Here is a 56,037-nt window from a genome sequence, read left to right on the forward strand (position 1 = left end):
GGGTGGAGCCGTCGGCGGGGCTGCTCACGCCGCTCACGCCGCTCATGTCGCCCGCCCGTACGGTCTGGATCTCGCCGTCCTGGTCGGTGCCCTCCCGGTGGAGCGGAGTGTTCAGCTGCACGCGGTAGGCCAGGCGCTTGCGCTGCGGCGAGAACCGGTCGATCCAGACGACGGCGAGCGTGACCAGGACACCGATGAGGGCCGTACCCACGGCGATGACGTTCTCGGCGGTTATCCATTCCATGGCCGGGACGGTACGGACGCTTGTACGAAGGCGGGGGCGGTGTAGCGGGCCGCCACCCGGACTTCGCCATTCGTTCAGGTGGACAGGCCCACCGGGCCGAACCGGAGGTCGGCGGCAGGAAGCCGTTCGCGGACTCCCGAACTTGGCGGTGATGCTGCGCGGCCTCCGCTCCCCGGACGCTGCCGGCCCGGCTCGCATCACGGCCTCCGGCGGGATGCCGGTGGGCCGCCGTGCCGGACGCAAGGCTGTCTGGCCCTGTGCCGCGGCCTGCCCGGGCCACGCCTGAGCACTCGGATCTTCTCCAGGACCGGCTTGCACGCCGTTCAGTCCGCTCGCTGACCTGGCGTAACGATCGACAACGGGCGGCAGGGCGTCCGCGCTCAGGTGAAGCTTGCTGGTGAACCCGCCATGCGAGCGACCCAGGCCCTCACCTCCAGCACCACGTCCACCAGGCGGGCGGCAAGACCTGCCACGGTTCCTCGTTCTGGTGTTCTGCCTGCTCGGCTCCCTTTGAAACGGCTGCCGGCGGCGGGTCGGTCCGGGCGCCGGCTGCGTGCTGATGCGCACGGACGATGGTGGAGTCGACCGAGATGTCTTCGTCGATCTCACCAGCCGCGTCCGCCACGGCTTGGATCTGCTGGAGCAGACGCTCCCACGTTCCGCCGCGGACCACAGCCGATGGCGCTTCGTAGACCGTCGTCCAGGGCCCGGACCGTTCGGGCAGGTCACGCCACTGCACCCCGGTCCGCACCCGGTGCAGAATCCCGTCGATCACCTGCCGGTGGCTCCGCCACCTGCCGCAACGCCCATTGCTGACCGGCAGGAACGGGCGCAACCGTTCCCACTCGACATCGCAGCGCCCCCACCAGCCGGTGAGGAGTTGGCCCCGGCCCCGGGGCCGAGCTGTGTGCCTCGTTCCCGGGCCCGGCTCTGCGAGAGACCGACGCTCACCTCGCGCAGTACCGGAACGATCTCACGCCCGGTACCCGCATCGCGACGGCGAACGTCGGCACAAGTGAGCGTTCTCGGCAGTCCGTCCATCGAGTCGCGCTGGTCGGATGGGCGTCACCGCGGCAACGGAGGGACCGACAACATCGTGCTGGCACCTCCGGGGCGGTATCACCCTTTGCCGGGGGCACGCGAGACCTCATCCACGGACAACATGCGCGTCCGACGAGCACTCAGTTCGGCCCAGACACCCCAGCCCAGACACCTCCACCGGCCCACGGCCGCGCCAGGCACTCCCGCCGCGGCCGGACCACCGGCCGCCTGCGCCGCCGGATCCTCGCCTACAGGGCGATCGAGTTCCTCTCCACGCACATTCCGGACCGTGCCGGACCGGGCGAGGAACGCCTGCTCCTCGTCCACGTCCGCCCGGTCGTCGGCCAGGTCCACTACCGGATCTGCACCGACTGCGCCCAAGGCGTCATCACCGTCATCACCATCAACGAACGCTTCCACAGCACCGGGCCAGGAACCCGGGCACTTTCGCATGTGCGCTCCCGCCACCCCGGCCTCGCCTGGCGCACCACGCTGCGCCTGCGCACCACTCGTGACCTCCTGCGCCGCATGCGCATTCCCACGATCACAGCTGACACGCCCTGCCCTCTCCGGCTGCCAGTGGAGGCACGTCTGGACGCCCTGCTGGTGCCGTCCGAACACGTCGGCGGATTCGCCGCCGACATCCGCGTCGCGGGGGACGGACGAACCGGTACTGCTCGCCCACCTCGATGGTCAGGGCGACGGCGAGCCCGCCCGGCGGGTCGCCGAGGCCGGGCACAAGCTCGGCTGGGAGGTACTCGGCCACGACTGTGGCCTGCTCCACACCTGGCTCTGCAACGACCTGTACGAGGAGGGCAGACTCGACCTCGGAGTGGATACCGATGAACGCGGTCTGCTGCCCGACCGGCAGGCCGCCCTACGAGTCGCCGCCTGGTCGAACACCCGTGGAGACACCGAGCCAGTCACCTGGTTCCCTGGCGCTCTGATCGAGTGGGACATCCCGGTCCAGAGCGGCCTCGGCCCCGTCACCACCGAGACTCCGGCGCCCCCTGCACGGCAGTCCTGGTAGCGCCGGATCCTCCAGCGCGCCTGAGCGTGGTCCGCGGCCGTTCGGTGGACCACCCCTCCCTCCAGCTCGCCGACCCGGTGGCAGGCGCCGTCCGGGCAGTCGCGCGATGGCACGACGGCACCGCATGGTGGCGCCACTCGTGTATCCCGGCGGTCTGCACCTCCCGTGCGAAACACCGCTGAGGCCGTGCGCCGCTATAGAGCCACCTTCGGTTCGAACGCCGGATCGGACCTCGTCTGCTGCTCGCCCTGCCACAGTCGTCCGCGGTACTGCCCGCGGTGCACAGGCGGTAGGACAGGGCTACGCGCGAGTGTCTGGCCGACTCAGGACCGGGTTCCAGGCGAACCACTCAAGGACGTCGGCGCCCAGTTCCCAGGGCGACTCCAACAGAAGCCGACCCGCCGCATCGATGTCGGCGGTGACGCGTGCGGGCGCCGGACCGATGCGTTCCATCAACTCTCCCCACTTGCCATGGAACTCCTCATCTTCGCCGCGCAGCCGGCGCATGGCCGCTTCCACGCAGGAGGGCCACTGCGGCATGCCGTAGTGATCGATGTGAGTGCCGATCTGAGGGGCCCCGGCGAAGACGAGGAAGTCGTCCGGCCCCAGCATCTGGTCGACGTGGGCGAACTGGTCGATCCGCTTCTTCACGTGCTTCTGGATCTCTCCGAGGAATCCCCAGCCGAAGTCCGTGAGCCTACCTGCGCACCCCGGCCACTCGGTGTCGCGGTCCAGGATCAGCCGCTCCAGGCCGTACAGGCGGTACTTCCGTGTCGATCCCAGAACATCGAACGCCTGCCGGGTGAGCCAGGTATTGCGGGCGAACATCACCCCGTCGGGCATCCCCTTGCGCCGGTTGGTCGGCCGAGCGGCGTGCGCGTCCTCGATGGGACCGTTGCGCCACACAGACAGAACCAGTCCATGAGCCGCAGCCCATCGCAGACCATCAGCGGTAGCGAACACCCCCATCTCCTCCAGGCTTTGCCGCCCCCATGCCACCGCTTCCTCAAGATCTGTCTCCACCGATACTCCTCCCCGCGCTCCCCGACCTTGCCGCCCCGCTTCCTCCACGCGGGCGCAGGGTTCCGGCGCCTCGCGTGAGGTTCGGCAGATCCTACGTTCCCCCACTGACAACCCGGCCGGCATCACGACGAGGCGCCACATCAACCCGTCTTGCACGACTCATTTGCTCAGAACAGGGAGTCCCAGAAGGCGGCTTCGGGATCAGGTTCTTCTGGGTGGAGCATGCAGCGTCTGCAGCGCAGGAGGCCCGATTCTTGGCATGGGGAATCCGAACGAGGCGTGGAATCCGCTACACCATCCCGGGCAAGGCCGACCAGGCTTGCAAGCGCCGAAAGCTCGGCTCTCGCGGCGGCCGGCCGCCGCGTTTCGACCGGGTCGACCACCGCGAGTGTCATGCGGTCGGGTGAGAATCAACCGCCTCAAGAGGAACCGTGCGGTCGCCTCGCGCTTCGACGAGCTCGCCGTCCGTTACGAGGCGACAGTCCTGGTCGAGGCGATCAACGAGTGGCTGTAATCCTTCACCGACAAGGCATGGGGGTCCACGGCAATGCCTCCCGCCATTCCTGGCGATCGTGAGCCCAGTCCATCATCACCTTGGCGGTCGACGCTTCCGGACCGAACGCTTCATGGAGCCTTGGAACGTGGGCCTCGTAGTGCTTGTCGGCGCTGCCTTCGCGGTACTCGACCTGGTAGCTGAGGTCGTCGTTCAGGTACACCTGAATGTAGTGCTGATCCACAGGCTTCAGATCGAGCCTTTCCAGGATCACAAACGGGTGCGACAGGTTCATCTCGGACAGTAGGTCACCCAGGGCCTCCTCTGTCGGATTGTCCACGGTACGACCGCTCGCTTCGACTGCACGCAGCACTGGCTTCAGCATGCACGTGACTGTACCGACCCACAGGGTTCAGGTGCCCAGCAGTGCACTTCCGGAACGCGCCTCAGAAGAGGCCGGTGTGTATGTGATGGGTGAGGTTTTCCAGGATCTCGCGCAGCCATGGGCTGCGGACGGCCGGCAATCGGACCAGCGTGTGCTGGAAGGTTCCCGGGTCGGCCCGGAACGGGTGGTGGGGGCGGGGCGGGGGTGGGTCGTCGCGGAGAACGCCATCGGGCATGGTTCCTGACACGGGTAGGCGGAGGTGCGGCTGGGGGAAGGCCATCGACATCCACACCCCGAACGGCAGCGGCACCGGGTATGCCGAAGTTGCCGGGCCGGACGGGCTCCAGAGTTCCCCCGTCTGTGGGTGGGTGGGCACGATGACGATGTCGGCGTCCGTATCGGGGGCGGGCAGCCCGGGTCCGTCCAGGACGGCGCGCCGCGTCGGCTGTTCCGCGGGCAGCAGGGTGTCGAGGGCGCGCTGGAACACTTCCGCGGCCAGGCCCCGCGGGACGGCCACCTGCCGCCCCTCCGAGGCGGCCAGCAGGTGGGCCAGCGCCCGGCCGGCTGCCGCCTCCCATTGCGGGTTCCACGACCACCAGTGGTCCGTCCCGCACAGCGCACCCCATCTGGTGATCGGCACGCCCGGAGGCGTGGCCGCCCCCTGCTCCCGTAGTTCCGCCCAGGTGAGGACTACGGCGTCGGTGTCGGCGTTGCCGTCGGGCAGGCGGTGCACGGCGTCCGGCATGAGCCAGACCGCCTGCCACAGTGAGCAGTCGTCGACGCGGTTCGCCACCGGTAGGCCGCACGCCTCGCACGCCATGTTGAGGCCGTCACTCCAGTCGAGGCCGCAGCAGTAGCCGCCCGCATGCTCCGGAACGAGCACGGTGCCGCGAACATCCCCGGGTGCGATGACGACGGAGCCGGGAGGTCCGCCGGACACGGCGTAGACGGGAGCATAGATGCCGCGGGCCGCCGCCTCGTCCGGATCGATCTCCTCCCACCTCCGCCACGGGAGCCCCCAGGGCTGCAGTTCCACGGCAAACGTGCCCGACTCCATGAGAACCGGGAGCTGAATCCCGTTCCCGTACTTCTGATGGGCGTGAGCCGGCAGCTCTACCTGAGTCAGCGGGTTGGTCAGCCGGGCGCCACACCCGGCACACACGAAGACGAACAAATATCCTCCGCTAGAGAAACGGGGGCATCATCGCAGCTCCGCGGTAGACCAGCCAGCGTGTTTTTCGTCCGCACGACCGGAATCGGCGCCCGGTGCGGGTGGGCTGCCCGAGCGCGGGGCGACCTGATATGAGTTGATCATGAATGCAGAAACTCTTGACCCGATGGAGCGCCTGCTCGCAGAGCGGGCTTGTGAGCGGCTGATCGTGGACTTCGTCCACCGGCTCGACCTCGGCGACCCGGGCTCGGTGGCGGAGCTCTTCACGCAGGACGGCACCTGGGAATGGCCCGCCGGCGACCGCCGCATCGCGGGTCACGACGCCCTGCGCACCTACTTCGGCAACCGGCCGGCAGACCGACTGTCACGCCGTATATGCACCAACATCCTGGTCACGGTGACCTCCGCGGACACGGCCACCGCCACCACCTACTTCACCACATACCGTGTCGACGGCTACAGCGAGGGTCTCGTGCCACCGCGGCCCCCGGTTCAGGTGGGGCACTACGAGGACACCTTCCGCAAGGTGGACGACACCTGGCTGCTCACCACGCGGACTCTCTTCCTCTCCTTCGCCGGGCCCACGGAACGCCTCGACGGGCCCGCCCAGCCATGAGAACGGCTTCAGCCGACCGGCCGTCAAGGATCCTGCACGACGGGGAGTGCTCCCTCACACACAGAACATGGTCATCCGTGGGTGGTGCGCTGATCACCTGAGGGGGCGCTCAATCAGGCGTCGGGGTTCTTGCCCACGGCAGCGGTGTTGATCCGCTGGACAGGCCACATCCTGGGCCGCCGGTCGCCACCCCTCCCGGACCAACAGCGACCTCGCCGACGCCTTCCAGCAGGTCAGAGGCTAGCTGCGGAGTGACTGCAGGAAGATCCTTGCGCTGCCGGCGGGTGATTTCCAGGGCGTGCGAGTGCAGATGATTGGATCACCATGACCGTCGTCGCTGTACACGCCCTGACCGAAAGGCACCCACAGGATGCCGCCCTCTGCAAGTGACCGAGACTGCCTGAAGAGGCTTCTGATGGAGCGGCGGGCCGCGCTCGACCCCGTGAGTGTGGGGTTGCCTGCCCGTCGGCCCGGACACGGCAGAAGGGCGGCCGGGGTGAGTCAGGAGCAGATGGAAGAGCTCCTCGCCGGGACCCAGGGCACGTGCAACCGGTTCGAGAACGGCCGCCTCGCCAGTACGAGCACCGAGTTCCTGACCGTGGTGGCAACCGTTCTCCAACTCAAGCAACCTGAACGGGTTTTCTCGTGGCGACTGACACGGAACGAACTCCCGCCCGCCCCGCTGCACCCGGACTCCGGAGTGTCCGTATCCGGTGCGTGGCAGCATGCCCTTCGCCGGATCACCGGCGCAGCCGCGTAAGCCTTCTGGAGTGCTGCGCTGAGGGCATGACACATCTGACACACGGTCCGGTTTCATCGGGACATGTGCGGCCGGCTCCGTACGCTCGGCTGATTCCGCTACCCCTGGTTCCCTGATGCACTAGCTCAGGTGGCGGGCCGTCATGCCAGAGCTGACGGTGGACCATGTCGCTGCGTATGAAAGCAGACAACGGTCAGCTGACGCAGCGGATGGAAGGAAGCCATTGATGCGCTCTGCCCGCATTCTCTTCGCCGCCACCGCCACCGCCGCCGCGCTGGCCCTCACCACGCCCGGGGCCTACGCGCTCACGGCCGGTGACTGGGACAAGGACGACTCCGCCCACAGCCAGAAGCGTGACCACGACAAGCCGCACGGCGGCATGCACACCGGCTCCGGCGCCCTGTCGCTGATCAGCGGCGACGACTGGTCCAAGGACAAGAGCGACAAGAAGGAGCACGAGAAGGGCGGCAAGCACGAGAAGGAGCACGGCAAGCCGCACGGCGGGATGCACACCGGTGGCGGTGCGCTCACCGCGGTGAGTGGTGACGAGTGGTCGAAGGAGCACGAGAAGGGCGGTAAGCACGAGAAGGAGCACGGCAAGCCGCACGGCGGGATGCACACCGGTGGCGGTGCGCTCACCGCGGTGAGTGGTGACGAGTGGTCGAAGGAGCACGAGAAGGGCGGTAAGCACGAGAAGGAGCACAGCAAGCCGTACGGCGGGATGCACACGGGTTCGGGCGCTCTGTCCGCGGTCAACGCTGACGACTGGGGCAAGCCCGAGCAGCAGAAGCAGGAGAGCGACAAGTACCAGAAGCAGGACAGCGACAAGCACCAGAAGCCCAAGGGCGGCATGCACACCGGTGGCGGCGGCCTCGCAGGGCCCGGGTTGAACCTGACCGGCGCGCTGGTGCTGGCGGGCGGGGCGGCTGCGTTCGTCCTCTACCGCCGCAAGAAGACCGCCGGCGCGTCCGCGTGATAGCCCACCCGGCTCGGGGGCTGCCGCCCTGAGGCAGCCCCCGAGCCGCGGCCGTAGTCTCTGCTCGCCACGCGACCCCGGACCCGCCATGCCCGTTGAGAAGACGTCTGTGATGGAACCCCCACCCGACCCCGCGAACGACCGAGAAGTATCCCGTCCGGCACGATGGGTCGCGCCCGCTGTGTTCTGGACGACGGCGCTCGCCGCGCTCCTGATCCTTGCCGGACCGGGAATGTTCACGCAGGACGAGACCGACACCCCCCGCCCCGCATCCTCCACGGCCGTGTCGAAACCGGCGGCCGGCCCCTCGGCATCTCCCCTCGCACCCCACCGGGCCTCGCCGAAGACCGACCCCAGCCCCGGCCTCGCGATGCCCAGGGCGATCCCCACCCGTCTGAGGATCGCCAAGATCGGTGTCGACGCCCCGTTCACCGGCCTGAAGATCGGACCTTCCGGAGCTCTGGACCCGCCCCCGGCCGACGACACCAATCTCGTCGGATGGCACGCCGCCGGTATCGCTCCCGGCCAGCGGGGAACCGCGCTCATCGCCGGACATCTGGACACGGCCACCGCACCGGCCGTCTTCGCCCGGCTCGGCGAACTCGAGGCCGGGGACTCTTTCGAGGTCGCGCGTGCCGACGGCACCACCGCCGTCTTCCGCATCGACTCCGTGGAAAGCTTCCGCAAGGACGACTTCCCGAACCAGCGCGTCTACGACGACACCCCCGACGCCCTTGTCCGGCTCATCACCTGCGCAGGCCCCTATGACCGCGCGGCCAAGGACTACACCGGGAACCTCGTCGTCTTCGCCCACCTGGAACCCAAGTGACACCCCCTGCGCATTCATCGACTCCGCATGCCCACGCCACCACTCCCGCGCTGACGCCTGCACGCGTAGAGGCCGATCGATCCGCAAGAGGGTGCCGGGATTCAGCCCGGTCGGGGCTCCACCGGATCACTCGCACATGAAGAGGGACACACGGGCTCCGTGCACCCACCGCTCCACTCGGAATCGAAGAAGGGCCCGCCACCGTGAGCCGGGGTGGCGGGCCTCTCCGCGCAGGTTCACCGGCTGCCTTTCCACAGCACGTCGAACCCTTCAGGAGCTGCCCGTCATGTACTGAGCGCGGCGCGCAGGTAGGGCCGGGGGAGGGCGCCGCCCTCGTACGGGGTCGGATGAACCCGCGCGAGGGTTCGGCGGCCGGAAGGGCGTCTGTGACCAGTTCGGTCCGCAGGTGGTCGGCGATCGGCGATCGCCCAACCGGCCGGCGTGAGGCAGGGTCGATCACCGTCGCGAGACGGAGGGCTTCGCGCCGCTGACCGGCATGAACGTGATGTCGTCGCCGACGTCGTTCGAATGCACACGGCCGCGGTGAAGCCACGTCCGATCAGGTCCGGCGCCTTCGCCATGGCCGGGTCCGCGAACGTACTGCTGCGCCGCGGTCGGCTCTGCCTGAAGCTCGTCACCACCGCCTCGTCGAGGACGTTGCCGGCAGCGACGCCTCACGCCATGGCCGCCGTCGGCGCTGCAGCGCTTGCTTCTCCGCCCGGCGCTACAAGGCGGCGTCCGCTCGCGTCTCCTGTCCGCCCGGGATCGCGGCCGCATCCGGCCGCCGGCCGGTGCCGGCCTTGGGTACGCGTACCGTCGCGACGGTGATCAGTGAGGCCGCCGCCCCCAGGGCCGCCGCCACGATCAGCACCGTGTTCAGGCCCGACGCGAACGCCTCGCGCACCAGGTGCGTCACCTCCGCTCGTTCGTCCTCCGGCCAGCCGGCGACGAACGACCGGGCGTGTCCGCCGCTCAGAACGGCGGCCGCCTCGCGCGGGTCGGGGATGGCGCCGTCGGTCGTCAGCACACGCTCGATCCGCGACTGGAAGATCACGCCGAACGCGGCGATCCCCAGGGCGAAGCCCAACTGGCGGAAGGTGTTGACAGCACCGCCCACCATGCCTCCGCGCTCCGGCGGAACCGTGGCCAGGGCAGCCGCCGGCAGACTGGGTGTCACGAGGCCGACGCCCAGGCCGGCGACGACGAGGCCCGCCACGAGGCTGCTTCCCGAGGATCCCGCGTCGAGGGTGGCCTGCATCGCGGAGCCCACGGCGATGAGCGCCAGCCCGCCGCCGATGGCCGCCCGTGGCGGCCAGGGGCCGAAGCGGCCCGCGAGTACGGACGCGAGGAACGCGGCGGCGCACATGGGCAGGATGTACAGACCTGCTTCGACGGGCTCGTACCCCAGGACGGACTGCATCCACAGCGACTCGTACAACAGGTACGCGAACGCGGCTCCTTGCAGGAACAGGGCGCTGATCATGATGCCGGTGAACGACGGACTGCGGAACAGCGACAGGTCGAGCACCGGGTGCTCGTGCCTCGTCTCGGCCACGACGAACAGGGCGAGGGCGACGGCCGCAGTGGTGAACATGCCGAGGGTGAGAGGTGTCGCCCAGCCGTCGGAATGGGCGCGGATCAGCCCGAACGTGAGGGTGCCGCTCGCCACCGTGAAGGCGACCGTGCCGAGGACGTCCGCACGCTGCCGGCCCTGGACCCTGGCCTCCCGCACGGAGCGCAGGGTCATCACGACCGCGGCCAGACAGACCGGCAGGTTGACGAAGAAGATCCATCGCCAGTCCAGGTACTGGGTGAGGAGTCCGCCGACCACCGGGCCGGCCGCCGCGGCGACCGAGTTCGTGGCACCCCACACGGCGAAGGCCACCCCCCGGTCCCGGCCGCTGTAGTGCATGCCGAGCAGGGCGATCGTCGTGCCGAACATCCCGGCGGCGCCGATCCCCTGCACCGTGCGGGCACCGATCAGCACACCCGCGCTCGGGGCGACCGCGCACGCCACCGATGCCGCGGTGAAGACGATCAGCCCGACCAGGTAGACCTTCCGGCGGCCGATGCGGTCGGCGCGGGAACCGACACCGAGCAGCAGCGACGCCAGCGCCAACGCGTACGTGTCGACCACCCACTCCAGCTCGGAGAGCGTGGTGCCGAGGTCCGTCGCCATGGCGGGCAGCGCCACCGTCACGATCGTGACGTCCAGCAGGAGCATGAACGTGCCCAGACAGATCGAGGCCAAGGGCCACCACTTGCGCATCCGAACCCCTTCGCCGCCCGCCGCACCGGAGACGTGCCCCCGGCGGCCCCCATGGTCCACGGAGGAGCGGCGATTCCCGTGAGGACCCGCCCGCCACGCCCGGGCGTGGACCCCAGGGAGGTATGCCTAGGTCCGCCTGGGGGATCACCGGTGGCAGGCCGGAACACGCGCTCTTAGCTTCGGCACATGACCAAACGACAGATCGCCCTGCTGGCCTGCACCGTGGCCCTCACGGCCTCGGGGTTGGGCGCGGCCGCACCCGGTGCCGTGAGCCGGACGGTGCACCTGGTGAAGCCCGGCGAATCGATCCAGAAGGCCGTGGACGCCGCGAAGCCGGGGGACACCATCGTCCTGACACCCGGCACCTACCGCGAGAGCGTCCGCATCACCACCTCGGGCCTGACCCTACGAGGCTCGGGCTTCGCTTCCACCGTCCTCGTGCCCGGTGACGCCACCGCTGCCGACGCGTGCGCCAAGGCCGGTCACGGCATCTGCGTGACCGGGACGGACAGCGACCCCGTCGAGGGCGTCACCGTGCGCTCGCTCGCGCTCAGGGGCTTCACCGCCAACGGCCTGTGGGCCACCCGCACCGACCGGCTGACGGTCCGCAAGGTGCTCGCCGAGAAGAACGGGAAGTGGGGGATCGCCCAGGAGAGGTCCACGCGTGGCGTCTTCAGCCACAACACGGCCCGGAACAACGCCGACGCCGGTCTGTTCCTGGCCAACACCATCGACACGGAGGCAGGCGCCACGGACGCCGAGGGGACGCGGGTCACCCACAACAGCCTGACCGGCAACCGGATCGGCCTCACCGTACGGCGCCTGCGGAACGTGACCGTCGACCACAACGAGGCGACCGCGAACTGCGCCGCGGTGTTCGTGGTGGGCGACGAGTCCCAACCGCGTGCCGGAGCCATGACCCTGCGCCGGAACGACATCCATGCCAACAACAAGTACTGCCCGAAGACGCCCCGTCTGCCCTTCCTGCAAGGCTCCGGCATCGTCCTCACCGGCGCCGAAGAGACGGTGGTGGAGAAGAACCGGGTCGTCGGCAATGTGGGAGCCTCGCCGCTCTCGGGCGGCATCGTGCTGTTCAAGAGCTTCGTGGGTGCTCCGAACGAGCAGAACGCGATCCGCGACAACGTGGTGATGCGCAACAGCCCCGCCGATCTGGCCGACCGGGACACCGGTCAGGGAAACACCTTCACCCGCAACACCTGCACCCTCTCGGAACCCGCCGGAATGTGCTGACCCACCGGGTTCCGCACATCTCCGACGGCACGCAGCAAGGACAAGGCGAACACATGACAACGGTTGATCCGGCTCCCGCCCCGCCGATGCGGTTGAGGGAGCTCGTCTTCGGGGCGGCGTGCGCCGCCGCCGTACGCGCGGCCGCCCGCCTGGGCGTGGCCGACGCCCTGGGCGACACGCCCATGACCGTGGAAGACCTCGCGGCCGCGGTGAAGACCCAGCCGCGGACACTGCGCAGACTGCTGCGCGCGCTGTCCTGCCAAGGGGTCTTCACCGAGCAGCCCGACGGCACCTTCGCCCACACGGAGATGTCCCGGCTGCTGCGCGAGGACGATCCGCACAGCCTGCGGTACATCGCACTGTGGTGCACCGAACCGTGGACGTGGGACGTCTGGCCGAAGCTCGACGAGGCGGTGCGCTCCGGACGGAACGTCTTCGAGGACGTGTACGAGCGGGAGTTCTTCACCTACCTCAACGAAGACGCACCCGAGTCCGCGCACGTCTTCAACCGGGCCATGACCACGTCGAGCAAGCAGTCGGCACAGGACGTCGCGGACCTCCTCGACCTCGGCGACGTGTCCTCCGTCGCGGACATCGGCGGCGGACAGGGGCACGTCCTGGCGAGTCTCCTGGAGAAGCACCCCTCCCTGAACGGCGCGCTGCTCGACCTGCCGGGAGTGGTGGAGAACGCCGACCCGCGCCTGCGGGACGGCGGCGCGCTCGGTCCGCGGGTCCGTGTGGTGGCCGGCGACTGCCGCGAGGACATCCCGATCCGGGCGGACGTGTACATCATCAAGAACATCCTGGAGTGGGACGACGACAGCACCCGTCGGGCGCTCGCCAACGTGCGCAGGGCGGCGCCCCCCGGCGCCCGGGTCGTCGTGATCGAGAACCTCGTCGACGACACGCCCTCGATGAGGTTCACGACCGCCATGGACCTGCTGCTGCTCCTCAACGTCGGCGGAGCGAAGCACACGCGGCAGAGCATGGTCGACCGGCTGACCGACGCGGGGCTCGTCATCGGCGAGATCCGCCCGGTCAACGCGTACCTCCACGCGTTCGAGTGCACCGTGCCCGCCTGACGGGGCAGGAAGGAGGAGATCCCGAGGCCGCCCGCTCCGCGTCGTTCGCGGGGCGGGCGGCCTCGGGATCTCCTGCCGTACCGACCTCGGGGGATCAGGAGCCGGCGTCGCGCTCCCAGCGGTAGAAGCACTGCGCCATGGCGTCCTTGGGGCTCCGCCACGTCTGCGGGTCGTACGCGCTGACGTACGCCGACAGCTTCTCGCTGGCGTCACGGAACTCGGGGTGTCCGGTCAGCTTCGCGATGGCCGGCCCCGGGTCCTGGTCCGACTCGATGAGGTGGAGGTACACGTCGCCGAACTGGAACAGGCGACGCCGGGTGACGCCGACCAGGTGGGGGAGTTCCCCACGGTCGGAGGCGGCGAACACGTCGGCGATCGCCGGGGCCGAGCCGGGCGCCATGCGGGCGACGATCAGGGCGTGGTGCATCGAGCGTCCTTCCAGGAGTGCGGGTGTGCGGGTGTCCGCGGCAGGGTTCGGTCAGCCGGGCAGGACCGGGGCGCTCCGGCGGTCGCGGGCGACCTGCTCGATGCGGTCCCGGATCAGGGCCATCTGCGTGCGGGAGTTGCGGTTGATGTTGTCGGTCATCCAGGCGTCGTCGACCGGAGCGTCGGGCTTCATCGCGAAGTCCTGGACCCAGCGCATGTGGACGCCGGCCGGGGTCTCCTCGTACTCCCACCGGATGTTCATGTGGTCGAACGGGCCGGTCTCGACGCGGCGGGCGCGAACGGTCCGCCCGGGTCGGTCGACGGTGCGCTCCGACACCCAGCTCCAGACCTTCCCGGACTCGTCCGGGTGCATGGTCAGGCGGAAGGTGGTGGAGTCGCCCTCGCGGGAGAGGACCTCCAGGGAGGCGTACTCGCTGAAGAGGTCGGGCCACTTCTCGATGTCGTTGGTGATGTCCCAGACGAGGTCGAGCGGGGCGTCGACCGTGATGCTGTTGTCGGTGTGACCGGCCACGTCAGACTCCCGTCCTGAGGGCGTTGTTCACCAGGCCGACGAACTCGCCCGGCGTCTTGCAGCGCTCGGCGTCGGTCGGCAGCGCCACGCTGTACCGGTTCTCCAGCTCCCCGACGATGCCGAGCAGGCCGAGAGAGTCGAGGCCGAGGGTGGTGAACGGGGCGTCCGGCGCCTTCTCCAGCTCCCGGGCGTCGACGGTGACGCCGGCCGCCTGCTTCATCAGCGTGGAGAGTTCGTCGAAGGTCAGTGCGGTGGTGATCATGTGTGCTCTCCTTCCCGCCCGGTCCTACCGGGCGGAGTCGTCGCCGCGGCGCACGACCAGCGCCGCGTTGGATCCCATGAGTCCCCGGCTGAGGACGAGGGCCGTGCGCAGCTCGGCGGGCCGAGCGCGGGACATCACCAGATCGAGGTCGTGGCAGATGTCGAACACGTGGGGAGTGGGCGGCACCACGCCGTGCTCCATCGCGAACACCGCGGCGGCGGTGTCCAGGACGGGCGCTCCGCAGTAGGCGCGGCCGATGCCCGTCTTCGGTGCCGTGACGGGGACGCGGGTGGCATGCGCTCCGAGGGCGTCGGCGATCGCCAGCGCCTCGGCACGGTCCGCCTCCGGTACGCCCATGGCGTCGGCGAAGACGACGTCGACCTCCTCGGGGGCGCACCCGGCCTCGTCGAGGGCGACACGGACGGCGCGGGCGAGTCCCTCCCGGGACTCCTCCCATCGGGAGGCGCCGGTGAACGTGGCGCCGTGGCCGGCCACCACGGCCCGGACGGCCGCCCCCCGGTCGCGGGCGCGGGACTCGTCCTCCACGACGAGCATCGCGCCGCCCTCCGCCGGGACGAAGCCGCAGGCTCCGGCGGTGAAGGGCCGGTAGGCGCGGTCCGGGTCCTCGACGGTGCTGAGCTCGGGGTAGCCGAGCTGGCACACCATCGAGTACGGGGCGAGGGGCGCCTCCGCGGCGCCGACGAGCACCGCCCCCGTACCGCGTCGTACACCGCGGGCGGCGTGGGCGAGGGCGTCCAGACCGCCGGCCTCGTCGCTCGCGACCACGCCGCACGGCCCCTTGAGGCCGCTGCGGATGGAGATCTGGCCGGTGCTCGCGGCGTAGAACCAGGCGATCGACTGGTACGGGCCGACGAACTTGGATCCCTGGCCCCAGAGCTTCTGGAGCTCTCGCTGGCCGAACTCGCCGCCTCCGGACCCGGCCGCGGTGACCACGCCGATCTCGAAGGGCTCCTCGGGGTCCTCCCGGGCGAAGCCGGCGTCGTCGAGGGCGAGTTGGGCCGCGGCCATGGCGTAGTGGCTGAAGCGGTCGGTCTGGACGAGGAATCTGTCCTCGATCAGATCGGAGGCGTCAAAACCGCGGACCTCGCCCGCGACCTTCAGGGGCATGTCCCCGCAGCCCTCACGGGTGATCCGGTCCAGTACGCCGAGCCCTTCCCGGACCGACTTCCAGTACGCGTCGGCACGCAGTCCGTTGGGGGCGATCACACCGATTCCGGTGACGACCGCGCGCCGCGGGCGCTCACTGCTCATCGTGTCCTCCCACCCGGCGTCGTCAGCAGCACCGCGGACTGGAAGCCGCCGAATCCGCTGCCCACGGAGAGCACGTTCCTGAGCTTCCGGGGGCGGGCGGTTCGCGGCACGTAGTCCAGGTCGCACTCGGGGTCCGGGGTCTCGTAGTTCGCCGTCGGAGGCACCACCTGGTGCTTCAGCGCGAGCACGCAGGCGGCCACCTCGATCGCACCGATCGCGCCCAGCGAGTGCCCCACCATGGATTTGATGGAGCTCATGGGCGTGTCGTAGGCGTGCGCGCCCAGGGACCGTTTCACTGCGGCGGTCTCGTGCCGGTCGTTCTGCCGGGTGCCCGAGCCGTGCGCGTTGACGTAGTCGATCAGCGTGGGGTCGATGCGGGCCTGGTCGAGCGTGGAGTCGATCGCCCGGGACATCTCCAGCCCTTCGCTGGTCAGACCGGTCATGTGGTACGCGTTGCCGAAGGTGGCGTAGCCGCCGATCTCGCAGTAGATGTGCGCACCGCGGGCCCTGGCGTGCTCGTAGTCCTCCAGGACCAGGACGGCCGCCCCTTCGCCCATGACGAAACCGTTGCGGTTGTTGTCGAAGGGCCGGGAGGCGTGCTCCGGGTCGTCGTTGTCGGGCGACGTGGCCTTGATGGCGTCGAAGCAGGCCATGGTGATCGGGGATATCGGGGAGTCCGACGCCCCCGCGATGCAGACGTCCGCACGGCCCTCCGCGATGGTGTGGAAGGCGTAGCCCACGGCGTCGAGGCCGGAGGTGCAGCCCGTGGAGACGGTCTGCACCGGGCCGCGGGCGCCGAACTGCTCGGCCACGACGGAGGAGAGCGTGCTCGGCGAGAACGCCATGTGCAGCTTCGGATCGGCCGCGTGGTGGTCCACGTCCCACCGCTGCCCGCCCGCGCTGACCAGCACGTAGTCGTGCTCCAGCCGGGTGGTGCCGCCGACGGCGCTGCCGAGGGAGACGGCGACGCGCCAGGGGTCCTCGGCGTCGGTGTCGAGTCCGGAGTCGCGGACGGCTTCTCCGGCGGCGACGACGGCGAACTGGATGTACCGGTCGGCGTGGCGGCTCAGGTCCGGATCCAGTCCGTGGTCCGCCGGGTCGAAGTCGCACTCGGCGGCTATGCGGGAGCGCAGCCCGACCGGGTCGAACAGGGTGATGCCACGGGTCGCGGTTCGGCCGTCGGCGAGCAGGTCCCAGAAGGCCTTCGCCCCGGTGCCGCCCGGAGCGACCACACCGATGCCCGTGACGGCCACTCGCCGGGTCACTCGATGGCCCCGCTTCGCTCGGACACCCGTCCAGGGTCGTGCACGGTCAGGTGCGGGCCCGCGGCGGCGAGCTCGGCCTCGTCGGTGACCTCCGTGTCGACGTGACCGAGGCTCGGCCGGGGGGCGAGCGGGCCCAGGTGGAAGACCATGCGGGCCTCGACATCGCCCACGTTGCGGAAGCGGTGCCGTACGTCGATCGGGATCAGGAGGCCCTGATCGGACTGGAGCGCGTACGTGTCGCCATCCAGGTCCACCTCCAGCGCGCCCGAGACCACGTACACGAACTCCTCGGAGTACGGGTGGTAGTGCTCGCCGATGCGCTCGCCGGGCTGGACGATGGCCAGGCCCATGAAGCCGCTGGTGGAACCCACGGTGGCCGGCGTGAGCATGGCCCGCAGGTCGCCTCCCCGCCTGCGGTTGGGTTCCGTGTCGCTCAGGTTCACGATGCGTGGACGCTGCTTGAGCATGGTTGCTACCTCCAGATGTGACAGTGACGTGCTGGGGAGCGGCCGCGGCGCGAGCCGCGGCCGGCCGTCAGGAGTGCGCCGAACGGTCCGTGACGGGCAGCATGTCCGCGTGCGACAGAAGCCGGTTGATGTTGCGCTCCGTCTCCAGGGAGCCCTCGACGCCGACCGCGGCGCCGTCGAGGAGTCGTTCCAACTCCGCTGCCTTCCCGGGGCCCTTGAGCCCGAGGGAGGCGACGGGGTCGAGGTCGAGGTCGCCCGTGACGTCGACGAGGCGCACCACGATGTCGTCGCGCTGGAACACGGTGCTGCTGTGCACCGGGTTGTCCGGATCGTCCGCGGCGGCCCGGTCCTGATGGGAGAGCAGCCGGGCGAGCGCCATCCCCTGGCCCTCCTTGGCCGGGTAGTACAGCGCGTGCCGTCGCAGGCCGGCCGGAGCAGGCCGGTCGGACACCACGTGGTGGACGGCCGGCAGCGCGGCCCGGGTGAAGAACAACCGTGCCGACTCGGGGTCGGTCAGGTCCCGGTCCTGCTCGAGGTACGGGTTGATGGCCTCCTCGACCGCTCGCACCTGGGGCTGCCGGGCGACGTGCCGCAGCGCTACGAGCAGGTCGCCCTCCACCTCCACGGCACGCACGACGCGGTTGCCGTGCATGAAGAGGGAGGTGCGGCGCAGCCGGGTGTTCTCGTCGACCTGGGCCTGGGGTGACTCGTACCCGGCCAGGATCTCCGCCACCTTCGACTCGGAACCCGGCTTGACGGTGAAGGTGAGGGCATGGCGTGCCACACCGTCGCCCACGCGGGGCTCCACCTGGACGTCGGCCGATGCCGCGGTCCGCTGACCGGGGTTCGTCTCCCGGAGGATGCTGTAGCGCATCGACCGGGTGTCCCGGACGCAGCTGTGCATCGGCTTGACGGTTTCGACGTGCTCCTCGCTGTTCACCCATGCGAGGAACGGCGGCGCGCTCTCCCACTCGCTGGTGATGAGCCACTGCGAGGGGTTCTCGATGGACTGGCACAGCTGGTCACTGATGTGGCCGGGCACGGACGCGACCTGCTTGCGCATGAGCTCGTACGCGTCCAGGAACTGCTGCTGCGCTCCTTCGTACAGGTCGAGCAGGAGGATCACCCGCAGCCTGGAGCCGTCGAACACGGACTGCGAGATACGTCCCGAGGGGGCCATCCGGCACACCTCTCTCTTCTCGGTGGGGGTGGAGAGACGACCTACCTGGCCGAAACGCCGAGGCTGACATGCGTCGATCCTTGACAGGAGCGCCGACAGCGCGCGAGCCGCATGAAGCGGACGAGTGAACCGCGTGTCATCCGGGTGCCCGGGGCACGTGAACCCGTCCCCGAAGGGAATGAATCTGCATCCCATCCCCAACTCGCGTCGCAGGCGACGCCGGAGACGAGCAATGACCCGATTCGACTCGGCCGGGGAAGCAACCGGCCACCGCACGCCCGTACTCATCGTCGGCGGCTCGCTGGTGGGCCTGTCCACCTCGCTGTTCCTCGGGCGTCTCGGAGTGCCGCACACGCTGGTCGAGCGCCATGCCGGCACCTCGATCCACCCGCGCGGCCGCGGCAACAACGTGCGCACGATGGAGGTGTTCCGCAGCGCCGGAGTGACACGGCCCATCCAGGAGGCCGCGTCGGTCCTGGCAGCCAACAACGGGATCCTGCAGACGCCGAGCCTGGTGGGCGATGTCGGCGAGTGGCTGTTCAAGGAGATCGACCCCGGCGGCGGCATCGCCCGCTTCAGCCCCTCCGGGTGGTGTCTGTGCAGCCAGAACGACCTTGAACCGGTGCTGCTGAAGCACGCTGGGGAGCTCGGCGGAGATCTGCGGTTCTCGACGGAGCTGATGTCCTTCGAGCAGGACGCCGAAGGGGTGACCGCACAGGTCAAGAGCCGCGAATCCGGTGAGCACACCACCATCCGCGCGGACTACCTCGTCGCGGCGGACGGCCCGCGCAGCCCGGTCCGCGAGCGGCTCGGCATCGGGCAGAACGGCCAGGGCGACCTGTTCCACAACGTGAGCATCACCTTCGTCTCCCGCGGCCTCGCGGACGTCGTCGGTGACCGGCACTTCATCGTCTGCTACCTGACGAACCCTGACGCGGACGGGGCCCTGCTGCCCGTCGACAACGGCGAGCGCTGGGTGTTCCACGCCCCGTGGCACCCCGAACGCGGCGAGACACTCGAGGAGTTCACCGACGAGCGGTGCAGGGAACACATCCGGCGGGCCGTGGGCGTGCCGGACCTCGACGTGGAGATCACGGGCAGGGCTCCCTGGCACGCGGCCGAGAGGATCGCCGAGCGGTACGCCGACGGACGGGTGTTCCTCGTCGGCGACTCCGCCCACGAGATGCCGCCCACCGGGGCGTTCGGCTCCAACACCGGTATCCAGGACGCGCACAACCTCGCCTGGAAGCTCGCGGCCGTACTGGACGGCTGGGCCGGTCCCGGCCTCCTCGCGTCCTACGACGCGGAGCGCCGCCCGGTCGCCGAGGTGACGAGCGCCCGGGCCGCGGCGCGATCGGTCGAACACAGCCACCCCGGGTACGTCCCCGGCCCCGGCCCCGGAGCCGGCGGCCCCAAGGGGAAGAAGGCCGGCATCCTCAACGAGGTGCTCGGCTACCGCTATCCACAGGGAGCCGTCGTGGGCACCGACCGGACGATGCCGGTCGTGTCCGACGGACTGCGCCTGACGGGCGAACCCGGAAGCCGGGCCCCCCACATGTGGCTGAACCGCGCCGGTACCCGAGTCTCCACCCTCGACCTGTACGAGCGGTCCCTGGTACTCCTCAGCTCCGAGGACGGAGCCGGCCACTGGCACACCGCGGCGACACGCGTCGCGCAGCAGCTGTCGGTGCCGCTCGACTCGTACCGGATCGGCGCCCGGCCCGACGCGGAGCTCTCCTCCGCGAGCGACACGGACTGGGCGGAGGTCCACGGCGTCACGAGGGACGGCGCCGTGCTGGTCCGCCCGGACGGGTTCGTCGCGTGGCGGTCCGAAGGAGCGACGGCGGATCCCGGAGCGGTGTTGCGGAAAGCCCTCACGGCCATCCTGGGCCGGGACTGACCGCTCCCTCGTGGCCGGGCACGACAGGTCTTGAAGCCTCGCGTCGCACCGGACCAGGCAGCACCAGCGCTGCTCGTGATCCTGAGTGCTAGGGCGTGCCCTAGCCCGTTCGCGCGCAGGACGCCGTCCGGTCCCGAGTACCGAACGAGCAGCTGTGACCTGCGGAAATGATCACCAGTAGGGCGGATCAAGACCCCAACCGGGGGACAGCGCGCGCGAATCTCCCGTTGCGGTGCTCACCGGTCGGGGTTCTGCTCGTGCACGGAGCACAGCACAGGAGCCGCGCTGCCCAGCCGGCCGGGAAAGCTCCGCCGAAGGAGAGAAGAAGCATGCGTCTGGCACGTACGGGTCCCCAGCTCGCCCTGGTCCTGAGCGCCCTCGTCCTGTCCGCGTCCCCCGCCGTCGCGGCGCCCGACGGCGACGTCCGGGTCAATCCGGAGAATGCGGCCCCCGGGACCACCGTCACCGTGAGCACGACCGCCTGCGGCAAGGAGACGTACGGCAAGGGCGAGTCGGAGGCGGGCGGGAAGTTCCACTTCCTGCCCGGCGACCGGGAGGGCGTGCTGGTGGGCAAGTTCACGCTCCCGCTGGACGCCGTCTCCGGCACGGACACGGTGACCCTCAAGTGCCCGCCTCGCATCAAGCAGACCGTCACCTACCAGATCACCGGCCAGCCGGTCGGTGCGGTGGAAGCGGGCTTCGGCTGGGCCGCAGGCGCAGGCGAGGAGGCGGACGGGGGCGGCAGCGACAGCCTCTACGCCCTGAGCGCCTTGCTCCTCGGCGGCTCCGCCGCCGGCGCTCTGGTCTGGACCCGCCGCCGCGCCACCGCCTCCCGAAACGGCACCTGACCCCACGCCCTCGGCTCCGGTTCCGGCTGCGGTTCGGTGGCCTACCGGCCAGGGTAACGGCGGTGGCATTTCCTGAGGACGCGGTGGTCTGGCCGGGTACAGTGACACCTTGGTCGAGGGTGGCCCGCGTGGTTGGGGGGGGCGAGGTCAGCGGCCCTGCCCGGCATATCGAGGGAAGGGTAGACCCGGAGCCGGGGTGCCGGTGGTCTGCTCTCCTGTCCGCTCTCGGCCGCCGGCGGCTCACATCCGCGGAGGGCTATAGGGGAGGGGATCTCGCGCATGTCGTCAGGATTCGGGTTTCACGCGTCCACGCTCGCTGTACGGTTCGTTCTGGAACTGGTGTCGCTCGCATGCTTCGCGGTCTGGGCCTGGACAACCACGCCAGGACCTCTGCGGTACGTCCTTGTAGTCGTGGCCCCGGTCCTTGTGGCCGTGCTGTGGGGCGTGTTCGCCACCCCCGGCGACAAGTCCCGGTCCGGCGGAACGGTGGTGGCGACCCCCGGCGCGCTGCGGTTCCTCCTGGAGTTGGCTGTCTTCTTCGGCGGCGCAGCGGCACTGTACGCGGCGGGATCCCATGTTCTGGCCATCACGCTCGCCGGCGTGCTGATCGTCTACCACGCCCTGTCGTGGGACCGCGTGGTCTGGCTGTTCCGACACTGACCCCAGACGTGACCACACGCCGTCAAGACTTCTCAAGGCGATGCCGGTTCTCTGGGGGCAACCGCCATCGGGCCGGCAGAGTCCCAGGAACGGCTGCCCACGGTCGACCGGCCGGAACACTTGCGGGAGGCTCTTGCTGCCCTGGCCATCGAGCTCGCCCACACCGGTGGCCAGGGGCAGTGTCTTCCTGGCTGATGCGCAAACCGTGCACGGGATGCCGGTGTCCGAAAGCGCCAGAGGCGCGGCCGAGCTGGTGGTCAGTGAGCTGGTCACCCATGCTCGAAAGTACGCGCCGGGCCCGTGCCTGCTGACTCTGGAGATCGCTGGCGGTGCGCTCGAGGTGACGGTCTGGGACAGCGGTCCCACTCTCCCGGTCCCTATCGATCCCGATCCGACCCGGATCGGCCGGCATGGGCTGGAGATCGTGATGGCCCTCGGGCAGAGTTTCTCCATCCACTGCGAACTTGTCGGAAAGCGCATCACCACGGTCATCTCCCTGGCCGACGGCACTGATACCGGCTGCCGGCTCTGACGGAAGTGGCCACCTCGGCGGCTGTCGATCCGCGGCGCGGGGCGGGACGGTGCGGACCACGAAGTGGGGACCTGCGGCGTCTTGTTGCGGACGGTGGGCGGATAGCGGGCTTTCCGTGTGAGGGGGTGGTGTGGGATGGTCGCAAGACACCAGCCTGGTCTGGTAGGAGACCCCGAGCCGCCCGCGCAGGCTCTCACCGGAGGGCCGGGACGCGGTTCGGGTGGTCTTGCTGGTCTGTGCGTGACCCCACGTCACGCTCCTGGCACCCCACAGCCGGGGTGCGTTGGGCTCGACCCCTGAAGAGAGGGGCGAACCATGAGCGATCTCATCCTCACCACCCACCAAGACTCCGACGGCACGACCATCACCGTGGCCGGAGATCTGGACCTCACATCCTGCCCCACCCTGGAAGTCGCCACATACCAGGCGGCTCTGGCCGACGGTGCGCCGCTGCGTATCGACATGTCCAAAGTGACCTTCATGGACTCCTCCGGCCTGAACTTCCTGCTGATACTGCGCCGCCGCTTGGCGGATGGCGGCAGCCGGCTCGTGCTCACCGGCGTGCACGGAGCGCCGATGCGGGTGCTCACCCTGACCGGTGCCGACACCCTTCTCCTGTCCGCCGGCACTTAGGAACATGGGCCGATGCTGACCCCCCGCCCCCGTCTGAACCCTTTCTGCGCCACGCGGACCGGCCGGGCAGGTCACAGGTGATCCGGCACTGCCCGCGCTCCGTCCTGCCGCCCGGACACAGCGAAGGGGGCTCCGCGCGGTAGCGGAGCCGAGGGAACCGTCAGGGCCTTCGCGTTCGACCGGACCTGCTTGCTCCACAGGACCGACCCGCCGCACCCTCGCCTGTCGGCATACGCGTGAACGCGCCCAGTCACGTACGGGTGAATGAACATGCCCACCTCCTGACATACCGGAGATTGATCGTGGGCGGTCTACTTGCCGGCCGGTGAAGGGTGATGGAGGGAGGCCGACCGTGGGCTTGTGCCCGTAAAGAGGGATGGGGCGTCGACGCTGGTACCTGCACAGGCGGATGCAGCGAAGCGAAGACCCACCGCTCTGACTCAGGGACCTGCATGCCGCAGCCATCCGCTGAACACCGAGCGAGGCGCAAGCCCCGTGACTGGCAGGCGCATTGTTGAGGACGGGTCTCAGTCGACGTTCCGGCCCGGCCGGCAGCAACGCCGGAAACGGTGGCCGGGGTTGGGGCGGTCGCCGCCTTGTTCCGAGGCGCACTCCTGCCCGCCGCAGGCCCGCCGAGTATCGAGGGGGCCGGGCCGGACCAGGGCGGCGGGTCAGAGGGCCGGGAGGGTTCGGTAGGCGGCAGCCATGGGGGAAGAACCGGTGGTGACGTAGTCGTGGATGCCGGCGAGGTAGTCGTCGCGGTCGACGAGACCGTCGCCGTCGGTGTCGAGGTCGTCGAAGGCTTGGGCGGCGTCGCCCTCGGTGTTGCTGGATGCCATGCGCAGCCGGGTGAACTCCTCGCGGGTGAGCCGGCCGTCACCGTCGTGGTCGGCGATGTCGAAGAGCGAGCCGAGGGCGGGCCGGCAGGACCGTTCGAAGGAGTCGTGTCCGGCCCAGGACCGGTATTCCTCGAACGTGACCCGTCCGTCGTGGTCGGCGTCCATGTCCGCGAAGACCTCCCCGTGCGCGGCGCGTGCCGTGTGCACCACGGGGTCGTCGGCTCCTCGGCCCATGGCGGCCGCCGCACGGTCGACCCGCGCGAGGTATTCCGAGCGGGTGATGGCGCCGTCGCCGTCCCGGTCGAGCATGGCGAAGATGCGCTGCTTGGCTGTGTCGGTCATGGTGGCGGTGGCTTGCTCGGGCACGGTCCGGTTCCTGTCTGCTGCGATGTGCTTGCGGGATGACACCGCCAACACCATCACGCCGGTCCGCCGACCGGACTCCGGCCCGCCCGACGCTCACCCGAATTGTCGGCGCGGGTGCGAAGGGCGGGGGTTCCGCGGCGGCGGAAATGCTGCTTTGTGCCGAGCCACAGCGATGTCGGGGCATTGCTACATGCGGGCAGCCAGCCCTCGGCGAAGTCGGAGCGCTCCGATATCTAGGACAAGGGCGTGGGCCGCCGAGGGGGAGGTACAGCCCGCAACAGCTCCCACAGGGGGCTGGACCCGCTGGCCCACTCGGCGAGCACCGCGCGATTGACCAGATGCAGCCGCTGGTCACGGGCAAACTCCACCGCCGGCTTGGTGAACCTGCCGTTGGTGACGAGGACAACGACGTCGCCTCCGTGGACGGGGCGGCCGGTTCCGTTGAGGACGTGCAGCTCCGGGGTACCGATCGCGGCCCCCGCCAGCCCGTCCCGCCGGTGCTTGCACTGGATGACCCACCGCCGCCCGAAGGGATCGGTCGCCTTCACATCCGCGCCATTGTCACCGGCACCGCCGACCTGCACGGCATCCACGCATCCATCGCGGTGCATCAAATCCCGCACAGCGTGTTCGAACTGCCGATGATGCAGCGCATCCAGCTGCGCCAGCGCGTACCGCAAACCCTGGGACCGCACCCGTTCCCACTGGACTGCCCGCTGCCGCCGGACCAGCCAGACCGCCACCAACCCGCCTGCGCCCAGCAAGAGGACGACCGGGATCCACGGATGGGCGGCCAGGAACCTGACCAGGCCAGTCAGGAGCAGCCACACCAAAAGCACCCCGCCACCGATCAGAACCAGCTGCTCACCACCGGCGTTCCTACGTGAGCGTCGCCTCGCCGGACGCCGCCGAGCAGGGCGCCGGCTCACCTGCCACCCCCGCTTCGGTCCCACTTGATCGGGTACGACACGGTCGGAGCCGGCCGCGGAGCGCTTTCCTTCCACCCAGGCCACTTGATCGGGTAGGACACGGCCGGCGCCGGATGGGGCGCCGCCCTGCCCGAGCTCGGCCACTTGATCGGATAGGTCACCACCGATGACGAACGAGGCGCCGGCGCCCGTTCAGCTCCCGTCACGCTGCCCGTCGATGCGGGCGAGCTGCCGAACAGGAACACGGCTGCCACGATCCCGATGGCCGACGCGGTCTGCTTCCTCGTGCCGGCGGGCGCTCTCCAGTACGACCCGACCACGGTCCCGTTCCGCCTGATGTATCCGCTCACCAACGGCAAATCCGTCCCTCCCCAGGTTACGGCGCGAACCTCGCGCAACGGACCAATCTAGCGAGCACCACTGACAGGTAGTCACCTATCAGCCACCTGGGGTGCTCTTCAGACGGGCCTCAAGGGAATCGGCCTGGATCTCACGGTGGAGGGAGGAAGCATGTGCGTGGCAGAGACAGCAGCTCTGGGATTGACCGTGGAGGAACACTGCTGTGCAGCCCGAAGCCTATCCGCGCTGATTGCCGGCGGCGGCGCCTTGGGGGCGTAGCCATCGGCATCGTCGGCCCGCTGATTGCCGCCCGCATTCAGGCGGCAACAACACGCTGATCCTCCGACGTCCACAGGCCCGGGGACGTGTCCCAGCACCGCGGGGCGCCTGCCCCGTCCCGTAGTCCGCAGTATGAGATGGCTTTCCGGGCGGCAGCCGGGTTCTGCCAGCATGGCCCGCATGCAGCAGCCGCTGATTATCAACGGCAGCGTGCCGGCAGCGAGCCCCGAGGAGTAACCCTCCCTGGTTCACCGCCCGCACGCAGACCTCTCGCGCCTCGCGAGGGGTCTTTTCCGTTTTCCGGGGCCGACCACGGCCCCCATAGAACAGGACCACCACCATGGAACACGCCCGGCTCAACGTCACCCTCCGGCCAGGCCCCGGAACGCTCGCACGTCTTGCCGCCACCCTCAACAACCACCAGGTGCTCGACCTTGCGTACACCATCTCATCACCGGCCTCAGCGACGGCCGTCGTGCGCGTACCGCGCTCCGACGCCCCGCGCGCACAGTACAAGCTGAGCAGGCTCGTCGACGTGATCGACGTGCTGCTGGATCCCGCCTCGGTCAGCACCGCAGAAGGGTCAGGCCTTCTCACGACCCAACATTCCGCCACTGGTGCAGCCCGGCCGTGAACGGTTCGACCGATGCCCTGACATTTCCGCTCACCCAGACAGGCCGGTGTCCGTGAACAGGTGTGAAACGCAGGGCACCTGGTCGACGACTTCATGGCCACGGAACTTTCCGAGCGGATGGACGGTCGACAGCATTCCCCGGGCCCAAGAGCTGATATCGGGGACTCCGGCCTCCCGTATCCGAGCGGGGAGCTTCCTTCGGATCATCGGACCATGTGTCTCGTCGACTGGCGCCCAATAGACGGGGATCGAGCCGTTGCCGCCGGACCGCACTCCAAGGCGGGGCGGGAGGTGGGGGACCAGCGGGAGCAGAGCGACGTGATCGCGTTCGCGTTTTCCAGGTCGGTGCCGAGTACCCGCAGGTGTTCGGCACCGACCTGAAAGGGGCGAATGGACAGACTGGTGGGCTCATGGACAGTCGCTTCGTCCCTCTCAGGCGCGGGGGAGGGGGGCGCTTTGCGTCTCCAGATCGGCAGGGGATCTATCCCCTTCCACCCACCCCGCTCGTCGACAGACCGAGTGCGCGTGCGCACCCGGCTACCGGCTACCGGCTCGACCACGGCAGGTCCAGTGCAAGACGACACCTCGCCGGAGCTGTGTGCTGGGCTCCCGGCGTACATCAGGCAGCGGGGCCGGACATCCCGGCCCCCCATCCACAACGCGATCTCACCGAACCCGGCGGGGCCGCCGGTACGGCCGAAGGATCTCGACGAATCGTGGGTATCAGGCCGCGACGAGCTCCTGCTCGCGGTCCGGCGTCTTGACCTTGGGCTTCTTGTTCGGCAGCGAGAGCCGGAAGACCTTGCGCCACGCGGAGAACACCTGCTTGGGCAGCGGCCCGGTGACGTACTCCAGCTCGTACTTCTCGAACAGCGCGCGCACCTTCACCGCGACCTCGGCGTACCGGTTGCTCGGCAGGTCCGGGAACAGGTGGTGCTCGATCTGGTGCGACAGGTTGCCGGTCATGAAGTGCATGGCCCTGCTGCCGTCGATGTTCGCCGAGCCCATCATCTGGCGCAGGTACCACTGGCCGCGCGTCTCGCCCTTGATCGACCGGCGCTCGAAGACCTGCACGCCCTCGGGGAAGTGCCCGCACATGATCACCGAGTGGGACCAGATGTTGCGGACCAGGTTCGCGGTGAACGTGGCGGCGAGCGTGGGGAGGAACGACGGGCCCGACAGCAGCGGGTGTATCACGTAGTCCTTGAGCACCTGCTTGCGGATCTTGCGGCCCACGGCCTTGGCCCGCGCGCGGAACTCCGGGTTCTTGCGGCGGCGCTTGTGCAGGTTCTTGCCGAGCTCCAGGTCGTACGCCGCGATGCCGTACTCGAAGAAGCAGGCGTTGATGAAGTTCCACAGCGGCTGGCCGAGGTGGAACGGGTGCCACTTCTGGTCCTCGTCGACGCGCATGATGCCGTAGCCGAGGTCGTTGTCCTTGCCGATCACGTTGGTGTACGTATGGTGCAGCTCGTTGTGCGAGTGCCGCCACTGATCGGACGGCGAAACGTGATCCCACTCCCAGGTGGTGGAGTGGATCTTCGGGTCCCGCATCCAGTCCCACTGGCCGTGCAGGATGTTGTGGCCGATCTCCATGTTGTCCATGATCTTCGCCACGGACAGCCCGGCGGTGCCGATCAGCCACGCGGGCGGGAAGATCGAGAACAACAGCACACCCCTGCTGGCCAGCTCGAGCTTGCGCTGCGCCGAGATGACCTTACGGATGTAGGCGGCGTCCTTCTCGCCCCGGCTGGCGATCACCTCGTCGCGGATCGCGTCCAGCTCGCGGCCGAGCTCCTCGATCTGCTCCGCGGTCAGGTGGGCGGTGGGGTCGATGGCGGTCAAGGTGCTCCTACCGTTCGATGTCGCAGGGGCCCGCCGCGGCGGACACGCAGGTCTGGATGAGGGCGCCCGGACCGGCCTCGGTGATCTCGCCGGTGCGCAGGTCGCGGACGGCGCCGGCCTTGAGCGGCGTGACGCAGCCGAAGCAGATGCCCATGCGGCACCCGGAAGGCATGAGCACGCCGGCCTCCTCGCCGACGTCCAACAACGGCGTGGCGCCGTCCGCGTCGACGGTCTTGCCGGTGGCGCTGAACGTGACCTCGCCGCCCTCGCCTGCGACGACGACGTCGGACCGGAAGCGTTCGGTGTGCAGGCGCGCTCGTACGCCGTGCTCGGCCCAGTGCTCTTCAGCGGCGTCGAGCAGGCCCGCGGGCCCGCAGGCCCAGGTCTCGCGCTCGGCCCAGTCGGGCACGAGTTCGTCGAGACGGGCGATGTCGAGCATGCCGTCTGTGTCGGTGTGCACCTCGGTGAGCCGCAGCTTCCTGTCCGCGACCAGGTCGTGCAGTTCGTTGCGGAAGATCACGTCGTGCGGCTGTGGCGCGCAGTGGACCATGACGACGTCGTCGAACTCGGTGTCGCGCAGCATGCCCATCACGGGCGTGATGCCGCTGCCGGCCGTCAGGTAGAGCACCCTGGCGGGCTTGGCTTGCGGCAGCACGAAGTCACCGGTCGCCTGGTCGAGCTGGATCAGCGTGCCCCGTTTCGCCCTGCGGACCAGATGATTGCTGACCTTGCCGTCCGGGATCGCCTTGACGGTGATGGTGACGCGGCCGTCCTGGCGGTTTGTCGGTGAGGTGATGGAGTAGGCACGCCACAGACGCACCCCGTCGACGTCGACCCCGATCCGCATGTACTGACCGGCTGTGTGGCCGCGCCAGCCCCGTCCCGGCCTGATCACGATCGTCGCGGCGTCACCCGTCTCGGGGTGTACGGCCTCGATGCGCCCACGCAGGTCAGCGCCCGCGCGCAGCGGGCTGACCAGGTCGAGGTAGTCCGACGGCAGCAGTGGCGTCGTGATCATCTCCAGCAGTTTCCATGCCCTGCTGCGGAGGGCTGCACTCGTCATGACTCCAGCTTGCTGCGTCGCAAGGCGTAAAGTCCTGACCGTAAGACGTAAATCTGGTCGGCAGAATTGTTCACGGGGAATAAAACATGAGCCATCCTTTCCGGAGGGTTGCCGAACTGGCACTGGATGAGACGACGGTCACAGCGCTTCGGGCCGCCCTGAAGACCACCGCCGACGAGGTCGTCCAGGCGATCATCGACGAGGTCCCTCCCTACGCCAACGCCCTTTCGGGCCGTATGGGCGGCACCATCCGCCGAGCCGTCCGCACCGCCCTGGGGCACTACCTGGACCTCGCGAGCGGGAACGCCACAGGCGGCGACGCGGGTGACGCAGCCTACGAGCTGGGCCGCGGCGAGGTGCGCTCCGGCCGTTCGATGGACGCCCTGCTCGGCGCATACCGCGTCGGTGCCCGCGTGGCCTGGCGATGCCTGGCAGCGGGTGCCGTACCCGCAGGTCTGCCCGCCGCCGAGGTCGCCAAGTTCGCGGAGCTGACCTTCGCCTACATCGACGAGCTCTCCGCCGCGAGCGCCGCGGGCCACGCCGACGAACTGGCCGCCCAGGGCAGGGCGCACGAGCGCCACCTGGAACACCTGGCCCGCGACCTCCTCGCCGGCGCGAGCCCGGACGTGCTGCTGGCCTCAGTCCAACGGGCCGGATGGCAGCCTCCGGTTTCGCTGACCGCGGTCCTGCTGCCCGCCGCCCAGGCCCGGCCTGCCTACCGCGCGCTCGACCCGAGCACCCTCGTCCTCGACGATCTGCCGGACGCCACCGGTGTGCTGCTCGTCCCCGACGCCGACCGATCACACCTCTTGCGGCAGCTGACCGACCGCACCGCCGTAGTCGGCCCGGCCCGGCCATGGACTCGTGCGTCGGCCTCGTACGCACGAGCCGTACGCGCACGCTCCCTCTCCGCTGATATTCGCGACACCGAGGACCATCTGCCCGAGCTGGTATTGAGCGCCGACGTGGACGCGTTCGCAGACCTGCGTGCCCGAGCCCTCGCACCGCTGAGGACCTTGCCTGTCGCGACCGCACGGCGGCTGGAGGAAACGTTGCGGGCGTGGCTGCTGCACCAGGGCAGGCGGGACGAGACGGCTGCGGCGTTGTTCGTCCATCCCCAGACAGTCCGGTACCGGATGGCGCAGCTGCGGGAGCTGATTCCGGATCTCGCATCGCCGCACCGGGTCCTTGAACTGACGCTGGCGGTCGGTCTTCGGGCCAGCTGACGCGTACTGCGCCCGTCCACGACCAGCACGCCGCGGACCACCTGACGGTGGTCCCGCCACGGACGGCCGAGTCCGTCCATCTGCGGCAACAGGGGCGCTCTCCGATCCCAGGCCACGTCCGTCAATTCACCTTGGGGTGCAGGAGTCCGAGGCGCTCGCGGGCACTTCTCCGAACGAGGACCCGTCCGGCCGATCAAGGTCGCGTTCCATCGGGCAGAATGCCCTGGGTGGATGCCCTGACCATGGTGGATGCCTTGAATCCAGAGAGCCCCTGGACGCCCGCTCACCAAGCGGTGGAGTTGAGCGACCACGCCACGCTCACGCGCATCCTCGACGAGGGCGCCGACGCTGACGAGATCTGCTGCCGGATGACCCTGCTGATGCACGCCGTCGATACAGAGGTCGATGTCGCGAACCAGTCGGGGGAGCCGATCGACAGCGCACTGACCGCGATCCTCCTGGCATACGGTGCTGATCCACATCTCGCGGTCGACGGCGAAACTGCCTACGACTGGGCCCGCAAGCTCCACCACGACTTGGCGATCAGGCTGATGGACCGGCTCAGTACCCACCACACCAAGCCGGCAGCCCGATTGAGAAGGTTCCGCCGGCCCTAGGGCGTGTTGCGAAAGTCCCGCCTGCCCGACGGCGCCTGGCACGCACGCTCGCCGCGTTGTCGGGATCACCCCGATACATCCAGTATCGGGGCGACCCTCCGCCTTGCGATCGCACGCACCAGACGCCGTCGGGCCCGCCCTTCGGGCGGCCGGCGCTACTTTCGCAACACGCCCTAGCCCTTTCCGATGATCGGCCGGACGGGTCTGGGAGATCTCCGGCCGATCATGATCCCGGCCGCCGATGCATGACGAGGGCATGGTCGGGCCCACGATGTCGTGTGCCAGGGTGGCGGTATGGATCGGCAGCCTGAGAGCCCGGAACTTTGGGCGTTTATGGAGTCCCTGCACCGCGGCGAGATCCTGTCGGGCACCGTCGCGGCGATCGAGCGGTTCGGGGTCTTCGTGGTCCTGGTCGACGGGCCCGCTCATCCCACCCTGCCTGGTGTCGGGTTCATCAACATCCCTGAACTGTCCTGGCGGCACATCGATGCTCCCACCGACGTTGTCCAGGTGGGGCAGCGTGTCTCGTGCGCGGTCCTTGGGATCAACACCTTCCATGCGGAGGCCAGCCTGTCCTTGAAAGCATTGAGGCCCAAGTCGAGCTGCCAGCCCGCCGGATCTTTCTTTCCAGGCCAGAGGTTGGCCGGTACGAAGATGGTGCATCGGCCACGTGACAGCCGACGTGCCCAAGCCGTTGGTGTTGGCCTGCCCAATCCGGCGACCAACGCCACGCCGTGCTACCCGTGCGTGCAGGGCGGAGCGCGCTGTCAGCTGCCGGTGCCGGCCCTGGGGGACCGGCCGATGACATCCCTGAATCCGGGCGTACCTAGATCGACCATGCGGCTGGGGCGGTGTTCGTGGTCGTCGAGGTGGCTCAGCTTGTGCTCGGCGCCGGCCAGGCTGACGCGCAGCCCTCGATCTCACCGAGCCGGCCCTCGCGTTCAGCCTTCGCCATGCGCACCACGAGGTTGTTGTCCCGGATCTCCTCCAGCCTCGTCCGTTGCGCGGGATCGGGGCGCAGCAATGCGCACCGCACGCAGGCGTGCTCGTGGACGCACGCGGTGCCGAACGCGCGTTCGCAGGTGCCCACGGAGAGCTTGCGCCGTTCGAAGTGGCCGAGGAAAGTCGCCGACGTCCTGAAAGCAACGACCCCTCCGTGGTCCCTGCTCCTCGGCGCGGCCGTCGGCCCGAAGGCGGTCTGCGGCCGACACGGGCGGTCGGCCTCCTGCTGGGATTCGCCGGGGGGTACGCATCTTCGCGCCGTGGCAGGCCGGCGAGTCGGGCGGTGGGAAAGCCCTCGCTGTCGTCGCCGTGGGGGCCGGTTACGCGGTCGGTTTCCTGTTCATGAGCCGTCACCGTCGGCAAGGGCATCCCGGCCCTCGCGGTGTCCGCGCCCGCCGGTGTGCGGACGGCCTGCTCCTCGCGGTCGGCCCCGGCTCCGTGACCGACGACGGTGACGACTACGACGCCGAGACGTTGCGCCGGGCCGCCAGAGCCGCCGTACGCCCCTTTGCCGGCGCGGAACGTATCGCCCTCGCCTTGCCCGGTCATGACCGGCGGGGCCACGGAGGCGGCAGCCCTGTGGCCGCCCCTGCCGCCTCCGGACCGACAACCCGACCGTGAGTGCCGCAGCCACCGCTGAGCGGATCCGCCGCAGACGCGGGGGTCACGGATCCCGGTGTCCGTCGGGTGGCGCTGCCCGGCTCTCGGTGGGGTCGGGCGGGGGCCCGGCCGGCGGACCCGGCGAGGGCTCGCCCGCCGCGAGGTGCTCCAGGACCTCCGCCAGTTCCTCGCAGGCGCGGCGCACCGACCGGCGGGTCGCACGCTGCTCGGTGATGACGGAGGCGAGGAGCAGGGCGGTCAGGGCGGCGGAACCGTTGAACGTCTGGAGCTTGACCATGATCTCGACGTCCGACAGGTGGAGGAACGCGCCCCGCCCGGAGGTCGCCTCGAAGGTGGTGAGCACGGAGGCGAAGAGCGCGCACAGCATGCTTCCGGCGAGCTGGAAGCGGAGCGCTGCCCAGATCAGCAGGGGGAAGACGAGGAACAGCATGCTCATCGGGCTGAGCACGGCCATGGGCATGAGGACCAGGGTCGTCAGCCCCAGAAAGGCCGCCTCCTTCCAGCGCCGTACCCGGAACCGTCCGTCCGGCCCCGCGAGGACGAGCAGGAGCGGGGCGACGAGCAGCACCCCCATCGTGTCGCCCGCCCACCAGGCCAGCCAGACGGGCCAGAACTCGCTCTTGTCCAGGGAGCCCTTCGCCACCTGCAGTCCGACCCCCGCGGTCGCACTGATCAGCATGGCGCCGAACCCGCCGAGGAAGACCAGCGAGAGTCCGTCCCGCAGCCGTGCCATGTCGAGCCGGAAGCCGACCCGTCTCAGCAGCAGGAAGGCGCAGAGCGGCGCGACGGTGTTGCTCACCACGGTCACCACCGTGGTGGGCCCCGGAGTGGTGAGGGAGGCGATGACGAGGAAGGAGCCGAGGGCGATCCCGGGCCAGACCCGCGCGCCGAACAGCAGCAGGGCAGCGACGGCGACGCCGGTGGGCGGCCAGATGGGGGTGGCCACCACGCCTTCGACGACGAGGCGGCCCAGCAGGCCGAGCCGTCCGGCCGCGTAGTAGCAGACCGCCACGGCCAGCGAAATCAGAGCCGCCTCGGTAGAGGGCCGGAACTGCCGAATAGCCAACACTCCAGCAATCAGACACCGGCCGGGCCGTCACGACCGGGCAAGGACCCCCGCGTGTCGGGCGCCGTCGTACGGCAGGGGGTGCGGCCCGGCCCGGGGCGAGCCCCCTTCACCCCTCGACCGTCGACCGGGCCGGTCCGCCGTCATGGCCGACGACCAGGACGGCTGCGTCGTCCTCGTGCCCCACGGTGGCCGCCAGCTTCATGACGGCGGTGGCGAGCGCGTTGACGTCCAGCCCGGCGACGGCGGTGATCCCGGCGAGCCGTATCACCCGGTCCAGACCCTCGTCGACGTGGAGTGAGGGCCCCTCCACCACCCCGTCGGTCAGGAGGACGAAGACACCGCTGGTGGTGAGCCGGTGGCGCGTGGCGGGGTAGTCGATGCCGGGGAGCACACCGAGCGGAGGCCCGCCCTCGCTGTCGTCGATGCCGGAGCGGCCGTCGGTGGTGGCCCAGATGTAGGGGATGTGACCGGCCCGGGCGCACTCCAGGGTGCCGGCAACGGGGTCGAGCCGCAGGAAGGTGCAGGTGGCGAAGAGGTCGGCGCCCAAAGAGATCAACAGGTCGTTGGTGCGGCCGAGCAGTTCTCCCGGGTCTCCGGAGACGGAGGCCAGTGCGCGCAGTGCCACGCGGACCTGTCCCATGAAAGCGGCGGCCTCGATGTTGTGCCCCTGCACGTCACCGATGGACATGCCGATCTGCCCACCGGGCAGGGGAAAGGCGTCGTACCAGTCACCGCCGACGTTGAGACCGTGGTTGGCGGGCTCATAGCGGACGGCCAGCCGGGCGCCCGGAAAACTGGGCAGGTCCGAGGGCAGCATGTCGCGCTGCAGGGCCACGGCGAGCTCGACACGGGAACGCTGCGTCTCGGCCAGCTCCCGCGTCCTGGCAGTCAGCCACCCGAGGCGGACCAGAAGGTCCTCGCTGCTGTCGGTCGGCCGTCTGCGGAACATCGGTCACTCCGCCGTCACGAGAATCCTCGCATCAGTCCGTTCCGCCTCCAGCGCGCAGGACCACAGGGGACCACTTCGATGTGGACAGTTCCTTCCCCACTCTGCCCGGAAGGCACGACGCCCGCATCTCATCGACCCCGCACCCCGGCCCGAAGGCGCCGCCAGGAGATCCGGGCCCGGATCCCGGCTCCCTCCGGGGCATCGCCCGCCTCCGCCGGCGGTGAACCTTACCTTCCGCCCTGTCGAACGCGTACGTGCCCTGCTACTTCGTCACCGCCCCGAAGACGGTCGTCGCCTGCGGCTGCGACGGTTCCTTCGGATCATCCGATCGTTGGTTGATGTGTGTCGCGGACAGCCGGTGCCGGCCGGCTCCTCGCTTTCGTCATGCGCCGCTGGACCGCGGCGCACCCCCCGGACGGGGTGTGCGCCGCGGGCACCGCCTGCTGCAGACCGTTCCGCCGCGATGTCCGAGGGCTTCGCGGCCGTACCCCCCGTCCACGTCAGGACGGGAGCCATGCCCGCCAGGTGGACTCGTTGTCCTTCACCCATCGGCCGGCCGCCTCCTGCGGCGACAGCTTCTGTTCGGCGATCATCAAGGCGACGTCGTTCTGCATGTCGGTCGTCCAACGGAACTTCTTCAGGAAGGCGGCGGCGTCGCCCCCGCCCTCGGCGAAGCGGGCGTTGAAGAACTTCTGCAGCGGCGTGTGCGGGTACGCGCACGACACCTGCTCCGGGTCGGCGTCACAGCCCTCCCTGTGGGCCGGCAGCTTCACCTCCGTCATCGGGACCTTCTCGAACAGCCACTGGGGTTTGTACCAGTAGGTCAGGAACGGCTTGCGCTCCTTGGCGAACTGCTTGATCTGGGTGATCTGCGCCGCTTCCGAGCCCGCGAACACGACCTGGTAGTCGAGGCCGAGGTTGTCCACGAGCGCCTTGTCGTTCGTGACGTAGGACGGGGAGCCGTCCAGCAGCTGACCCTTGCCGCCGCTTTCCGCGGTGCGGAACGCCTCGGCGTACTTGTTCAGGTTCTTCCAGTCGGTGACGTCCGGGTGCTGCTCGGCGAAGTACGTGGGCACGAACCAGCCGATGTGACCGGTCACCCCGAGATCGCCGCCCCGTTCGATCGTCCCCTTGTCGTCGATGTACCGCTTCTCCTGGTCCGGGTGGCCCCAGTCCTCCAGGATGGCGTCGACCCGGCCCTGGCTGAGCGCGTCCCAGGCCGGCACTTCGTCGATCTGGACGGTGTCGACCCGGTAACCGAGCTCGTGCTCCAGCAGGTACTGGGCGACGGCGACGTTGGCCTGCGCGCCCACCCATGACTGCACCGAAAGCGTCACCGTGCGGGAGCCTTCGGCAGCGGCGTACGGGGAGCCCTGGCGGGTCATGTCCGCTGCGCCGCAGCCGGTGAGTGCCGTCAGCGCGACGGCGGCAGCGAGAACGGCGAGACGTGTGCGAGCCATCTCAGGCCCCCTTTCCGGCGAGCTCACGGCGTTCCGTCGGCTGGGTCATCCGGTCCAGCGCCAGACCGAGGCAGACGATTGCCGCACCGGCGACCAGACCGGTCGCCAGGTCGCCCCGGGCGAGACCGAAGACCGCGTCGTAGCCGAGTGCGCCGCCGCCCACGAGGCCGCCGATGACGACCACGGCGAGGACGAGCACGACCCCCTGGTTCACGGCGAGCAGCAGCGCGGGCCGGGCCAGTGGCAGCTGGACCTGAAAGAGCTGCTGACGGCCGGTCGCCCCGAGCGACCGGGCGGACTCCAGGGCCGCCGGGTCCACGGCGCGTATGCCCTGGGCCGTGATCCGCACCACCGCGGGCAGCGCGTAGACCACGGCGGCCGCGGCCGCCGGGGCGCGGCCCACTCCGAACAGTGCGACCACGGGGATCAGGTACACGAACTGAGGCAGCGTCTGGAAGACGTCGAGCACCGGACGGAGCACGCGCCCCAGCCGAGTGCCACGGGCCGCGGCGACCCCGAGGGCGACGCCGAGCACCAGGGTCACGGCGACGGCCGCCAGGACCTGGGACAGCGTGTCGAGCGCCGGAGTCCAGACCCCGAGCACACCGATCACGCTCATCGCGAGGACGGCGGTCGCCGCGGTGCGCCAGGTACCGATGAGCAGGGCGAGCGCGCCGACGGCCAGGAGGACCGCCCACCAGGGGAGCCACTGCAGACCGTCCCGCAGCGGGTTGAGGACCCAGGTGGTGAACCGCCCCGCCCAGTCGGCGGTGCCCCCGACGACAGGCACGCCGGAGTAGAGGTGGGCGGTCATCCAGTCCACGGCCCGGTTGACGGGCTCGGCGACGTCCACCGTCCACGCGGCGGGCCAGGACAGACGGCCGAAGAAGCGGCCGACGATCGCGACGACGACGGTCGTCACGAGGGCGGCGGCCCAGCCGAGGCCGGCGCGGGGGACCGGCGGCGCACCGATCCGCGCTCCCACCGCGGCGGTGACGCGGTCCAGGACGACGGCGAGCAGCACGACCGGCACACCGGCGGTGAGCGCGGCACCGACATCGACCGAGGCCAGCGCCTGATACACGCGGTCGCCGAGGCCGCCCGCGCCGATGACGGACGCGATCACGGCCATGCCGAGGGCCATCATGATCGACTGGTTGACACCGAGCATCAGCTCCCTGCGGGCCAGGGGCAGCCGGGCCGTCAGCAGCCGCTGCCTTGCGGTGGCGCCGAGGGACGCGGCCGCCTCCATGACACCGGCGTCCGCGCCGCGCAGTCCGAGCGCGGTGAGCCGGGCCATGGGCGGGGCGGCGTAGACGACGGTCGCCAGGACGGCCGCCGGCACGCCGATGCCGAAGACCAGGACGACGGGCAGCAGGTACGCGAAGGCGGGCAGCACCTGCATGGTGTCGAGGACCGGCCGCAGGATCCGGTGCATCCGGTCCGACAGGCCCCCGGCGAGGCCGAGGAGACCACCGAGCACCACCGACGCGGCGACGGCCACCACCATCAGCGCGAGCGTCTGCATGGTGGGCACCCACATGCCGAGAAGCCCGCACACGGCGAAGGCGGCGACGGAGGCCAGCGCGAGCCGGACACCGGCGACACGCCAGGCCACCAGGCCGGCGGCCGCGGCGACGCCGGCCCACCCGGCGGCCAGCAGCGCCAGGTACACCGCGCGGACCGACACGACCACCAGTTCGCTCACGTGGCCGAGGAAGTAGAGGAACAGCGGGTGGCTGTCGCGGTTGTCGATGATCCAGTCGCTGCCCCGCGCGAGCGGCGAGGACACGTCGACGGCGAGTGCTGCCGGCCAGCCGCCGCCGCCCAGGAGGACGGCGCCGAGGAGCAGGCCGAGGGCCGTGCCGACGCCGATCAGGCGGCCGCGGTGCCGCGCGAGCGCGCGCGGCGCGCCGGTCCGGATGTCACCGGTCGGGGCGCCGCCGGTGCCGGCAGCGCCGGCGGTCGTCCGGCCGGAAGGGGCGGGGGTGACGGTCACGGTCATCGCACCCACCGCCCCAGGCCGCCCGTCCGGCCCGCGGGCCGGACGGGGCGGCGGCCAGAAGCGTCCCCGCGGGCCGGAGCGGCGCCGGCGCGTCCGGCGTCGCGGGCGGAACGGGGGATGCCGAAGGAGCGTCCGGTGCCGCGGCGCTCTCCCCGGGCGCCGGTACGGGTCATGCCGGCTTCCCGGGCGCCGGTACCGGTCGTGCCGGCTCCCTGGGCGCCGGTACGGGTCGTGCCGCACGGCGGCGGCCAGGTCGTAGGGGAGTACATCAGGCCACCGCCTTCCCCGCCGCGGCCGGTACGCCGGCGACGACGCCCAGGAGTGCCGCGTGGTCCACCACGCCGAGGCACCGGCCGTCCTCGACCACCCGCGCGTTCTCGCCCGTCCGGGCGACCGCTTCGATGGCCTCCTGGACGGTGGCGTCGGGGGCGAGCGCCGGGCCGGCCCCGTGTTCCTCCGCGGACGCGGGACGCATCGCCGAGCGCACGGTCAGCACCTGCTCGCGCGGCACGTCACGGACGAAGTCCCGGACGTAGTCGTCGGCGGGGGAGCCCACGATCTCCTCCGGCGTACCGAGCTGCACGATCCGGCCGTCGCGCATCAGCGCGATGCGGTCGCCGAGCCTCAGCGCCTCGCTCAGGTCGTGCGTGATGAAGACCATCGTGCGCCCCTCCTCCCGGTGCAGGCGCACCACCTCCTCCTGCATGTCCCGGCGGATGAGCGGGTCCAGCGCGCTGAACGGCTCGTCGAACAGCAGTACTTCCGGGTCCACGGCCAGCGCACGGGCCAGACCGACCCGCTGCTGCTGACCGCCGGACAACTGGCCCGGCCTGCGCCGCTCCATGCCCGCGAGGCCGACCTTGGCGACGAACTCCGCCGCCCGCTCGCGCCGTTCGCCGCGACCCACGCCCTGGATCTCCAGGCCGTACGCGACGTTGTCGAGCACGGTGCGGTGCGGCAGCAGACCGAAGTGCTGGAAGACCATCGAGGCCCGGTGCCGGCGCAGTTCGCGGAGCCGGCGGGGGTCCATGGACAGGACGTCCTCGCCGTCGATGGAGACCGTGCCCGACGTCGGCTCGATCAGTCTGGTCAGGCAGCGCACGAGCGTCGACTTGCCCGAGCCCGACAGGCCCATGACGACGAAGACCTCACCCTTCGCGACGTCGAAGGAGACGTCGCGGACGGCGGCGGTGCACCCGGTGCGCTCACGCAGCTCGGCCGCGTCGAGCCGCGCGAGGTCCTGGTCGCGGGGCACGCGCTCGGCTCTGGGTCCGAAGACCTTCCACAGACCGCGTACGGAGAAGACGGACCCGTCGGCCGTCGGGGACGGCGTGGTGGTGCGAATCGGGGCGTACGGAGAGCTCATCGGGTCGTACCTCCCAGCAGGTCGGCGCATTTCTCGCCGACCATGAGCACGCCGATCATGGGGTTGACGGCGGTCATGGTCGGGAAGACGGACGCGTCGGCGATCCGGATGCCGTCGAGGCCTCGGATCCTCAGGTCGGGTGCGACGACGGCGAGTTCGTCGTCGACTGCACCCATCCGGCAGGTGCCGGCCGGGTGGTAGACGGTGTGCGCGACGTGCCGGGCGTAGGCGCTGAGCTCCTCGTCCGAGGTGACCTCCGGCCCCGGGCACACTTCGCGCTTCAGCCAGCCGGCCAGGGGTTCGCTCGCCGCGATCTGCCGGGCGATGCGGATCCCGTCGACGAGGGTCCGGCCGTCGTGGTCGTCCTCGTCGGTGAAGTACCGGAAGTCCAGCGCGGGCTTGACCTCGGGGTCGGCGCTCGTGAGGTACAGCCGGCCGCGGCTGCGCGGCTTGGGGATGTTCGGTGTCATCGACACGCCGTGCGCGGGCCGTTCGTAGCCCAGCCGCTGCGGGTTGTCGGTGAAGGGGATCTGGTAGAAGTGGAACATCAGGTCCGGTCCATCGGACTCCGGGTCCCGGCGGACGAAGAGACCGGCGTCGGAGTCCATCGCGGAGTTCTCCGGGATCGGGCCGTGGGTCTCCCACACGATGACCGACTCGGGGTGGTCGAGCAGGTTCTCCCCGACGCCCGGCAGGTCGTGCACGACGGGTATGCCGAGCTTCTCGAGATCGGCGCGCGGCCCGACTCCGGAGTGCAGCAGCAGACGCGGGGTGTCCACGGCGCCCGCGCACACCAGGATCTCGCGCCGGGCGCGTACGACGTGTTCCGTGCCGTCCTTCGCGCGGATGTGTACGCCGGTCGCCCGGGTGGCCTCGAATTCCAGCCGGAACGCCCAGGTCTCCAGGGCGATGTGCAGGTTCGGCCGGTCCAGGAACGGGTGCAGATAGGCGACGGAGGCGGACGACCGCTTGTTGTTCTCCGGGTGGTAGGCGAGGTCGAAGAAGCCGACGCCCTCGTGGAACGGCTCACGGTTGAAGCCCTCGACGCGGGGCACCCCGAGCGCGGCCTGCGCCGCGTCGACGAAGTCCCGCGCGATCGCGTTCCGGTCCGCCTCGTCGACGGGCACGATGTTGTTGCGCAGCCGGGCGAAGTAGGGGTCCATGGCGGCGGCGTCCCAGCCCTCGGCACCGGCCTCGGCCCACTCGTCCCAGTCGGAGGGAAGGGGCTTGAAGGCGATGAGGGTGTTGTGCGAGGAACAGCCGCCCAGCACGCGGGCCCGGCTGTGCCGGATGTACGAGTTGCCCCGGGGCTGCTCGGTGGTGGGGTAGTCGTAGTCCAGCTCGCCCCCGAGCAGGCCCATCCAGCGGCGCAGGGTGAGGACGTCGTCGCGGCCGACGTCGCTGGGGCCGCCCTCGATGACGGCGACGGTGACGTCCGGGTCCTCGGTCAGCCGGGAGGCGATCACCGACCCCGCGGTGCCGCCGCCGACGACGACGTAGTCGTACACGTGATGGTCGTTCATGCCTGGTCCTTCTGCGTCTCGCCCGCGAACCAGCGCACGGGGCGCGGAGCGAGGTTCCGGTAGATGTGCTTGGTCTCGCGGTACTCGGCGAGACCGCTCGGGCCCAGTTCCCGGCCGATGCCGGACTTTCCGAAGCCGCCCCACTCCGCCTGCGGCAGGTACGGGTGGAAGTCGTTGATCCAGACGGTGCCGTGGCGCAGCCGGGCCGCGACCCGCCGTCCGCGGTCCTCGTCCGCGGTCCACACCGCTCCGGCGAGGCCGTACTCGGTGTCGTTGGCGAGGGCGACGGCCTCGTCCTCGGTCTCGAAGGTCTCCACGGTGAGGACGGGGCCGAAGACCTCCTCGCGGACGACCCGCATGCGCCGATGGCAGCGGTCGAGGACCGTGGGCCGGTAGAAGTAGCCCACCCCGGCGGGCCGCTCACCGCCCGCCCGCAGCACCGCGCCCTCGTCGAGGGCCGAGGCGACGTACTCCTCGGTCCTCGTCAGCTGTGCCGCGGAGACCAGCGGACCGCACTCGACGCCCTCGGCGGTGCCGCGTCCGAGCCTGATGTGGCGGGCCCGGCGGGCGAGTTCGGCGACGAAGCGCTCGCGGAGCGACGCCTCGACGATGAGACGGGAGCCGGCGGAGCAGACCTGTCCGCTGTGGATGAACGCGGCGTTGAGCGCCTGGTCGACGGCGGTGTCGAACCCCTCGGGCGTCGAACAGGCGTCGGCGAAGACGACGTTGGGGTTCTTGCCGCCCAGTTCGAGGGCGACCTTCTTCACGCTGTCGGCAGCCGCCCTGGCGACCTTCGTCCCGCTGACGAGACCGCCGGTGAACGAGACGAGGTCGACGTCGGGGTGCTCGGCGAGCCGCGCGCCGACGGTGTCGCCGGGGCCGGTCACGATGTTGGCCGCGCCGAGGGGAAGTCCGGCCTCCAGGAGCAGTTCGACCAGGACCACGGTGCTCAGCGGGGTGATCTCGCTGGGCTTGATCACGAACGTGTTGCCGGCGGCGAGGGCGGGCGCGATCTTCCAGCTGGCCTGGAGCAACGGGTAGTTCCACGGTGTGATCAGGGCGCAGACCCCGACCGGCTCGTGCACGACGACGCTGCGGATCTCGTCCGATCCGGCGTCGACGACCCGTCCGCCGCCTTCGTTCGCGACGAGGTCGGCGAAGTAGAGGAAGGCGTCGCGAACGCAGTCGACGTCGATACGGCCCTCCTTCAGCGTCTTGCCCGCGTCCTGGCTCTCCAGGGCGCCGATCCGCTCGCGGTCACGCTCCAGCAGGTCGGCGACCCGCCGCAGCAGGGCGGCGCGCTCGGCGACCGGCGTACGGGGCCAGGAACCGTGGTCGAAGGCGGCCCGCGCCGCGGCCACGGCGTCGTCCGTGTCCTGGACACCGCCCTCGGCCACGACCGCGAAGGCGGTCGCGTCGGCGGGGTCGATGATCTCGCGCGTGGCTCCGGACAGGGCTGCGCGCCACTCTCCGCCCACATGGATGGTCTGTTGTGCTGCCGTCACGTCGGGTCTGGCCTTCCGCTCACTGAGTCCCCCTGCCGGTTGTCCGGCGAACCGGCCGCCTGCCCCGACGTCTGCAACCCATGCGCAATGCATTACTGAGAGTGACCCACCTCACTATCAAGAAGGGGTGAAAAGGGTCATTGCGGAATGTTTGAGTGAGTGGGGTTCGACGGTTCGGCGGGTGCTGCCGCGCCTGGCCGAGGGAAACGGCAGGGGGCCGTCGGACCGGAGTCAGGGCGCCCGGAACCGGCTCGGACCCTCACTATGCTCCTATTGATCGTCAAGCGTGGGGAGTCGTAGGAGCGCGGTACCTTCACTCCATGTCGTTTACTCCCGACCGCGAGGTCCGTAGCCGCGACGAGCTGGTCGCCGTCGTCCGAGAACTGCACCAGGATTACCTCCGCCGGGGGCACGAATGGGAGAACCAGAGCCTCGACCGGTTCCTTGAGGCCCTCGCGGCCTGGGTGGATGACTCGCCGGGCTGGTATCGCAACGTTGGGAAGCAGCTTCCCGAGGGCGGGGACTGGACCTTCCTGGCCAGAGCCCTTCAAGCCGCCACCGTCTATGAGTGAGGCCGCCACTGAATCGGTCAGGCCGTGGTGAGCCAGTCTCGGTAGGCGCTGGCGAGGTCGTCGTCGCGGCGTGTGCCGCGTTCGACGCAGGAGATCACCGCCGGCCAGACACCGAAGCGCTCGGCGACGGTGGTGAGGGTGATGTTCCTGGCCTGGCGTGCGGGCCGGAGGTCGGAGACGTCCGGGACACTGACCGGTGTGGTGAGGTAGCGGAAGATCTCCCGGGCGATGGCCCGCTTGAGCAGGCGGATGATCTCCTTCTTCGTGCGTCCGGCGGCTGTCTGCCGGGCGACGTGGTCACGGGTGCGGGCGTCGCTGGACATGTGGATCAGAGGGATGCGGTAGAGGGCGGGGTTCGCTCCGCGGTCACCGCCCGGGAGAGACGGTGACGGTTGGTCCTGCCGCTGGAGGCGGGAACGGGTGCGACGCCGCAGAGCGCTGCGAAGGATGCCTCCGTGCGCAGGCGGTCGGGGTTGCCGCCGGCGGTGACCAGGAGCTGGGCCGCGGTGTCGGGGCCGACACCGAACGCTGAGCGAAGGCCGGGGTTGTTGTCGGTGGCGGCTGTGTCCAGGGCCGCGGTGAGAGTGTCGTGTTCCGCGGTCAGGTCCTGGACCCGGCGGGCGAGGGTCTTCAGCGTGGTCAGGAGGGCGACGCGGGGTCCGTCGCCGGTGGGACGCAGCCGGGTGATGGCGTCGACCTGCGTCTTGCCGCGCAGGGCGGCGTACTTGACGCGGATGTCGTCCGGGGCGGTGATGAGGACGTGCGCGATCTGGTTCAGGGTGGCGGTGCGGGTGAACCAGAGTCCGTAGGAGGAGGTTCCCTCGACCCCGACGGCGGTCACGATGCCGTGGGCGTTCAGGAACGCGATCGCCGCGGCATACCCGGCTTGCGTCGTGGGGAACTCGGCGTCGGCCACGTGGCCGCCCCGGTCGGTGATGACAGCAACGTGGATCGTGTCCGCATGGGAGTCCACCCCGCCGAACACCGCATCCGGTTCTGCGGCGGGGGTGTTCGTCACGGTCATGCTGTCAGCTGCCTTCCCGGGCTGCAGGTAGCGCCGGCCGGGTGGGTCAGACAGGACATTGAAGGGGCCGCTGGCCGAGCTCCTATGAGGTCATGCTCCACCTGGCCGGAGCCATGGAGAACGGGTCCCGGAGGTCGGACGGAACAATCCCAGGACAGCCCAGCAGGGCGTCAGTCAGACCCTGAGCCACGACCACCGGAACCCGCTACGAGTATCAATGTCAGACCCATCCCGTAGAACGGGGTCATCGCAGTCGAGTCGTGAACCAGGACTCCCCTCCGTGCCGACGAGAGAACGGCGGCGGAGCCGGAGTCCCGGGGCGACCTGACGACGCCGTCCTCCGCCGAACTCGGGAGATCGCCCCGCCATGAGCACGACCCTCACGCCGCGCCGCGCACCGTCCTTCGGAGACCGGATCGCCGACGCGGTCCTGGACGCCGCATACGAGACGCAGCGGCTGTACGGTCACGGCGCCTTCGGTGTTCCCTGCCCCGCGTGCGGAGTGCCGGCCGGGACGCTGTGCCTGGCCCGCCGCAGCGTGCACGCCGAGCGGCGCGGGGCGTACCGGCAGGTCCTGGAGGGCCGCACGCTCGTCCCGCTGCTCGTCGCGGCCGACCGGTGACGTCTACACCGGCAGTCCGGTTGCCGAGGCCTGGCTCGCCGCCGACACCACCCTCCGCTCGGCGACCGGCACCGGCGTCGACTTCCTGCCCGGGTGGGACGGCGACACCGTCTGCGAACTCCTCGACCGCACCCGCGTCGACAAGTGCGGCACGGCCGGCGACACCCCCCTCCTCACCGGCGCCGGCGTCTCCTCGGGACGGCGGAGGCCGACCGATCGGAATGACGGCCCTCCCGTGACCCGCGATGGGCAGCTAGTGCGGGACCGGCGCCAGGCCGTGGACGGCATCTGACGATCCGATGATGGAAAAGGCGCTCTTGGTGGCGTCGCGGTCCACGGTATTCGGGAACTTCGCTGCGACGTTTGTCCGTCCCGGCAGACGCCCGGTCACGACGTCGGCGGGTCCGCCGGCTTGGCTCGCTGCGGGTGGACCGTCTCGTGCCGGACCAACATCGCCACGCACGCGGCGATCTTCCGGGTGCGTGTCTCGGCCCGCTTGGCGGCGTTGACCCGGCTGATGAGGGCGAAGCGGTTGGCCTTGGTGAGCACCTCGAACATGGCCTGCGCCGCTGGTTCGGCGGCGATCGCGGCTTGCAGGTCGGCCGGCACCTCCGCTTCCGATGACGGCGCATAGGCGGCCGTCCACCGGCCGTCGGCTTTCGCGGCGTCCACAGCGGCGCGACCGGCAGGCAGCATCAGGCCGGCCGCCTCCAACCGGGCCACGTTGGCGACGTTGCGCTGGGACCAGACACTGCGGGGCCGACGAGGGGTGAGCCGCCTCCAGGAACTCTCCTCGTCGCGCTTGCGGGCTTGCCCGTCGATCCAGCCGAAGCACAGTGCCTCGTCGACCGCCTGCTGCCAGGTCAGCGTGGTGACGGAGCCACCCTTCCTGGTCAGGGCGAGCCACACGCCAGGGGAGGTGGTGTGGTTGTCCAGCAACCATGCGCGCAGCGCCGCGCTGTCAGCAACGATCAACTCATCCAGCTCGGTTCCGGTCACCACCACAGGTTAGTGCCGCAACCCGGTGCTGCCTGTCGCGGTGACTCGTTGAGCCCGCAGCGTCGGTGTCGGCCAGGTGTGGCGGCATGGTTCGTGCTGCGCCGCAACAGGGTGGCGGTGGGCCACCAGGTGGGTGAGTTCCTCGGGCCCGGCGCGAACCTCGTGGGGACGCCGGGTAGCGGACAGGCACTGGCACGGCGTGGGCCGTCGCGCTGCCTGTCGATAGAGGAGATCTTGTTGGACGCCATCGTGCTGTTGCGTGAAGACCACAAGACGGTGGAGAAGCTTTTCAAGGCGTTCGAGAAGACCGAGGACGAGGACACCGCGGAGCGGCGGCGGATCGTCGACGAGGTGATCGAGGAGCTCACCGTCCACGCCTGGATCGAGGAGCAGTACTCGTACCCCGCCGTCCGCGAGACCGCACCGAACATCAAGGATCACGTTCCGGAGAGCGTCGAGGAGCACCACGCGGTGGTGTGGACGCTGTCCGAGCTGAAGGCCATGGACGCCTCCGACGACCGGTTCAAGGCCAAGACGACCGTCTCGATGGGGCAGGTGCGCCACCACGTCGAGGAAGAGGAGCAGGACCGGTTCCCCGACGTGCGCAAGGCGATGGGCCGCAACCGCCTCCAGGAGCTCTGCGCCCAGCTGGAGGACGCCAAGGAACAGGCGCCCCGCGACCGGCTGAAGGTTCCCAGCGCGGCATCGAAGTGATCACCGCCATCAGGTCGGGCCGCTCATCCTCCCGGAGGCCGGGGCGGGCCTGGTGCTCGATGGGGGTGGTGGCTGGGTTGATCCTGGCGTTCGGCGGGTGTGGGGCACCGGGCCCCCGGGAGGCGGACGCGCTCTCGGCCGCCCGGAACTTCCAGGCCGCCCTGAGTGAGGCCGGCTTCGGACGGGCCTGCGCCCTGCTGGCGCCGGAGACCCGGGAGGAGGTCGCAGGCGACGCCGGCGACTGCGCGAAAGGGCTGGCTCAGGAGCAGGTGCCGGTCGCCTCCGGCGATGCCGCGGATGCCGTCGCGGAGGTCTACGGGCGGCAGGCCATGGTGCGCCTCAGCGGCGACACCCTGTTCCTGTCGCAGTTCGAAGCGGGGTGGAAGGTCGTCGCGGCCGGGTGTACGCCGCGCCCGGACCTGCCGTTCGACTGCACGGTCGAGGGAGGCTGACGTGCGCGGACTGTTCATCACCGTCTTGGCCGTCATCATCGTCGGCCTGGGCTACTTCACCACGATCGGACTGCTGCAGCGATGAGCACACCACAGGGCCGAGCGGGCAGTTTCTGGCGGGACAACAGCCTCACCCTGGCCTTCGGGGGAGCGTTCCTGGTCGTGCTGGCCTGCCAGGCGATCGCCGGGCGGGCGGAGTTCAACGAGCAGCTCGCCACCGCCGGACTGCAGCAGGTCACCTTCGCCCAATACCTGACCTCGTCCGACTTCGCCGTCGACGTCACGGAGAACTGGCAGTCGGAGTTCCTGCAGTTCTTCCTCTACATCTTCGGCACCGTCTACCTCCTCCAGCGCGGCTCCCCCGAGTCCAAGGAGCTCCACAAGGCCGGCACGGAAAGCGATCGCGACCAGCGCATGGGCGAGCACGCCCGCGCGGACTCGCCCCGCTGGGCGGGCGCCCGGGGCTGGCGCCAGGGGCTGTACTCCCGCTCGCTCGGCATGGTGATGGCGCTGCTGTTCCTGCTGTCCTGGCTGGCCCAGTCGATCTCGGGCACCGCCGCCTACAACGCCGAGCAGCTGCGCGACCTGTCTGCGCCGGTCAGCTGGGCGGCGTATCTGGTCTCCGCGGACTTCTGGAGCCGGACCCTCCAGAACTGGCAGTCCGAACTCCTCGCGGTGGCCGCCATGGTCATCCTCTCCGTCTACCTGCGTCAACGCGGATCACCCGAATCCAAGCCGGTCGGTGCGCCACACTCCGCCACGGGCGTCGAAGGCTGACCCAAGGCGGCATGATCATGGGCTTGCATCTGCGCCTGGGACACTGCCCCACGCCACCGGCTCGTCCCACACTTCCCTGGCGTGAGCTGCATGGGAGCGACGGGAGTGGAAAAGCGCCGCCTATGGAACGCAGAAGGACGCCGCAGCCCGAGGACGACCTCCGGCCCGCCGACGAATCCGCGGGTCCGGACCGGCAGGTGGAGGCGAGGGCGCCGGACCGGCCCTCCGAGTTGCCCAAGCGGTCCTGGAAGGCGGTGCTGCGCGGGACGCTGAAGGAGTTCAAGGACGACGAGCTCGCGGACCGTGCGGCCGCGCTGACCTACTACGGGGTGCTGGCCCTCTTCCCCGCGCTGCTGGTTCTGGTGTCGCTGCTGGGCATCGCGGGCGAGTCCGTGACCGAACAGGTCCTGGACAACCTGCAAAAGCTCACCCCCGGGGCGGCTCGGGACGTGATCAGCAACGCGGTCCAGCAGCTGCAGGGCAACGCCGGGCTCGGCTCGCTGCTGGCCGTCGTGGGCGTGCTGGTCGCGATCTGGTCGGCCTCCGGGTACGTCGCCGCGTTCATCCGCGCCTCGAACGCCGTCTACGACATGCCCGAAGGCCGACCGGTGTGGAAGGTCCTGCCCCTGCGTGTCGGACTGACCGTGGTGCTGATGGTCCTCGCCGTGGCCAGTGCGCTGATCGTGGTGTTCACCGGCGGTCTGGCCCGGCAGGCGGGCTCGGCACTGGGGGTGAGCGACACCGCGATGACAGTGTGGGCGATCGCGAAGTGGCCCGTCCTGCTGGTCCTGGTGACGGTCATGATCGCTCTGTTGTACTGGGCGGCGCCGAACGCGAAGGGCCGCGGCTTCCGATGGGTGACGCCGGGCAGCTTCCTGGCACTGGTGATCTGGATGATCGCCTCGGCCGGGTTCGCGTTCTATGTCGCGAACTTCGGCTCGTACAACAAGACGTACGGCACCCTCGGGGGCCTGATCATCTTCCTGGTGTGGTTGTGGATCACCAATCTGGCCGTCCTGCTCGGCTTGGAGTTCGACGCCGAGATGGTGCGCCAGCGGGCGATCGCCGGTGGGCAGCCCGAGGACGAGGAGCCGTACGTCGAGCCCCGCGACACCCGGGCGTGGAGTGATGAAGACCGGCGCCAGATGGAATGAGCGGCGGTCGTGTCGCTGAGGGGAGCCGAACACGGATATGAGGGTGCTGGCGGGGCTGAAGGGCTGTGATCACCAGTTGACCCGGCGCCTGGCGGCCTGGGACTCCCCGGCGGTGCGCGGCCTGCTGCCCGCGGTCGAGGAAGCGGCCGAGCACACGAAGTTGTGGTGGGCTGCCGCCCTGGTCATGGCTGTGAGGGGAGGCCGGCGGGGCCGCAGGGTCGCAACTGGTGGGGTCCTGGCCATGGCGGTGGCCGAGCTGTTGTCCAACGGGGTCGCCAAGCAGCTGGTCGAGCGGCGTCGGCCGCCCGCGGAGCGGATTCCGCACGGCGATGTCGAGGACCGCCCGCACAGTTCGTCGTTCCCCTCCGGGCACACCGCCGCCGCTGTGGCGTTCACCGCCGCTGTTGCCCTGTCGGGGCCGTGGGGCGGGGCCGCGTGCGCGGTCCCGACGGTGCTGGTGGCCGTCGAGCGGGTGCACAGCGGCGCCCACTACCCCTCCGACGTGGCGACCGGAGCCGCGATCGGCGCCGTGGCCACGGCCCTGGTCCGTACCGCGCCCCGCCTTCTGGTCAGCTGCCGGCGATGACGGCGCGTGCCCGAGGGGGTGACCGGCGCCCGGCAGGGTATGCGTGGCCCGGAACCCCTGACGAAAATGGAGGAAGGTGACGAGTTCGATGAGCGCCACGGAAAGCCGGCTCGGCCGCGGCAACGACGAGTCGGTGGGTGACCTCGTAACGCGGGCGTCGCAGCAGATCTCGGTGCTGGTCCGTGAGGAGATGCAGCTGGCCCGCGCCGAGATGACCCACAAGGGCAAACGTTACGGGCGGGGCGGCGGCCTGTTCGGCGGCGCGGGCCTTGCCGGGATCCTGGCCGCCCAGGCTCTGGTCGCCGCCGCGATCGCCGCCCTCGCGCTGGTCCTGCCGGTCTGGGCCTCGGCTCTGATCATCGCCGCCTTGCTGGCGGCCGTCGCCGCGGTGGTGGCCGTGGCCGGGAAGAAGCAGATCGCCAAGGCCGGCACCCCCGCCCCCGAGCAGACCATCGACAGCGTCAAGGCCGACGTGGCCGAGATCAAGGAGGCAGCACACCGATGAGCACCCCTTCCCATGGCAACAAGAAAGCCGTGCCTACTCCCGAGGAGCTGCGCGAACAGGTCGAGCACACCCGCGACGAGCTCGGCCAGACCATCGAGGCGCTGGCGGCCAAGGCCGACGTCAAGGCCCAGGCCAAGGAGAAGGCGGCCGAGATGAAGGAGCAGGCCGCCGAGAAGGCCACCCTTGTCGGCGATCAGATCCGAGAGAAGGCATTCCACGCCGCTCGGCGGGTCAAGGACAAGGCCCCTGATCCGGTCCTGGACAAGGCCGCCCACGCAGCGGCCCAAGTCCGCGACACCGCTACCCGCGCCGGACAGTTCGCCACCGAGAAGACCCCGGAGCCGTTCCGTGAGAAGGCCGAGTCGGCCGCCGTCATGGCGAAGGCCAACCGCACCCCGCTCATCGCCGCGGCCGTCGCGTGCGTCGTTCTCCTGCTCCTGCGCCGCAACCGGAGGCGCCGGTGAAGCATCCAAGAACGCCTGCAAACCACTCCACAGTCACATTCCGCGATACGAGACGGCGTACGGTGCGCCGGACGTATCCCACGCAGGAGACCTCCGGCAGACGAACGGCGGGCTGCTGCACAGTCACTCGCACCCGCGCACGATCCGTGCTCGCCGGCACAGGCGCTGGTCGAGAGGCTGAGGCCCTGAACGCTTCGGCGCGCCCAGGCCTCGATCTGTGGCCTGCCGGAGAATCCGTCGCGGCCCCGTTCGACGCTCGACGTGGAGCGAGCCGCTCGGTGGGACCGCGCAGTCGACGGTGTCCAACGCTGCTCTTGCGGTCACCACACGGGGTGGACGTCGTGGCTGTCGTAGCGGGAGCCGGTGTCGGTGATCCACGGCCTGAAGCGGCCGGGGCCGGATGTTTCGTGGGCGTAGGCCACGATTTCGTCCGTCTCGTCGGTGACGATGACGGCTCCGGCCCGCTGGGCGCAGCGCAGGGCGTGTGTCCAGTGGCGACCGCGGTGGCCGGAGCGGTAGTCGGGGGTCTTGCACTGGGGCATCGGGGCTCACCGCCATGTCACGTGGAATGCCCGCCGTCGAGGAGATAGGGCATCCGATTGGTCTCGAACATGCTGAAATACCCGATTCAGGCACCTTTGAACATCATTCGAACATCAGGGTCGACAACAGCGTCAGCGCCGTCGTGGCAACGATCGATCGACAGTCGAAGTCACGATGTCGGCGCGCACCGGAGTGCCGGGTGCCCTGCCGAGCGAGACGGACGGTGGTGAAACGGTCACGGCCGGGCTGCGGGCGGGGCGACGACGCAGGTCGGCATCTGCACGCACGGCCCCGCTGGCGACGCGCGGCGTGGCGGCGCGGCGGCGCGGCGGCGTGGCCGCGGAGGAGGAAGAGACCGGTCTGCTCCTTCGCGCTCTGCCCCCTGAGTGACCGCCTGGGAACTGCGTGCCCGGCTCCAGGACCAGGCGAGCACGCAGACCCGGCGCCGCCCGCCGGCCGAGCACGTGCGCAAGCTGGTGGCCCCGGCACAGACCGCCGAGGTGCTGTACGGGCGGTGCCCTCGGGGCGTCGGTGGACGCGGCGGCCTACCGTGGGACGTATGCGGCTCCTGCTGACCTCGGACACCCATCTGCCCACCCGCGCCGCGTCCCTGCCGGAAGCCCTCATGGCAGCCGTCGACGACGCCGACGCCGTCATCCATGCCGGTGACTGGGTCGACGAAGCCACGCTCGACCTGCTGGGGTCGAGATCTCGTCGGCTGATCGGTGTGTACGGCAACAACGACGGCCCGGGACTGCGCCGTCGGCTCCCGGAGGTCGCCCACGCCGAGCTGGAAGGGGTGCGGTTCGCGGTCGTGCACGAGACGGGGGCTGCCACGGGACGGAAGCGGCGCTGTGCCGCGCGCTTCCCCGACGTGGATGTCCTCGTGTTCGGCCACAGCCACATCCCGTGGGACACCAGCGTCGGAAGTCTGCGCCTGCTGAACCCGGGCTCGCCCACGGACCGCAGACGCCAGCCTTTCTGCTCCTTCATGACGCTGACGGTGCTGGAGGCGAGGCTGTACGACGTGACGCTCCATCGTCTGCCCCCGCGGCGATGACGCCTCCCGGCCCTCCGCCCCGAGAGCTCCTGCACCGTCGGGCAGACCTGGCTGGGCGGCAGGCAGGTCGTCGGCCGAGGAGGGCTCCGCATGCCCGACCAGCGAGGCCGTCCCCGAGGCGGCGTGAAGGGAACGGCAGTGAACGAGCCGCATCCTGGTCCCCTGGTGCTTTTCGCCAACTTCCTGTCGGACTTGGCGGTGGACCTGGAGGAAGGCCGGGTGCTGGCGCAGTGGGCCCAGCAGGCGCCGCGTAAGGCGTGGCTGTTGCGGGCCGGCGACGCACTGGTGACCCCCGGATCGCTGAGCGAGGAGTTCCGGTGTTACGTGGGCGCCTTGACGGGGGTCGCCCGCGAACGGACAGCCGTCATCGAGGTGCCGCCCGCCGGTGCGGTACCGCTGGCCAGGGCGGTTCGCGAGGCCGGGCTGACGGACCGGGTGGCCGGCCACGCCCGTCAGCCGGGAACGGCACTGCTGCCGACCGCGCCCGACGCGTCCGCCGTCGCGTTCGCGCGTGAACTCGGGCTGACCGTCTTTCCGTACGCGACGGTCGACGAGGCCGCCGCCGCCCTGCCGGTGACGATGCTGCTGAACACGAAGGCCGGATTCCGGGAAGCCGCCACGCGACTGGCCTTGCGGCTGCCGGCGGGCCGGGCGTGCCGCCGTCCTGAAGTCGAAAGTGCCGTACGCCGGCTGCTCGAACAGCATGAGCGCGTGGTGGTCAAGCCCGACCGCTCCGCAGGAGGACACGGGATGCGATTCCTGTCCCGGCGGGACGTACGAGGACCGGGCCTGTCGCTCGGATCGGTCGGCGGCCCGCAGGGGACGTGGGTCGTGGAGGAGCATGTGGCCGTGGCCGAGTCGGTGAGCATCCAGATGGAGAACACGGTTTCGGGGACCAGGGCCCTTTTCACCGGCGCGATGCGGACGGAACACGGCTCCTTCACGGGATACGTGTCCCCCCTGCCGCCGTCGTGTGCGCACGTGGCCGGCGAGCTCGAGGAGTGGGGGCTCGGACTGGGCCGCCATCTGGCCGCGCACGGCCACCTCGGGCCGTTCGGACTCGACGCACTCGTCGACGTAAACGGAGTGCTGTACGCAGGCGAGAGCAACGTTCGCCGGACCGCCACCACCACGCCCCACGCCATGGTCACGCGCCTCACGGCCTCGGCGGGCGTGCCCCGGCCGGCATGGTCCGTGTCGAAGGGGCGCACCCGGTCGGCTTTCGGCCTGCCAGAGGCCCTCGACCGACTGAGAGCCCGCCGGATCACGTTCGACCTGGAGCGAGGGGAGGGCGTGGTGCTTTACGCGGGCGCCCCGCAGGACGGTCGCTCATGGCGCTACGCGGTCATCGCGGCACACCCGGACGGGGTGAGCGAGGGAGAACGCAGGCTGCGAGAAGCCCTCGGGATCGAGTGACTGAACGGTGGCCGCTTCCAGGAGCCCCGAAGATCGTCGCCGCATCCGTCGCCCCGCATGAACCGTCTCGTTCCGGGAAGACGCCGCCCTGCGCAGGCCGGGTACAGGGACATGCCACAGCCACGTGAGGAACGGGGGCCGTGGTCACCGCTGGGCACCGCGATCACCTACCTCGACGCGTGATCGCCGTACCCGCCTCGCCCGCGAGCTGACAGCATGGCGAAAGGAGCGCCGGATGAGCGGGAACCGGATGGCGGACGACGCCTATCAGCCCACAGGCAGCAACGAGGAGCAAGAGGACGCGGCGCCGCTGGACCTCCAGAACGCCGTGGACGACCGCACCTACGACGAGATGCTGGACGAGGGGTACTCCCCTCCCGAGAAGCCCATGGGCGTCACGAAACACGGGACGACGGCCGAGGAGCAGAAGGCCGGTGAATCGCTGGACGCCAGGCTGTCCCAGGAGGTTCCCGAGGTCGCGGAGCCCGGCGGGGACGGTCTGGGCGACCTGCCCGGCGGCCACGGAGAACTGATCGACAGCGAGGTGGGTACCGACCGCGCCGGGCGGCTGAGAGCGCCGGACGACGGCACCCGTACCGACTCCACCAAGGAACTGATCGCCCGGGACGAGGGCATCGACGGAGGCGCGGCGAGCGCCGAGGAAGCGGCCGTGCACGTTGTCGCGGGCGAAGACCCGGACTCGACGTGACGTGCCGCCCCGAGGACCGACTCGCCCAAGGAGACGAACTCGGTCACCGTGCCGTGGTTGCCGTCGGCGATGATCACCTGCTGGGTCAGGCGGGGGAGTCACCGGCGTGGAAGACCCAGGCGAAACCCCTGTCGATGGCGTCCCACACGTCGTGATCCGAGACGTCGATCGCCAGGGTGTGGCAGCTCCGCCCCGCCCTGATGGCTCGCGCCACCACGTAGGCCCGTGCCGGTCCGCTCCGTGCGACGGAGCGGACGGGCGGCGTGAGAGACCCCAACCGGCGCGGCCGGACGGCGCCGCCGGGCGCTCGACCGACCGTGTCGCACCGGCCCCCGCACCCCCTCGGCCGGACGGGCCGGGGAGGGGGAGGGGAAGCGCCGGATCGGTCAACCCTGCCGGCCCGGCTGGACGTGCAGGTGCGGCAGCAGGCGGTCCGGTGTCAGAGGCAGGTCGCGCAGGCGGACGCCCACGGCGTGGTGCACGGCGTTCGCCACGGCGGCCGCCGTGCCGACGATGCCGATCTCCCCGATCCCCTTGCTGCCCATGGGGTTGAGGTGGGGATCCTCCTCGTCCAGCCAGTGCGCCTCCAGGGACGGCACGTCGGCGTTCACGGGGACGTGGTACGAGGCGAGGTCCCGCTCCACGAACTCCCCGGACCGGGTGTCGAGGGTGCTGCCCTCGGTCAGCGCCATGCCTCCCGGGCTTGGATTCCCCACCTGCCGCACCTGCCCCGGCCGCCGGACCGGAGCTCACCCGTTCGGGGGGCCGTCCGACCGCCCACCGGCGTCGGGCCGGCGGCCCGGATCCGCACGGACCCCATGCGGCCACCGACACGAATCGTCGGGACGTGACCACCTCCCTCCTTACCGGGGCCCGTACGCGGTCCGTGCGCGCCCGGGGAACCCCACGGCGGCGAGGCTGATGACATCGCTCGCCTCGGCGTCGACGCGGACGACGGTGTCAGCTCGGTCCGCCCGCCGCCTCGCGGGCCGTGTCGAGGAACTGCTCCCGGGTGCATCACGGCGGCGCCGAGCAGGTGGAACCCCGGCCGGCCGGCGGGCGTCAGGCCCACGCTGCCCAGGCCCACGCCGGGGGAAGCAAGGCCGGCCGCGATGCGCTGGACCCGCCGGTCGTACTGGCTCCAGGTGAGGGACCGCCCCGTCGAGCGGCTCTTCACGGCGCCGCTGCCGGCGATGCGTCGGCGCCGACGGGATCTGCTGCTGCTCCAGTCGCGGTCCTGCTCGCCCTGGCCGTGGCAGGCGAGCAGCAGGACGTCGTTCCACTCACCGAGACCGGGTTGGGGCAGGAACCGAGGATCGCATCGCGGAACCAGCCGGTGAGAAGCGCGTCGGCGGCGGCGATGCGGTCACGGCCGCCGCTGTCGACGTGTCGGCCGACCCGCTGGCCGAGCCGAGCGACCGGCTCCAGGTCCTGTCGTCGCGGCCCGGCCCTGGGCCCGGCGGTCAGCGATAGTAGGGCTCGACCACGGCCCGTACCTCTTCGAGCAGCGCGGGACCGTCCTGCGGCACGGGCGGCCGGCCGCTGCCCGGCCTGATGTCCAGGAGCTGATCGTTGGAAAGGGCGAACACCACTCGCCGAAGCCCCGCCCATTGGATGGCGGCCTCGCACATCCCGCACGGCTGGCAGCTGGTGTACATC

53 protein-coding genes and 4 pseudogenes (2 of these 57 only partly in view) are annotated in these 56,037 nt (G+C 70.3%); 26 read left to right on the forward strand and 31 right to left on the reverse strand.

Annotation, left to right across the window (positions count from 1 at the left end):
- The 5 genes and pseudogenes from ACF08F_RS10920 to ACF08F_RS10940 all read right to left on the reverse strand — a co-directional run.
- Window positions 1–244, reverse strand: the beginning of a protein-coding gene (locus tag ACF08F_RS10920; protein ID WP_392298190.1) for a PstS family phosphate ABC transporter substrate-binding protein. The gene continues 1,349 nt to the left of window position 1, outside the view; 244 of the gene's 1,593 nt are visible here — the first part of the coding sequence; the start codon lies at window positions 242–244; the stop codon falls past the left edge of the window.
- A 427-nt stretch (window positions 245–671) separates the two neighbouring features.
- Window positions 672–1,085 (reverse strand): annotated as a pseudogene (locus ACF08F_RS10925) (transposase); the annotation flags it as partial.
- A 1,530-nt stretch (window positions 1,086–2,615) separates the two neighbouring features.
- Entirely contained in the window at window positions 2,616–3,338 is a 723-nt protein-coding gene (locus ACF08F_RS10930) for a hypothetical protein (RefSeq protein ID WP_392298191.1), read from the reverse strand.
- A 518-nt stretch (window positions 3,339–3,856) separates the two neighbouring features.
- Window positions 3,857–4,216 carry a hypothetical protein gene (locus ACF08F_RS10935; protein ID WP_392298192.1) on the reverse strand — a complete coding sequence of 120 codons (360 nt, stop codon included), beginning with the start codon at window positions 4,214–4,216 and terminating at the stop codon, window positions 3,857–3,859.
- A 61-nt stretch (window positions 4,217–4,277) separates the two neighbouring features.
- A complete protein-coding gene (locus ACF08F_RS10940) occupies window positions 4,278–5,390 on the reverse strand; it encodes a hypothetical protein (protein WP_392298193.1) in 1,113 nt (370 codons plus the stop codon).
- Window positions 5,391–5,529: 139 nt separating this feature from the next.
- Between ACF08F_RS10940 and ACF08F_RS10945 the strand changes: the two genes are divergently transcribed.
- From ACF08F_RS10945 to ACF08F_RS10955, 3 genes are all read left to right on the forward strand, one after another.
- Window positions 5,530–6,003, forward strand: a complete 474-nt coding sequence (locus ACF08F_RS10945; RefSeq protein ID WP_392298194.1) for a nuclear transport factor 2 family protein — start codon at window positions 5,530–5,532, stop codon at window positions 6,001–6,003.
- Window positions 6,004–6,989: 986 nt separating this feature from the next.
- Window positions 6,990–7,739: a hypothetical protein gene (locus ACF08F_RS10950; RefSeq protein WP_392298195.1), complete on the forward strand. Its 750-nt coding sequence runs from the start codon at window positions 6,990–6,992 to the stop codon at window positions 7,737–7,739.
- Between the two features lie 232 nt (window positions 7,740–7,971).
- On the forward strand, window positions 7,972–8,568 hold the full coding sequence (locus ACF08F_RS10955) for a class F sortase (RefSeq protein WP_392298264.1): 597 nt from the start codon (window positions 7,972–7,974) through the stop codon (window positions 8,566–8,568).
- A 724-nt stretch (window positions 8,569–9,292) separates the two neighbouring features.
- Here the strand turns inward: ACF08F_RS10955 and ACF08F_RS10960 are convergent.
- Window positions 9,293–10,837, reverse strand: coding sequence for an MFS transporter (locus ACF08F_RS10960; RefSeq protein ID WP_392298196.1), 1,545 nt, complete (start codon window positions 10,835–10,837; stop codon window positions 9,293–9,295).
- Between the two features lie 186 nt (window positions 10,838–11,023).
- Here ACF08F_RS10960 and ACF08F_RS10965 point away from each other — a divergent pair, with 186 nt between their 5' ends.
- On the forward strand, window positions 11,024–12,088 hold the full coding sequence (locus tag ACF08F_RS10965) for a nitrous oxide reductase family maturation protein NosD (protein ID WP_392298197.1): 1,065 nt from the start codon (window positions 11,024–11,026) through the stop codon (window positions 12,086–12,088).
- 53 nt (window positions 12,089–12,141) lie between these two features.
- The gene (locus tag ACF08F_RS10970; protein WP_392298198.1) at window positions 12,142–13,170 is read left to right on the forward strand and encodes a methyltransferase; all 1,029 of its coding nucleotides are present in this window, start codon (window positions 12,142–12,144) and stop codon (window positions 13,168–13,170) included.
- 94 nt (window positions 13,171–13,264) lie between these two features.
- Here the strand turns inward: ACF08F_RS10970 and ACF08F_RS10975 are convergent, their stop codons facing one another.
- The 7 genes from ACF08F_RS10975 to ACF08F_RS11005 form a co-directional block, all read right to left on the reverse strand.
- A complete protein-coding gene (locus ACF08F_RS10975; protein ID WP_327165900.1) occupies window positions 13,265–13,597 on the reverse strand; it encodes a TcmI family type II polyketide cyclase in 333 nt (110 codons plus the stop codon).
- Between the two features lie 51 nt (window positions 13,598–13,648).
- Window positions 13,649–14,128 carry an SRPBCC family protein gene (locus ACF08F_RS10980; RefSeq protein WP_033202496.1) on the reverse strand — a complete coding sequence of 160 codons (480 nt, stop codon included), beginning with the start codon at window positions 14,126–14,128 and terminating at the stop codon, window positions 13,649–13,651.
- A 1-nt stretch (window position 14,129) separates the two neighbouring features.
- Complete coding sequence (locus tag ACF08F_RS10985; RefSeq protein ID WP_015037975.1) at window positions 14,130–14,390, reverse strand: phosphopantetheine-binding protein; 261 nt, start codon at window positions 14,388–14,390, stop codon at window positions 14,130–14,132.
- A 24-nt stretch (window positions 14,391–14,414) separates the two neighbouring features.
- Entirely contained in the window at window positions 14,415–15,662 is a 1,248-nt protein-coding gene (locus ACF08F_RS10990) for a ketosynthase chain-length factor (protein WP_392298199.1), read from the reverse strand.
- On the reverse strand, window positions 15,659–16,927 hold the full coding sequence (locus ACF08F_RS10995; RefSeq protein ID WP_392298200.1) for a beta-ketoacyl-[acyl-carrier-protein] synthase family protein: 1,269 nt from the start codon (window positions 16,925–16,927) through the stop codon (window positions 15,659–15,661). Before ACF08F_RS10995 ends, ACF08F_RS10990 begins: the two co-directional genes overlap by 4 nt.
- Window positions 16,924–17,394, reverse strand: coding sequence for a cupin domain-containing protein (locus ACF08F_RS11000; RefSeq protein ID WP_392298201.1), 471 nt, complete (start codon window positions 17,392–17,394; stop codon window positions 16,924–16,926). Before ACF08F_RS11000 ends, ACF08F_RS10995 begins: the two co-directional genes overlap by 4 nt.
- Window positions 17,395–17,461: 67 nt before the next feature.
- Entirely contained in the window at window positions 17,462–18,574 is a 1,113-nt protein-coding gene (locus tag ACF08F_RS11005; RefSeq protein ID WP_392298202.1) for a SchA/CurD-like domain-containing protein, read from the reverse strand.
- Between the two features lie 232 nt (window positions 18,575–18,806).
- On the opposite strand from ACF08F_RS11005, the gene ACF08F_RS11010 reads away from it, so the two are divergent.
- The 5 genes from ACF08F_RS11010 to ACF08F_RS11030 all read left to right on the forward strand — a co-directional run bounded on the left by ACF08F_RS11010 (window position 18,807) and on the right by ACF08F_RS11030 (window position 23,147).
- Window positions 18,807–20,474, forward strand: a complete 1,668-nt coding sequence (locus tag ACF08F_RS11010) for an FAD-dependent oxidoreductase (RefSeq protein WP_392298203.1) — start codon at window positions 18,807–18,809, stop codon at window positions 20,472–20,474.
- A 329-nt stretch (window positions 20,475–20,803) separates the two neighbouring features.
- On the forward strand, window positions 20,804–21,322 hold the full coding sequence (locus ACF08F_RS11015) for a sortase (protein ID WP_392298204.1): 519 nt from the start codon (window positions 20,804–20,806) through the stop codon (window positions 21,320–21,322).
- A gap of 279 nt (window positions 21,323–21,601) precedes the next feature.
- A complete protein-coding gene (locus tag ACF08F_RS11020) occupies window positions 21,602–21,982 on the forward strand; it encodes a YrdB family protein (protein ID WP_392298205.1) in 381 nt (126 codons plus the stop codon).
- Between the two features lie 214 nt (window positions 21,983–22,196).
- Window positions 22,197–22,514 (forward strand): ATP-binding protein, encoded by a 318-nt coding sequence (locus ACF08F_RS11025; RefSeq protein WP_392298206.1) that lies wholly within the window; start codon window positions 22,197–22,199, stop codon window positions 22,512–22,514.
- Window positions 22,515–22,829: 315 nt separating this feature from the next.
- Entirely contained in the window at window positions 22,830–23,147 is a 318-nt protein-coding gene (locus tag ACF08F_RS11030) for an STAS domain-containing protein (RefSeq protein WP_392298207.1), read from the forward strand.
- Between the two features lie 671 nt (window positions 23,148–23,818).
- On the opposite strand, the gene ACF08F_RS11035 is transcribed toward ACF08F_RS11030, so the two are convergent.
- Both ACF08F_RS11035 and ACF08F_RS11040 read right to left on the reverse strand, forming a co-directional pair.
- Window positions 23,819–24,352: an EF-hand domain-containing protein gene (locus ACF08F_RS11035; protein WP_392298208.1), complete on the reverse strand. Its 534-nt coding sequence runs from the start codon at window positions 24,350–24,352 to the stop codon at window positions 23,819–23,821.
- 233 nt (window positions 24,353–24,585) lie between these two features.
- A complete protein-coding gene (locus ACF08F_RS11040) occupies window positions 24,586–25,305 on the reverse strand; it encodes a restriction endonuclease (RefSeq protein ID WP_392298265.1) in 720 nt (239 codons plus the stop codon).
- Between the two features lie 934 nt (window positions 25,306–26,239).
- Between ACF08F_RS11040 and ACF08F_RS11045 the strand changes: the two genes are divergently transcribed.
- A complete protein-coding gene (locus ACF08F_RS11045) occupies window positions 26,240–26,533 on the forward strand; it encodes a hypothetical protein (protein ID WP_392298209.1) in 294 nt (97 codons plus the stop codon).
- 723 nt (window positions 26,534–27,256) lie between these two features.
- Here the strand turns inward: ACF08F_RS11045 and ACF08F_RS11050 are convergent.
- The gene (locus ACF08F_RS11050; protein ID WP_392298210.1) at window positions 27,257–28,375 is read right to left on the reverse strand and encodes a fatty acid desaturase family protein; all 1,119 of its coding nucleotides are present in this window, start codon (window positions 28,373–28,375) and stop codon (window positions 27,257–27,259) included.
- A gap of 7 nt (window positions 28,376–28,382) precedes the next feature.
- Window positions 28,383–29,438: a ferredoxin reductase gene (locus ACF08F_RS11055; protein WP_392298211.1), complete on the reverse strand. Its 1,056-nt coding sequence runs from the start codon at window positions 29,436–29,438 to the stop codon at window positions 28,383–28,385.
- Between the two features lie 86 nt (window positions 29,439–29,524).
- Here ACF08F_RS11055 and ACF08F_RS11060 point away from each other — a divergent pair, with 86 nt between their 5' ends.
- Window positions 29,525–30,664: a PucR family transcriptional regulator gene (locus tag ACF08F_RS11060; protein ID WP_392298212.1), complete on the forward strand. Its 1,140-nt coding sequence runs from the start codon at window positions 29,525–29,527 to the stop codon at window positions 30,662–30,664.
- A 23-nt stretch (window positions 30,665–30,687) separates the two neighbouring features.
- Here ACF08F_RS11060 and ACF08F_RS11065 read toward each other — a convergent pair.
- Window positions 30,688–30,858 (reverse strand): annotated as a pseudogene (locus tag ACF08F_RS11065) (transposase); the annotation flags it as partial.
- Window positions 30,859–30,891: 33 nt separating this feature from the next.
- Here ACF08F_RS11065 and ACF08F_RS11070 point away from each other — a divergent pair.
- Window positions 30,892–31,281 (forward strand): ankyrin repeat domain-containing protein, encoded by a 390-nt coding sequence (locus ACF08F_RS11070; RefSeq protein ID WP_392298213.1) that lies wholly within the window; start codon window positions 30,892–30,894, stop codon window positions 31,279–31,281.
- Window positions 31,282–31,614: 333 nt separating this feature from the next.
- Window positions 31,615–32,421 carry a S1 RNA-binding domain-containing protein gene (locus tag ACF08F_RS11075; RefSeq protein ID WP_392298214.1) on the forward strand — a complete coding sequence of 269 codons (807 nt, stop codon included), beginning with the start codon at window positions 31,615–31,617 and terminating at the stop codon, window positions 32,419–32,421.
- Between the two features lie 526 nt (window positions 32,422–32,947).
- Here the strand turns inward: ACF08F_RS11075 and ACF08F_RS11080 are convergent.
- From ACF08F_RS11080 to ACF08F_RS11110, 7 genes are all read right to left on the reverse strand, one after another.
- A complete protein-coding gene (locus ACF08F_RS11080) occupies window positions 32,948–33,973 on the reverse strand; it encodes an MASE1 domain-containing protein (protein ID WP_392298215.1) in 1,026 nt (341 codons plus the stop codon).
- A gap of 106 nt (window positions 33,974–34,079) precedes the next feature.
- Window positions 34,080–34,922 carry a PP2C family protein-serine/threonine phosphatase gene (locus ACF08F_RS11085; RefSeq protein WP_392298216.1) on the reverse strand — a complete coding sequence of 281 codons (843 nt, stop codon included), beginning with the start codon at window positions 34,920–34,922 and terminating at the stop codon, window positions 34,080–34,082.
- 500 nt (window positions 34,923–35,422) lie between these two features.
- Window positions 35,423–36,382: an ABC transporter substrate-binding protein gene (locus ACF08F_RS11090; protein ID WP_392298217.1), complete on the reverse strand. Its 960-nt coding sequence runs from the start codon at window positions 36,380–36,382 to the stop codon at window positions 35,423–35,425.
- Between the two features lies 1 nt (window position 36,383).
- Entirely contained in the window at window positions 36,384–38,387 is a 2,004-nt protein-coding gene (locus ACF08F_RS11095) for an ABC transporter permease subunit (protein ID WP_392298218.1), read from the reverse strand.
- A 268-nt stretch (window positions 38,388–38,655) separates the two neighbouring features.
- The gene (locus ACF08F_RS11100) at window positions 38,656–39,753 is read right to left on the reverse strand and encodes a glycine betaine/L-proline ABC transporter ATP-binding protein (protein WP_392298219.1); all 1,098 of its coding nucleotides are present in this window, start codon (window positions 39,751–39,753) and stop codon (window positions 38,656–38,658) included.
- Window positions 39,750–41,276 carry a GMC family oxidoreductase gene (locus ACF08F_RS11105; protein WP_392298220.1) on the reverse strand — a complete coding sequence of 509 codons (1,527 nt, stop codon included), beginning with the start codon at window positions 41,274–41,276 and terminating at the stop codon, window positions 39,750–39,752. Before ACF08F_RS11105 ends, ACF08F_RS11100 begins: the two co-directional genes overlap by 4 nt.
- Window positions 41,273–42,781, reverse strand: coding sequence for an aldehyde dehydrogenase family protein (locus ACF08F_RS11110; protein WP_392298221.1), 1,509 nt, complete (start codon window positions 42,779–42,781; stop codon window positions 41,273–41,275). The genes ACF08F_RS11105 and ACF08F_RS11110 overlap by 4 nt, the downstream gene beginning before the upstream one ends.
- A gap of 320 nt (window positions 42,782–43,101) precedes the next feature.
- On the opposite strand from ACF08F_RS11110, the gene ACF08F_RS11115 reads away from it, so the two are divergent.
- Window positions 43,102–43,353 carry a hypothetical protein gene (locus ACF08F_RS11115; protein WP_392298222.1) on the forward strand — a complete coding sequence of 84 codons (252 nt, stop codon included), beginning with the start codon at window positions 43,102–43,104 and terminating at the stop codon, window positions 43,351–43,353.
- A 17-nt stretch (window positions 43,354–43,370) separates the two neighbouring features.
- Here ACF08F_RS11115 and ACF08F_RS11120 read toward each other — a convergent pair whose 3' ends face one another.
- Window positions 43,371–43,676 (reverse strand): hypothetical protein, encoded by a 306-nt coding sequence (locus tag ACF08F_RS11120; protein WP_392298223.1) that lies wholly within the window; start codon window positions 43,674–43,676, stop codon window positions 43,371–43,373.
- Window positions 43,677–43,681: 5 nt separating this feature from the next.
- The gene (locus ACF08F_RS11125) at window positions 43,682–44,377 is read right to left on the reverse strand and encodes a transposase (RefSeq protein WP_392298224.1); all 696 of its coding nucleotides are present in this window, start codon (window positions 44,375–44,377) and stop codon (window positions 43,682–43,684) included.
- Between the two features lie 367 nt (window positions 44,378–44,744).
- On the opposite strand from ACF08F_RS11125, the gene ACF08F_RS11130 reads away from it, so the two are divergent.
- Window positions 44,745–44,999: a hypothetical protein gene (locus ACF08F_RS11130; RefSeq protein WP_392298225.1), complete on the forward strand. Its 255-nt coding sequence runs from the start codon at window positions 44,745–44,747 to the stop codon at window positions 44,997–44,999.
- Between the two features lie 387 nt (window positions 45,000–45,386).
- On the opposite strand, the gene ACF08F_RS11135 is transcribed toward ACF08F_RS11130, so the two are convergent.
- Window positions 45,387–46,001 carry a YdeI family protein gene (locus tag ACF08F_RS11135; RefSeq protein ID WP_392298226.1) on the reverse strand — a complete coding sequence of 205 codons (615 nt, stop codon included), beginning with the start codon at window positions 45,999–46,001 and terminating at the stop codon, window positions 45,387–45,389.
- Window positions 46,002–46,235: 234 nt separating this feature from the next.
- Here ACF08F_RS11135 and ACF08F_RS11140 point away from each other — a divergent pair, with 234 nt between their 5' ends.
- From ACF08F_RS11140 to ACF08F_RS11170, 7 genes are all read left to right on the forward strand, one after another.
- Window positions 46,236–46,712, forward strand: coding sequence for a hemerythrin domain-containing protein (locus tag ACF08F_RS11140; RefSeq protein WP_392298227.1), 477 nt, complete (start codon window positions 46,236–46,238; stop codon window positions 46,710–46,712).
- Between the two features lie 68 nt (window positions 46,713–46,780).
- On the forward strand, window positions 46,781–47,164 hold the full coding sequence (locus tag ACF08F_RS11145) for a hypothetical protein (RefSeq protein WP_392298228.1): 384 nt from the start codon (window positions 46,781–46,783) through the stop codon (window positions 47,162–47,164).
- 81 nt (window positions 47,165–47,245) lie between these two features.
- Window positions 47,246–47,941 (forward strand): DUF6766 family protein, encoded by a 696-nt coding sequence (locus ACF08F_RS11150; RefSeq protein ID WP_392298229.1) that lies wholly within the window; start codon window positions 47,246–47,248, stop codon window positions 47,939–47,941.
- 122 nt (window positions 47,942–48,063) lie between these two features.
- Entirely contained in the window at window positions 48,064–49,095 is a 1,032-nt protein-coding gene (locus tag ACF08F_RS11155; protein WP_392298230.1) for a YihY/virulence factor BrkB family protein, read from the forward strand.
- Between the two features lie 76 nt (window positions 49,096–49,171).
- Complete coding sequence (locus tag ACF08F_RS11160; RefSeq protein ID WP_392298231.1) at window positions 49,172–49,681, forward strand: phosphatase PAP2 family protein; 510 nt, start codon at window positions 49,172–49,174, stop codon at window positions 49,679–49,681.
- An 88-nt stretch (window positions 49,682–49,769) separates the two neighbouring features.
- The gene (locus ACF08F_RS11165; RefSeq protein ID WP_392298232.1) at window positions 49,770–50,186 is read left to right on the forward strand and encodes a phage holin family protein; all 417 of its coding nucleotides are present in this window, start codon (window positions 49,770–49,772) and stop codon (window positions 50,184–50,186) included.
- On the forward strand, window positions 50,183–50,650 hold the full coding sequence (locus ACF08F_RS11170) for a DUF3618 domain-containing protein (protein ID WP_392298233.1): 468 nt from the start codon (window positions 50,183–50,185) through the stop codon (window positions 50,648–50,650). Before ACF08F_RS11165 ends, ACF08F_RS11170 begins: the two co-directional genes overlap by 4 nt.
- A gap of 320 nt (window positions 50,651–50,970) precedes the next feature.
- On the opposite strand, the gene ACF08F_RS11175 is transcribed toward ACF08F_RS11170, so the two are convergent.
- Complete coding sequence (locus tag ACF08F_RS11175; protein ID WP_392298234.1) at window positions 50,971–51,192, reverse strand: hypothetical protein; 222 nt, start codon at window positions 51,190–51,192, stop codon at window positions 50,971–50,973.
- 560 nt (window positions 51,193–51,752) lie between these two features.
- Between ACF08F_RS11175 and ACF08F_RS11180 the strand changes: the two genes are divergently transcribed.
- From ACF08F_RS11180 to ACF08F_RS11190, 3 genes are all read left to right on the forward strand, one after another.
- Window positions 51,753–52,253, forward strand: coding sequence for a metallophosphoesterase family protein (locus ACF08F_RS11180; RefSeq protein WP_392298235.1), 501 nt, complete (start codon window positions 51,753–51,755; stop codon window positions 52,251–52,253).
- 165 nt (window positions 52,254–52,418) lie between these two features.
- The gene (locus tag ACF08F_RS11185) at window positions 52,419–53,669 is read left to right on the forward strand and encodes a peptide ligase PGM1-related protein (RefSeq protein ID WP_392298236.1); all 1,251 of its coding nucleotides are present in this window, start codon (window positions 52,419–52,421) and stop codon (window positions 53,667–53,669) included.
- Window positions 53,670–53,904: 235 nt separating this feature from the next.
- Window positions 53,905–54,378 carry a DUF5709 domain-containing protein gene (locus ACF08F_RS11190; protein WP_392298237.1) on the forward strand — a complete coding sequence of 158 codons (474 nt, stop codon included), beginning with the start codon at window positions 53,905–53,907 and terminating at the stop codon, window positions 54,376–54,378.
- A gap of 386 nt (window positions 54,379–54,764) precedes the next feature.
- Here ACF08F_RS11190 and ACF08F_RS11195 read toward each other — a convergent pair.
- Window positions 54,765–55,076, reverse strand: a pseudogene (locus tag ACF08F_RS11195) (xanthine dehydrogenase family protein molybdopterin-binding subunit); the annotation flags it as partial.
- Window positions 55,077–55,841: 765 nt separating this feature from the next.
- Window positions 55,842–56,037 (reverse strand): annotated as a pseudogene (locus ACF08F_RS11200) (nucleoside deaminase) (it continues 232 nt past the right edge of the window).

Source organism: Streptomyces sp. NPDC015130 (assembly GCF_043080005.1).
GTDB lineage: Bacteria > Actinomycetota > Actinomycetes > Streptomycetales > Streptomycetaceae > Streptomyces.

Coding starts and splice junctions, on each gene's coding strand:
- ACF08F_RS10935 (WP_392298192.1), bottom strand. CDS start 4,216: ATGCTGAAGCCAGTGCTGCGTGCAGTCGAAGCGAGCGGTCGTACCGTG.
- ACF08F_RS10945 (WP_392298194.1), top strand. CDS start 5,530: ATGAATGCAGAAACTCTTGACCCGATGGAGCGCCTGCTCGCAGAGCGG.
- ACF08F_RS10950 (WP_392298195.1), top strand. CDS start 6,990: ATGCGCTCTGCCCGCATTCTCTTCGCCGCCACCGCCACCGCCGCCGCG.
- ACF08F_RS10955 (WP_392298264.1), top strand. CDS start 7,972: ATGTTCACGCAGGACGAGACCGACACCCCCCGCCCCGCATCCTCCACG.
- ACF08F_RS10960 (WP_392298196.1), bottom strand. CDS start 10,837: ATGCGCAAGTGGTGGCCCTTGGCCTCGATCTGTCTGGGCACGTTCATG.
- ACF08F_RS10965 (WP_392298197.1), top strand. CDS start 11,024: ATGACCAAACGACAGATCGCCCTGCTGGCCTGCACCGTGGCCCTCACG.
- ACF08F_RS10970 (WP_392298198.1), top strand. CDS start 12,142: ATGACAACGGTTGATCCGGCTCCCGCCCCGCCGATGCGGTTGAGGGAG.
- ACF08F_RS10975 (WP_327165900.1), bottom strand. CDS start 13,597: ATGCACCACGCCCTGATCGTCGCCCGCATGGCGCCCGGCTCGGCCCCG.
- ACF08F_RS10985 (WP_015037975.1), bottom strand. CDS start 14,390: ATGATCACCACCGCACTGACCTTCGACGAACTCTCCACGCTGATGAAG.
- ACF08F_RS10990 (WP_392298199.1), bottom strand. CDS start 15,662: ATGAGCAGTGAGCGCCCGCGGCGCGCGGTCGTCACCGGAATCGGTGTG.
- ACF08F_RS11000 (WP_392298201.1), bottom strand. CDS start 17,394: ATGCTCAAGCAGCGTCCACGCATCGTGAACCTGAGCGACACGGAACCC.
- ACF08F_RS11005 (WP_392298202.1), bottom strand. CDS start 18,574: ATGGCCCCCTCGGGACGTATCTCGCAGTCCGTGTTCGACGGCTCCAGG.
- ACF08F_RS11010 (WP_392298203.1), top strand. CDS start 18,807: ATGACCCGATTCGACTCGGCCGGGGAAGCAACCGGCCACCGCACGCCC.
- ACF08F_RS11015 (WP_392298204.1), top strand. CDS start 20,804: ATGCGTCTGGCACGTACGGGTCCCCAGCTCGCCCTGGTCCTGAGCGCC.
- ACF08F_RS11020 (WP_392298205.1), top strand. CDS start 21,602: ATGTCGTCAGGATTCGGGTTTCACGCGTCCACGCTCGCTGTACGGTTC.
- ACF08F_RS11025 (WP_392298206.1), top strand. CDS start 22,197: ATGCCGGTGTCCGAAAGCGCCAGAGGCGCGGCCGAGCTGGTGGTCAGT.
- ACF08F_RS11030 (WP_392298207.1), top strand. CDS start 22,830: ATGAGCGATCTCATCCTCACCACCCACCAAGACTCCGACGGCACGACC.
- ACF08F_RS11045 (WP_392298209.1), top strand. CDS start 26,240: ATGGAACACGCCCGGCTCAACGTCACCCTCCGGCCAGGCCCCGGAACG.
- ACF08F_RS11055 (WP_392298211.1), bottom strand. CDS start 29,438: ATGACGAGTGCAGCCCTCCGCAGCAGGGCATGGAAACTGCTGGAGATG.
- ACF08F_RS11060 (WP_392298212.1), top strand. CDS start 29,525: ATGAGCCATCCTTTCCGGAGGGTTGCCGAACTGGCACTGGATGAGACG.
- ACF08F_RS11075 (WP_392298214.1), top strand. CDS start 31,615: ATGGAGTCCCTGCACCGCGGCGAGATCCTGTCGGGCACCGTCGCGGCG.
- ACF08F_RS11085 (WP_392298216.1), bottom strand. CDS start 34,922: ATGTTCCGCAGACGGCCGACCGACAGCAGCGAGGACCTTCTGGTCCGC.
- ACF08F_RS11090 (WP_392298217.1), bottom strand. CDS start 36,382: ATGGCTCGCACACGTCTCGCCGTTCTCGCTGCCGCCGTCGCGCTGACG.
- ACF08F_RS11095 (WP_392298218.1), bottom strand. CDS start 38,387: ATGACCGTGACCGTCACCCCCGCCCCTTCCGGCCGGACGACCGCCGGC.
- ACF08F_RS11100 (WP_392298219.1), bottom strand. CDS start 39,753: ATGAGCTCTCCGTACGCCCCGATTCGCACCACCACGCCGTCCCCGACG.
- ACF08F_RS11105 (WP_392298220.1), bottom strand. CDS start 41,276: ATGAACGACCATCACGTGTACGACTACGTCGTCGTCGGCGGCGGCACC.
- ACF08F_RS11115 (WP_392298222.1), top strand. CDS start 43,102: ATGTCGTTTACTCCCGACCGCGAGGTCCGTAGCCGCGACGAGCTGGTC.
- ACF08F_RS11120 (WP_392298223.1), bottom strand. CDS start 43,676: ATGTCCAGCGACGCCCGCACCCGTGACCACGTCGCCCGGCAGACAGCC.
- ACF08F_RS11125 (WP_392298224.1), bottom strand. CDS start 44,377: ATGACCGTGACGAACACCCCCGCCGCAGAACCGGATGCGGTGTTCGGC.
- ACF08F_RS11130 (WP_392298225.1), top strand. CDS start 44,745: ATGAGCACGACCCTCACGCCGCGCCGCGCACCGTCCTTCGGAGACCGG.
- ACF08F_RS11150 (WP_392298229.1), top strand. CDS start 47,246: ATGAGCACACCACAGGGCCGAGCGGGCAGTTTCTGGCGGGACAACAGC.
- ACF08F_RS11155 (WP_392298230.1), top strand. CDS start 48,064: ATGGAACGCAGAAGGACGCCGCAGCCCGAGGACGACCTCCGGCCCGCC.
- ACF08F_RS11165 (WP_392298232.1), top strand. CDS start 49,770: ATGAGCGCCACGGAAAGCCGGCTCGGCCGCGGCAACGACGAGTCGGTG.
- ACF08F_RS11170 (WP_392298233.1), top strand. CDS start 50,183: ATGAGCACCCCTTCCCATGGCAACAAGAAAGCCGTGCCTACTCCCGAG.
- ACF08F_RS11175 (WP_392298234.1), bottom strand. CDS start 51,192: ATGCCCCAGTGCAAGACCCCCGACTACCGCTCCGGCCACCGCGGTCGC.
- ACF08F_RS11180 (WP_392298235.1), top strand. CDS start 51,753: ATGCGGCTCCTGCTGACCTCGGACACCCATCTGCCCACCCGCGCCGCG.
- ACF08F_RS11190 (WP_392298237.1), top strand. CDS start 53,905: ATGAGCGGGAACCGGATGGCGGACGACGCCTATCAGCCCACAGGCAGC.